Genomic DNA, 49,465 nt, shown 5'->3' with positions numbered 1-49,465 from the left:
CCGGGCACTGAGGCTCACGCTCCAAAATCGGCAACCAAGGCAAAAGCCAAACCTGCCCGCTAGACCCCCTCCTGAGCGGTCGGCTTCGCCTTGGGTTCGCAAGCACACCGGCCGCTCGAGCAGGGGGAATGCGCGGGCATTTGTTCAGTTGCTTCAGCATGCGTCTTGCCGGGAGCCAGATCAGCACGACACTGGCCAGCGCGAGACCCTCGGCGGCAGCCTCGACTCCATGTGACGACAGATTCGCCCACCCTGTGGCGACCAAGCCCATTAGAAGATGCCCCAGAGACGCACCGCGCCTTCATCGGCCGCCACGCCGCCCTTCGCTTCAGCTTCCCCGAACATGCGCACCAGGTCAGCCGGCAACGCCGATTCGCGGGGCTTGAGCATCAGCACCACCTCCATGTCGAGTGCATGCGCATAGTTCACCATGGTTTCCATCGACGGTCCTAGCGTGCCGCCGCCCGTCTCAATCCGGCTGATTTCCGACTGTAAGATTCCGCTTGCCTCCGCCTGCTCGGCCTGGGTCAGGCGCCGTTTCTGGCGGGCTGCGCGCAATATCCGCCCCACCTGCGGAGCAAGCAGCGACAGCCGCGCTTCCGGATCCTTCTCCAGCTTGTCCATCCTGGCCCGGTATACACGGGCAGTCTCGGGTTTGGCCAGAGCGCGCGCCTTGAATTTCTCAAAAACGCTCGACGATTCTTTTGACATAGAAACCTCCTTAACAACGTGCGACGGCGTTGCTCATTGCCCGCTTCGCCCTGCTGTCTATACTCTGAATGTGCATCGTGGGCACGGGTCCAGCCAATCCTGTAACGGTGAACACCAACGTCAGTGAGTAAAGGGGTAGCCACCTACGCGCCGGATATACAGCGGGGACCAGTCGCGGCAGAATGTCACGGGGAACTCCCCGGGTTCGAGCCCTGTTTTAAGCCCCCAGTCGATGCTGACCAGCAGTTCCGTTGCGAGCACTTCCCATCTGGGAGCATTCATCCGGGCGTCCAGTTCCGCCTCGGCTTTCGCGTGGAACGAGTCGACGAACCACGCCATGTGGCTTTCTCTTTCATTATTGGTTATTTCCGATATTTTTCAAGTTCCCAGAACTCGCCTGTATCGCCATGGCATGAAAGGACCGGTACCGGGTAAGCTTCTCGCGCCTTGTCCGGCACGGTCAGAACGTCCAGCAAGGGACCATAGGCCCGCTCACTATATTGCACCAACCGTTCCGACGATCCCGGCGACATGGAGAGCCGGACAGCTTACCCGCGACTGGTCAGCGGAAGGCAACCTCTCACCTGACTGCGCCTCGTCCGCATAACCAGTAGCCAATATCGGGCTGCTCTGCAGCGGCGTTTCGCACCGATCACCGGGCGCGGGCGACTGCCTGTAACAGCTAACCGCATGCGCACGTTTAAAGACATCCCGCTATGTCGGGCAGCGCTTGTTTGCCTGTGGAGGGACGGCGCAGTCGGGCCACCCGTCGAAGCAGGAACCCGACGAGGCGACTCAGGCCGCATTGGTCTGAGCGCAGTAGGAATCCCCATCCTTCAGGGCGGCGAGGACGTCAATGGGTATCAACCGCTGGCTATCGGCTATCGGTGCATCGTGCCTCGCTCGTTTAGAAAACGAGCTGTACGATGCCGCCATGAGGCGTGCCGGTCACTTCGAAAATTGCGAGGGCGTGTCGGTGACGCGGCGCTGGCTCAGGCCTGAATTCGAGCTGGGTGTATCGCTGGCGCTGGAGCGCTGTGACGGGAGCGACGCCGGTTCTCTGGGCGCCGCGCGGACTGGCTCGCGTGAGGCGCCGCTGTTGTCATCGAGCACGGCGGAGTGCGCGAGCATGTTGTACATATCGGTGACGCTAAGCGATGAACTCCCCGTGTTCGCGCGTGTGTCCTCGCGGCTGAGCGTGCGGCGGCCAGCCGATGCGAGCGGGGTTTCATGCCCGGCGCTGCGATAAACCGGTGCGCCCTGATACTGATGGCCATGCCGCCGATGAACCACCTCGTACCGATGCGCATCGCGCTTGCTTTTCGCTTTGGCTTTCGAGCCATTGCGTTCCACCGTTTGCGCAATCGTCCGTGGTTTGGTTGCACCGTCTGACACAGTATTGGGTGTTGCGGACTGGCCATGGCTGGCGATCGTGCTTGTGCTCTCCAGTGGCTTGCTGCTTCCACTGGCTCCACTGACAACGATGGGCTTTTGCACCGCAGGCAAAGCAGCAATCGTAGCCGTCGCCGAAGGAGCAGCAGACGTAGCAGAAGTAGCAGAAGCGGGGGAAGCCGAAGCAACCGCCACCGTTGCGCTCGAAGCGCCCGATGCATGAACTGTTTCAGAATCCGGCATCGGTTTGACCACTGGCGTAGCACTCAGCACAAGCTTGGGCTTTTGCGTTTGCGCATCCTGATGGCCGATTTTCGTACCGAATAACGCCCACGCGATAAACGCAGCGCACGCGAGCGCAATCGCACCGCCGGCAAGCTGCTTGCGATGATCGTGATTAGCAACCGGCGCTTTCACGTGATGGTCGTCGGGCGCGGTGAACGGCTCGAATGCGAAGGGCGCCGGCTCGACGGCTTGCGGTGTTGCATTGGCGGGAATCGGGGGAACGCGTGGCGAGGCGTGATCGATTTCATCGTTGCGTTTGAACTTGCCCCAGAGACTGGCCGGCGTATACGGGAAACGATCGTTGCGAAGAGAAAGCGGGCTGACATAGGCAGCGAGGAAACGAGCCGCGTAAAACGGTATTTCGTATTCGGTCAAAGCAGCACGCACGCTGGTCAGGGTCCACTCTTCACCATAAATGGCGTTGGGCATACCGGCCAGCGGGAACAGCGTTGGCAGAAGCAGATCGCCTTGTACAACGACCAGAGGAGCATCCATCTTTTCTCATTTCCGAAAGCAGGCGTCAGGACTGCTCAACGAACGAACAAGCGGGGCAGCCGTGTGGACGTCGCCCGCCAATGGTATGGGCGTACGTCGACGCGCCGGGCACTGAGGCTCACGCTCCAAAATCGGCAACCAAGGCAAAAGCCAAACCTGCCCGCTAGACCCCCTCCTGAGCGGTCGGCTTCGCCTTGGGTTCGCAAGCACACCGGCCGCTCGAGCAGGGGGAATGCGCGGGCATTTGTTCAGCGGACGCCGCCCGGCTGTGCGGATGCGCGCTGTTGCAGCCGGCGTACGGGCGCGTACGGGCGCGTACGGGCGTTGAGCGAGATTACTCCGACGAATCTCCGAGCGCAAAAATAAACGCCGGGGCGTCAGCCGATCGGCAGGACATAACGGAGCGCGATGATATCGATGCCGCCCATTGTGTCGTTTTCGCGACCGGCCAATCGCCATCCGCGAGACTCATAGAAGCCGATGGCCGCAACGTTCGGCTCGAGTACAAACAAATGCATGCTGGCCGCGCCGCGATCACGCGCCCATTGCGCGGCGATGGTGAGCATGGCGGTGCCGAGGCCCGTGCCTTTGGCGCCGGGAAGGGCGTGCAGGTTGTCCACGAGCACGCTGCCGTTGTCGTCGGGCGCGGCCAGACAAACAAAACCGATCGGCCGATCATCTTGTATAGCGATCAATACCTCGCCCGCGCCCGCAGCCAGTTCCTCGAATCGTTTATTCCAGTGCGCTTCACGTTCGGCTGACATCTCGCGATCAAGAAAATCGTCCGGCAAGATTCCGCGATACGCGGATGCCCAGCTTTGCGCATGCATTGCGGCGATGAGCGGCGCGTCGGCGGAAATCGCCTGCCGCAGCGTGAAGGGCCACGAAGTGGTAGAGGTTGTCGGCTGAAACATGGGCATATGTAAGGCAAAATTAGGGTGTTTTTAGGCGGATATACGCGACGTTGCAAGTAGGCGAATTTCATTTTCCCGCTGTAACATTGACGTCGTGCATGGTTCCGGCGTTCCTATGGTTAACCCTTCTTTTCGGTTTTCCAGCGTGCTTTCGCATCGTTTTGAGCAATTTTCGCCGGTTAAAGCACGGCGAAGCTTACACAGGCATCCGGAGTAGTGCTACCGGGTCGTCGTCAACATTCGGTCGATTCACAGTGCATCAGCAGTGAAATGCGGCCACCGTTTTTAGAGATAGTCATGTCCACCCCGTCACATTCAACGCCCGCGAACGAGTCGAAGGCGAAGTCGGTGTTTCGCGTTGTCAGCGGTAACTTCCTCGAAATGTACGACTTCATGGTCTACGGCTATTACGCCTCGGCCATCGCCAAGACGTATTTCCCGAGCGGTAACGAGTTCGCCTCGCTAATGCTCGCGCTGTCGGTGTTTGGCGCCGGCTTCCTGATGCGCCCGATCGGCGCCATCGTGCTTGGCGCGTACATCGATCATCACGGGCGGCGCAAGGGCCTGATCCTCACGCTCGGCCTGATGGCTGTCGGCACCTTGCTGGTCGCGGTGATTCCGGGGTACGCGACCATCGGCGTTCTCGCGCCGATCATCGTGCTGCTCGGGCGCTTGCTGCAAGGCTTCTCGGCGGGCGTGGAACTTGGCGGCGTCTCGGTGTATCTCTCCGAGATCGCGACCAAGGGCAACAAGGGCTTTTATTGCTCGTGGCAGTCCGGCAGCCAGCAAGTGGCTGTGGTGTTTGCCGCGCTGATCGGTGTGACCATGAGCCGGATCCTGCCGCCTGAGCAGATGACTTCGTGGGGCTGGCGTGTGCCGTTCATCATCGGCTGCCTGATCGTGCCGTTCCTGTTCATCATTCGCCGTTCGTTGCAGGAAACTGAAGAGTTTCTCGCACGCAAGCACCGTCCGAAGATGGGCGAGATCATGAAGTCGATGCTCTCGAACTGGGGCGTCGTGCTGGCCGGCATGGGCATGGTGATCATGACGACCGTGTCGTTCTACATGATCACGGCCTATACGCCGACCTTCGGCAAGGAAGTGCTCAAGCTTTCTTCCATCGATGCGCTGGTGGTGACGGTGTTCGTCGGCCTGTCGAACCTCGTGTGGCTGCCGCTTTCCGGTGCGATTTCCGACCGTGTCGGACGCCGCCCGGTGCTGCTGTTCTTCACGATCCTGACCGTTCTCACGTCGTATCCGGCGGTGCAGTGGCTGGTTGCCGATCCGTCGTTCCTGCGTCTGCTTGGCGTGGAATTGTGGCTCTCGTTCCTCTACGGCAGCTATAACGGCGCGATGGTCGTGGCGCTGACCGAAGTCATGCCGGTCGAAGTGCGTACGACGGGTTTCTCGCTGGCGTACAGCCTCGCGACGACGATCGGCGGTTTCACACCGGCCATCTCCACCTACCTGATTCACGCGACCGGCAACAAGGCGGCGCCGGGCGCATGGATGGGCCTCGCTGCGGTCTGCGGTTTGATCGCGACGCTGGTCCTGTATCGCTCCACGGAAGCGCGGAACCAGCACAAGACGGCCTGATAGTGCGGGCTCTGAAACTAAAAACCCCCTCGCCGCAGCGAGGGGGTTTTTGTTTGGGCGCTCAACGTTGTCTAGCCCGCTTTACGAAGCGCCGATATCGCCAGCCACCCGTTCGATCATCGTTTCCCACGCGCCGGGTTGCGGTTGCCGGAACAAGCGTGCTTTCGGATACCACGGGGTCGATGCGGTATCGATACCCCAGCGCCAGTCCGCGGCGAACGGCAGCATCAGCCACAACGGTTTGCCCAATGCGCCGGTCAGGTGCGCGACGGCCGTATCGATGGAGACCACGCCGTCCAGCCGATCCACGATCGCAGCGGTATCGGCGAAATTTTCAAGCTTGCCTTCGAGACGCTGGATGAAGCGGGCGCGCGGATGCTTGTCGAGGAACGTGCGTTCTTCGTCCGTCAGCGTGGGCTGCAGCACGATCCAGTCGATGCCTTCCAGCTTGAAGAAAGGTTCGAGCAGGCCAAGTGGCGCCGAGCGTGTCTCGCTTGGCTGAATGCGTCCCGACCACGCGATTCCCAACTTGCGTTTGGACTGGCCGCCGAGCGAGCCGCGCCACTTCTTCCGATACGCCGCGGGCACCACGAGATAGGGCGCGCGCGAGGGCACCATGTCGGCATTCGATATACCCAGTGCAAGCGGCAGGCTCAGCAGTGGCGAAAAAGCATCTGCATCGATGGGCGCTGCCTCATTGACGTTGGCCGTGCTCTTGAGCGTCACGCCCGCCGCGTGCGCTGCCGGCTCCAGCAGCGCGACGAGTTCCGGCTGTACTTCAAGCACGATCTGCCCGACGAGCTTCGCCGCGAACGGCACGAAGCGGACGAACTGCAAGGTATCGCCGAAACCTTGTTCCGCGAGAATGCGCAGCGTCTGGCGCGGCAGCGGTTCACCTTTCCAGGCTGGGAGAGAGGGCAGCGTAATGCTGCCCGGTGTGCGCAGGCGCCATTCGTAGGCGGGCAGGCCGCGCGCGTAATCGCCGAGGGCAAGCAGCGTTAGCGCCCGGTTCAGATTCGCGGCGATCAGGCCAGGATCGAGCCGCAAGGCTTGATCGAAGGCGCGCAGCGCGGGCTTGTGCGCACCGAGCGCGAAATGCGCATTGCCGAGCCCGAGCCAAGCGACGCCGTACTTCGGATCGAGGCCGACGGCGCGCTCGAATTGTGGCAACGCCTCCTCGTGTGAGCCGATGGCGGCGAGCGCGTGCCCCAGGCCGAAGTGCGCAGGCGCGAATTGAGGTTGCATGCTCAGCACTTTCTCCAGCACTGGCACGGCTTCGAGCGGACGGCCGGCGGCATCGAGGAGATTGCCCAAGTTGAAATGCGCGGCGACATAGTTCGGTTCTGCGGCAATGGCGGCGCGGAACTGGTCGATCGCGCCGTGAGTGTCGCCGAGCGCATTGAGCGCCATGCCAAGATTGTTGTGCGCGCCCGCGTGGCCCGGCCGGATCTGCAGCGCGCGGTGGAACGCCTTTGCGCCTTCTTCGTAGCGGCGCATGCCGAGCAGCGCATTGCCGAAATTGTTCCAGGTTGCCGCGTCCAAAGGTTGCAGGCGCAGCGCTTTTTCGAAGGCATCGGCGGCGTCTTCGTGGCGGCCCGCCGCCGCGTACGCATTGCCGAGGTTGTACTGCGCAAGCGAAAAACCGGGTTGCAGATGCAGCGCGTTGCGGAACCGCTCGATGGCGTCGTCGATCCGGCCCAGCGCTTTTAGCGCGTTGCCAAGATTGAGCTGCAAGCCGGCGTCGGCGGGGCGCAGGTCCACCGCGCGACGCACCAGTTCGGCCGCTTCCGCGTGCTGGCCCTGTTGATGGCGCAGCACGCCGAGCAGATGAAGTGCGTCGACATGGGAAGGCTCTGCGGCAAGCGCGGCCTGATAGTCGCGTTCCGCTTCGGTTAGACGGCCATCGCGATGCGCCGCGAAGCCACGCGCAAAAACTGTATCCATTGAGGAAGATCGAATGCAAACGCCTCATTTTTACACACGTTCGCCGCCGATCCCGATTTTTGCATTGACGCACCCGGTTTCACTTCTGTAACATGTGAACACCTGTTCATATGTTTGCTGATCTATCTTGTCTTCTCCTTTTGTCGCAACCGATGAGCGCGTCGTTCCGCTTGCCGACCTGTTCCGCCTGCTGGGCGATCCCACGCGGCTGCGCATTGTGCTCACGTGTGTCGACCGGCGCCGCGCGGTGGGGGCGATCGCGGAATCGCTCGGGCTGTCGGCGTCGCTCGTCAGCCATCACCTGCGTTTGCTGCGGGCGGCGCGAATCGTGCGCGCCGAGCGCGAGGGCAAGCAGGTTTTTTATCTCGCCGCCGATAACCACATCAGCGCCATGTTGGCCGAATTGCTCGAGCACGTTGCCGAGCCGCAAGCCGACTTCCGACCGGATAACGAATAAATGGAACCTCAATCGAAGCATCAGCACGAGCACGCGGATGAGCATGACCCCAAGCACGACGACCATGACCACCAGCACGAGACGGGTCACGCTCACAACCACGAGAAGGGTCATGCTCACAACCACGGCGCCGGCGGCCATCATCACCATCAGGCGCCACAAGCCGGCCAGGGCCGCACGTTCGCGATCGCGGTCGGGCTGAACCTGCTGATCGTGGTCGTGCAGGCGGTGTACGGTTTCATCGCCCATTCCACTGCGCTGCTCGCCGACGCCGGCCACAATTTGTCCGATGTCCTTGGTCTGCTCCTCGCCTGGGGTGCCGTCTGGCTCGGCACGCGCAAACCGTCGGAACGCTATACCTTCGGACTAGGCAGTTCATCGATACTCGCTTCACTCGCCAACGCCGCGCTGCTGCTCTTCGCGTGCGGCGCGATCATGCTCGAAGCCGTGCAGCGCCTGCTCAATCCGGCGCCGGTTGCGGGCCTCGACGTGTTCATCGTGGCGACGCTCGGCATGGTCGTCAACGGCTTCTCGGCGTGGCTCTTCATGCGCGGCAGCAAGGAGGACCTGAACGTGCGCGGCGCTTTCCTGCACATGGCCGCCGACGCCGCCATTTCCGCGGCAGTCGCCGTCAGCGGTCTCGTGATCCTGTTCACGGGCGCGAGCTGGCTTGATCCGGTGATGAGCATTCTCGTGGTCGGTGTGATCGTGGTGGGCACGTGGGGTCTCGGCCGCGACGCGATGCGGCTCGCGATGGGCGCGGTCCCGCCTGGCGTGGACAAGCCGGGTATCGAACGGTATCTGGCGGGTTTGCCGGGCGTGACCGACGTTCACGATCTCCATGTCTGGGCACTGTCCACCACGGAGAACGCGATGACCGCGCATCTGGTGATGCCGCAAGGCCATCCCGGCGATGTATTCGTGGACGCCATCGTGGTGGCCCTGCGCCGCGATTACGCGATGAACCACGCCACGCTGCAGGTGGAACGGGGCACGACCGAGCATCGCTGTGCGCTGCACGAACGCTCGCCGGCAACGCCTCAGGCGCACACGCATTGACTTAAGCGGTCGTTGGCGCGAATCGACCGGCGTACACTTGGCACTGTGAAGTTTGAGGGAGACGCGCATGCTTGCGCAGAAGCCGAATCGACACAAAGTCCTCGATGTGCCGCCGGTTCTGATCGCCGGCGCTGGTCCGACGGGCCTCGCCGCCGCCATGAGTTTGTCGCGTGCCGGCATACCCGTGCGTCTTATCGATAAAGCCCGCGAACCCTTGCCGTGGTCGCGCGCCATCGGCATCCAGGCACGTACGCTCGAGCTTTTCGAGCAGCATCGGCTGGTTGAACCATTTCTCGAACTTGGTCACCGGGGTCGCGTCGCCAACCTCTATTCGAACGGCCAGCGCCTCGCGCGGCTCGATTTCGATCCTCTGCAAACGCGTTATCCGTATCTGCTGTTCCTCGATCAAACCGTCACCGAACGCCTGATGACGCAGCATCTTGCGTCGTTCGGCGTGCACATTGAACGCGGCGTGGAATTGACGCGCTTTCGGGAAGGCTCAGCGGGGCTGGAGGCGGCGCTGCGGCACTCGAACGGAGCAGAAGAATCGGTGCGTCCGTCGTATCTGATTGGGGCGGACGGCGCGCACAGCACGGTGCGCCATGGTCTTGACGTCGAGTTCACGGGCAAGACTTTCGAACAAACCTTCCTGCTCGCCGATCTCCTCGCCGACACTGAATGGCCCGACGACGAATTCCATATCTTCGCGTCCGGCGAGGGTCTCGCCACCTTGTTTCCGATGGGCGGCGGCCGGGTGCGCCTGATCGCGGACAAGCGCGTGACATCGACATCGACGTCGAGCGCGCCGTCAAACGATGCCGCGGAAAGCCTGAAAAAAAACGCAGTGCCCACGTTTGACGAATGCCGCGAGATTATCGAGCGGCGCATTCATCATCGCGTAAGCGCGAAAAGCCTCGGATGGTCATCGTATTTTCATCTGAATAACCGCATGGCCGACCAGTTGCGTTCAGGCCGCGTTTTTCTCGCCGGCGATGCCGCGCATGTCCACAGTCCGGCCGGCGCACAGGGCATGAACACGGGCATTCAGGAGGCGTTTAATCTCGGCTGGAAGATTGCGCGGATGCTGGCGGGCGTTGCGCCCGATCGCTTGCTCGATACGTATCACGCCGAGCGTCATCCGATCGAGCGTGAAGTGCTGCGGCAATCCAGTTTCATGACGCAGATGGCCGCCGCCGAGCACGGGCCGATGAAGCTGCTTCGCGATCACGTGATGCCGGCGTTATCGGCGATTGGCCCATTGCGCGATGCCGCGCGGCGCACGCTCAGCGAGCTGTCGGTTCAATACCGGCGCAGTCCGCTCACGCTGGATCGTTCGCTCGACGGCGGTCCGCGTGCGGGTGAACGCGCGCCGGACGCGTGGGTGCATGTCGTCGATGGGCCGCTCGGACGCGCGCCGGGTGTGGGCTGTCTTTTCGATCTCCACGATCCCGCGTGTTTCTCGTTGTTCTTGCTGGTGAAGCCATCGCCGGAAGACGATATCGCGCTGGCACCGGCGACGCTCACCGTCGCGCATGCTATGCGCGATAAGGATCTGGATGAGTTGGCCGTAGCGGTGGAAGAGGTGTTGCCAAATACGGTGCGCGTGTGGCGCATCACCGATAAAGAAGGTGACGGCACGCGTTCGCTCACCGATGCGTATGGGCGCACGCGGCCGTGTTTTTATCTCGTGCGCCCAGATGGATATATTGCGGCGCGAGGGCGCGCGCCGGCGGATACGCAAGCGCTGTTGCGGCATTGTGAAACGTGGTTCGGTTCGACGCAGCCGCGGGGGGAGGGGTGAACGATCACGCGACCGGCGCGGCCGCCGGCGTCAACGTCACCCGATGTTTCGTCAGCGCTTCCAGCACGATTGGTTCGAGCGCGGCAACAACGCCCGGATCATCCAACCCGTTAAGCAACGCGATCCTCATCCGTGGCGCCCAGAACCGGTGAATGTGATCGGCGACACTATCGAGCGCTTCCGGGCGATCGGGCATCGAATCGAAAAATTCACCGATCTGGTTCGCCATTTCGATCAGGCTGTTCACATCCATGATTATTTCCCCGACGACGTGACAGCCGCATCACGCAACTGGAGAAACTCCAACTGCTGCGTGTTGAAACGCGAATAATCCTTCTGCCATTGCGACGGTTGTTCCACTGGCATGACCTGCACCGCCGTCACCTTGTACTCGGGGCAATTCGTGGCCCAATCGGAGGAATCCGTGGTGATCACGTTCGCGCCGGATTCAGGGAAGTGGAACGTCGTGTACACCACGCCCGGCTGCATCCGTTCGGTGATCTTCGCGCGCAGCACGGTCTGCCCGGCACGCGATTCAATCCCCACCCAATCGTCCGTCTTGATCCCGCGCTCCTCGGCATCGTGCGGATGAATCTCCAGCCGGTCCTCGTCATGCCAGCGCGAATTTTCCGTGCGCCGCGTCTGCGCGCCCACGTTGTACTGCGACAGGATGCGGCCCGTCGTCAGCAGCAGCGGGAATTTGCGCGTGACCTTCTCGGGCGTCGCGATGAACTTCGTGATCACGAAGCGGCCTTTGCCACGCACGAATTGATCGATGTGCATCGTCGGCGTGCCATCCGGCGCTTGCGCGTTGCACGGCCACTGGATGCTGCCGAGTTCATCGAGGCGTTTGTACGACACGCCGGTGAACGTGGGCGTCAGGCTCGCGATCTCGTCCATGATCTGCGACGGATGCGTGTAGTTCATTTCATAACCGAGCGCGCGGGCAAGCTTGATCGTCACCTCCCAGTCGGCCAGACCGGGCAGCGGCGGCATGACCTTGCGCACGCGCGAGATGCGGCGTTCTGCGTTGGTGAACGTGCCGTCCTTTTCGAGGAACGATGAACCCGGCAGGAACACGTGTGCGTACTTGGCGGTCTCGTTGAGGAAGATGTCCTGTACGACGATGCATTCCATCGACGACAACGCCTTCGCCACGTGCTGTGTATTCGGATCGGATTGAACGATATCCTCGCCCTGGCAATAAAGGCCCAGGAAGCTGCCGTGCACAGCGGCGTCGAACATGTTCGGAATGCGCAGGCCCGGTTCCGATTGCAGTTTGACGCTCCACGCTTCTTCGAACAACGCGCGCACAGCCGCGTCGCTGATATGACGGTAACCGGGCAACTCGTGCGGGAACGAACCCATGTCGCAGGAACCCTGCACGTTGTTCTGACCACGCAGCGGATTCACGCCCACGCCTTCGCGGCCGACGTTACCCGTTGCCATCGCGAGGTTCGCGATACCCATGACCATCGTCGAACCTTGCGCATGTTCGGTCACGCCAAGGCCATAGTAGATCGCACCGTTGCCGGCGTTCGCGTAGATGCGCGCGGCTTCGCGTACCGCTTGCGCCGGCACGCCGGTGATGGCTTCCATTGCTTCGGGCGAGTTTTCTTCAAGGGCGATGAAGTCGCGCCATTGCTGGAACGCGCGCGGATCGCAGCGTTCGGCCACGAAATCTTCCTTCACCAGGCCTTCGGTCACGATCACGTGGGCGAGCGCGTTGACCATCGCGACGTTCGTGCCGGGCCGCAACGCCAGATGATGTGACGCCTTCACGTGCGGCGTATCGACGATATCAATCCGGCGCGGGTCCACCACGATCAGTTGCGCACCTTCGCGCACCCGGCGTTTCAGCCGCGATGCGAACACGGGGTGGCCATCGGTCGGATTCGCACCGATCACGACGATCACGTCGGCTTTCTCGACCGACGCAAAGGTCTGCGTTCCCGCCGATTCGCCCAGCGTCGTCTTCAGGCCGTACCCGGTCGGCGAGTGGCAAACGCGGGCACAGGTATCGACGTTGTTGTTGCCAAACGCCGCGCGCACGAGTTTCTGCACGAGGTAGGTTTCCTCGTTCGTGCATCTCGACGATGTAATCCCGCCGATCGAATCCACGCCGTGCTTGTCCTGGATGCGCCGGAATTCGCTGGCCGCGTAGGAGAGCGCTTCGTCCCAGCTCACTTCGCGCCACGGATCGGTGATCTTGGCGCGGATCATCGGCTTGGTGATGCGGTCCTTGTGCGTGGCGTAGCCCCATGCAAAGCGGCCCTTTACGCACGCGTGGCCGTCGTTGGCGTCGCCGTTCTTGTTCGGCACCATGCGCACGACCTGGCTGCCTTTCATCTCGGCTTTCAATGAACAGCCGACGCCGCAATACGCGCACGTCGTCGTGATCGAATGCTCGGGCTGGCCGAGCATGATGACGGTTTTTTCCTGCAGCGTCGCGGTCGGGCAAGCTGCCACGCACGCGCCGCACGAGACGCATTCCGATTCCATGAACGGCTGGCTTTCGCTCGCGGCAACGCGCGATTCAAACCCACGCCCCGCGATGGTCAGCGCGAACGTTCCCTGCGTTTCCTCGCACGCGCGCACGCAGCGATTGCAGACGATGCACTTCGACGCGTCGTACGTGAAATACGGATTCGACTCGTCCTTCTTGTCCTTCAGGTGATTGGCGCCTTCGTAGCCGTATCGAACCTCACGCAAGCCGACCACGCCCGCCATGTCCTGCAATTCGCAATCGCCGTTGGCGGGGCAGGTGAGGCAATCGAGCGGGTGATCGGAGATGTACAACTCCATCACGTTCTTGCGCAGCGACTGCAGCTTGTCCGTCTGCGTACGCACTTTCATGCCGGCTTCAACGGGCGTCGTGCACGACGCCGGATAACCGCGCTTGCCTTCGATTTCAACCAGGCACAGGCGGCACGAACCGAACGGCTCAAGCGAATCCGTCGCGCAGAGTTTCGGCACGTTGACACCGGCCTCGATCGCCGCGCGCATCACCGACGTGCCGGCCGGCACCGTGACGGATGTACCGTCGATGTCGAGCGTCACGTCGATGTCGGCATGGCGAAATGGCGTGCCGTAGTCGGTCTCGTCGAAGGGATCGCGCAGTTTCGTCTTGCACGCGCAATTGCCGGAACCGCAGGATGAGTTGGACATTTTTTGCTCCTTCTTAAGCCGCTTTCTGCGACGGCTTTTGCGAAAGACCGAAGTCTTCGGGGAAATGATCGAGTGCGGACAGCACCGGATACGGCGTCATGCCGCCCATGGCGCAGAGCGATCCGGAAACCATGGTGTCGCAGAGATCGCGCAGCAGCGTGACCTGTTTGGGCGAGGTATCGCCGGCACGGATCTTCGCGATGACTTCAACACCGCGCGTGGAACCGATACGGCACGGGGTGCACTTGCCGCACGATTCGACGGCGCAAAAGTGCATCGCGTACTGGGCGAGATCGGCGAGATTCGAGGTGTCGTCATGAATCACGATACCGCCATGTCCGACCACCGCGCCGACCGCCGCGTAGACTTCATAGTCCATGGGAATATCCCACTGGCTTTCCGGCAGATACGTGCCGAGCGGGCCACCGACTTGCGCCGCGCGCGCCGGCCGGCCGCTTGCCGTGCCGCCGCCATATTCATAGATCAGTTCACGCAAGGTCACGCCGAACGCCAGTTCCACAAGGCCGCCTTGCTTCACGTTGCCTGCTATCTGGAACGGCAGCGTGCCGCGCGAGCGGCCCATGCCGAAGTCGCGATAAAACGCCGCGCCCTTGGCGAAGATGATCGGTACGGTCGCCAAAGTAATGACGTTATTGATCACGGTCGGCTGACCGAACAAGCCGACGAGCGCAGGCACGGGCGGCTTCGCCCGGACCACGCCGCGTTTGCCTTCCAGCGATTCGAGCAGCGCCGTTTCCTCGCCGCAGACATACGAACCAGCGCCTTTGGCGACTTCGAGTTCGAACGCCTTGTCGCTGCCAAGCACGCTTGTGCCAAGCCAGCCGGCATTGCGTGCTTTATCGATCGCGCGAGTGAGCGTGGCGATCGAGTGCGGATATTCGCTGCGCACATAGATGTAGCCCTTCGTCGCCTTGGTCACGATCCCCGCAATGATCATCCCTTCGATCAACATATACGGGTCGCTTTCCATGACCAGCCGGTCAGAGAACGTGCCGGAATCGCCTTCGTCGGCGTTGCAGACGATGTACTTCTGCGGCGCCTTTGCCGCGCGTACCGTGCGCCATTTGATACCGGCCGGGAACGCCGCGCCGCCGCGTCCGCGCAAGCCCGATTCGAGCAACGCTTCGCAAGCAGCATCGCCGTCGGTTTCGAGTGCTTTGCGCAAACCTTCGAGGCCGCCATGCTTCACGTAGTCATCGGTGGAAAGCGGGTCCGTGATGCCAATGCGCGCGAACGTCAGGCGTTGCTGTTTGGCAAGCCAGGGCAGCGCATCGACCACACCGAGACGTTTCTCGTGCGCGCCGCCGTTTGCGAGATCGGCATCGAAGAGAGCGGCTACATCGTCTTCATCGACATTCGAATAACCGATGCGGCCTTGCGCCGTTTCCACTTCGACCAGCGGTTCGAGCCACAACATGCCGCGTGAACCGTTGCGCACGATCTCGACTTCAATACCGCGTTTCTGAGCTTCAGCCGCAACGGCAAGCGCGACGCGATCGGCGCCGAGCGCCAATGCCGACGAATCGCAGGGGACGTAGATGCGTGTCATACCAAGTCCTCCGCGCTCGCGCGTGCCGCTTCATAGAGCCGATCGAACTTCTGCGGCGTGACGCGCGCGTACAACTCGCCGTTGATGGTCATGGCCGGCGACAACGCGCATTGCCCGAGGCAATACACAGTTTCCAATTCAGTATCAGGCTGGTGACCGGAATCGAACTTGCATCCCGTATGCCCTTCGATATGCGCCGCCAGCGCCTCCGTTCCCATGCTCCGGCAGGCCTCGGCGCGACATAACTGCACGGTCACGCGTGCGGGCGGCTCGGAGCGGAAATGGTGGTAATAGGTGATCACGCCGTGCACTTCCGCGCGCGAAAGCGACATGGCCTGAGCGAGCGGGCCGATGACGTCGGCGGGAATGTAGCCGGCCTCGTCCTGAATGGCGTGCAGCACCGCGAGCAGCGACGCATCCTTTTTCAGATGACGCGCGACGCGCTCTTCGGGTGTGCCGGCCGGCTGATTCGGGGTGTTGTGGGACATCTGGATCATGGGGGAAGTCTCCATTGCTCGGCATATGTTTTATGAATGCATATATCGGTCTTATAATTGCAGCACCGAGCCCGTGATATGCAAGATACGAGGCTATCCGGCCGATGGCAATAGGAACTGAAGGTACATATGATCGATGTCGAATGCCGTACCGAACTCGTCCTGCGCGACGCGGCCGGCCGCGAAGCCAGTCTCAGCGCGGCCGTGCCGCTTTTGCTGCTGGTTTCGCAGACAGGCAGCATTGCGCAAGCTGCGTCGGCTAAGGGTTTGTCCTATCGGCACGCGTGGGGCCTATTGCGTGAAATTGAAACACGGCTGGGTGGCGCGCTGATTACGAAGTCGCGCGGACGCGGGTCGGTGCTCTCGGAACTCGGCGAGGCGGTGTTGCGGGCGCAGCGTTTATCGAACGAGCGGCTCGACGGGCCGCTTCAGGCTCTGGCGAGCGAAGTGGCCGGCGAGCTGAACCGGCGGCTGTCGCGCACGGTCGGCGAGATACGGATTCACGCATCGCACGGGTACGCGGTTGCGGCACTGGTGGGTGCGCTAGCCGCCAAGCGAATTCCCGCCGACATCAAATACCGCGAGAGCGCCGAAGCGGTGAGTGCGCTCGCGCGTGGCGAGTGCGAGCTGGCCGGTTTTCACTTGCCTATCGGTGAATTCCGCGCGAGTTGCGCCGAGATCTACCGGCCCTGGCTCGACGCGGGGCGGCATCGGCTGATTCATCTGACGCGGCGCACGCAGGGCCTGTTTCTGCCGAAAGGCAATCCGAAAGGCATACGCGGCTTGCACGATCTCGCCCGCGACGACATCCGCTTCGTCAATCGTCAGCCCGGATCGGGCACGCGTATGCTGTTGGACTTGGCGCTGCGCCAGATCGGCGTCGATCCCGCGACAATCAACGGCTACGCCACCGCAGAGCTCACCCATTCGGCTATCGCCGCGTTCGTCGCGAGCGGTATGGCCGATCTGGGTTTCGGCGTGCAGCCCGCGGCGCAACAGTTCGCGCTCGACTTCATCCCCGTTATAGACGAGGACTATTTGTTCGCGTGCGATCGCGACAAACTCGACGATGCCCGGCTCGGTGGCGTGCTTGAGATTTTGCGCAGCGACGCATTCCGTGACAGCGTCACGCATCTGGAAGGTTATGACCCGACTTTTTGTGGGCAACTGCTCGAACTCGAGTCGGCCCTCAGCGGGGCGACCGGAAACGAGCGGTAACTAAATCGAGGCTGTGCGTCCTGCTGATCCAAAGCCTTACGTTTAGAATTACGCTAACCTCATGGATAGCGGAGAAGGCCGGTGGATTTGCATGCGATGTGTTGATGTCGCTCATAAGCAGGATCCGGAATACGCCGCTGACCAAACGTTTAACCGATCACCGTTTTACTCACCGTTATTGCCGCCATGAAATTGCTTTTGAGCGTTGCCGCGTTGATCGCGTTCGTTGTTAGCGCCGTCGCCTTTGTGCCCGTCGCTTTTGCCCAGAATTCTCCCGGTGTTCCTGGCGGCATCCTGCAGGACCAGTTTCGCCTGAAAGAACATCCGCAGATGCAGTTTGCCGCTTCCGCGCCGTCCGATAAGTATCAGGACGGTGTATCGGCGAAGCGCAAGCGCGGGGATCTGGGCGATCCAAACGGCTGTAACTTGCAGTGTCCGAAGGATCAATAAGCGGCTCGACTCCCGATAGCGCAGCAGTCCAGACTCACGCTCGGCGGTTTTCATCGAAGCCGCCGATTTGCTTTCCATCATCTCAATCGTCACATCGCAGCAGCCAAAAGGCCGTCGAACCATCCGGCTTGTTTCGAGCAAACAGCGTTAACCCTGCCTTTTGGCCCCAACTTTCCGCCACGCCAGCGTCTGCCCGACGCGTTTTTCGGCTTAGCGTCTGTTACCACTCATTACCGACCGAATAATGCTACTTGATGGCGGCGTCCACGAGATGCGCTCGGGTATCTTATCGGTGCGTGCATTGAGCTGGTGCTCGATTTTGGACGCATCTATTTCTCATAAAAAACAATGAAGCGAGCTGCCGGCGCCCACGCCAGAGAAGCGTGTGACGCGGGGATGCGGATAAGCACTATCCGTATGACGGCACGGTCGCAAGGGACATTCGGAACGCCGAGGGGACGACAATCAAATGAGAATTCTTCAGGTCATTCTTGCACCCCGATTGTCCGGTGCCGAGGTGCTTGCAAAAGGTGTGGCCATTGGGCATCAGCAAGGCGGTCATGACGTTTGCATTACCTCGCTGATGCCGGAACACAACGATTTCGAGCATATCAGCGCCGAATTGCGCGCGAACAATGTTCTCTGTTTTTTCCCGCAGCGCGCGCTTGGCAAGATAGGCCGGCTGCTGTTCCTGCACCGCGCCATTCGTCGTTTCAAGCCCGACATTATCTTCGCGCACGCCACCATTCCGGCCTTGTATGTGCGTGCGTTGCCAACGCGCGTGCCGATCGTCTGGGTCATGCACTCCGGCGCCAATGACTTCGCTAACAACGCGCTGCTGTTCGCCGAGCGTTTGCTCTCGGGGCGGGCGAAGGCGGTGATCGGCGTGTCGCAGAAGAATATCGACGATTACGTGAAGGAAGTCGGCTCGCATCCCTCGATGATCGTGGTGCCGAACGGCGTCGATATCTCGCGTTTCGAGCAGGTGAGCGAGCCGCTGCCATCGACGGGATTCAGGCAGATTGTCCAGATCGGCCGGTATATCCCGGAGAAGAACCAGTTGCAGACTGTGCAGGCGTTTGCACGCGTTGCCGCAGCCGAGCCGGATGTGCGTCTGCTGCTGTGCGGCGTGATCGAAAACCTGGCCTATCACGCGGCCATCTTGAAACTCGTGGACGACCTGGGACTGACGGATCGTGTGAGGGTGATCGGGCCGCAGTCGAATGTCGCGGAGATTTTGCGCAGCTCGCACGCGTTCGCGATGCCGTCGAGTTTCGAGGCGCATAGCATCGGGTTCCTGGAAGCGCTGGCGTCGGGGATTCCTGTGGTGGGCAATGCGATTCCTTCGTTCGCGTTTGCCGACAATTTTCCGGGCGTCGAACTGCTCGATACCAGCGACGCCGATGCCTACGGCCGCGCGTTGCTCGAAGCGTTGTCGCAGCCGCGAGCCACGCGCCCGCTCAACGGTTTGACGTTGCAGAGCACGGCAGACCGTTATCTGGCGATTGCCTGCGATGTGCTCAACCCACGGGTGAGATTGAGTTAAGCAGGTTCAATTTGAGTCGATGTATTTGAGTCGATGTAAAGCGCGTCGCCGGGTTTCCGGCGGCGCGTTTTTGTTTGGTGCCGGGTTTTGAGCCTTAGACGCACATATCACTGCAGCGGCGAAGTTTCGATGGTCCGTAGTGCTTGGGTTTATCGTTCCACGCGCTCCAGGACAAAAACCCCCGCTGAGCCTTAAGGCACGCGGGGTTTTAGATGATCCGGCACAGGTCCGGATCGGCTATTGGTGGAGGCGGCGGGAATCGAACCCGCGTCCAGTAGCGCTCTACGACCAGTTCTACATACTTAGTTCTATCATTTGATTTAACCTGGCGACGCGGACGAACACGCTTCGCTTCGGCGATTCACTAAATTTTCGACCTTGGCGTCGTGACGCCGACAAGGCTTATCTGACGTATATGACCTCTCGCGGTATTGCTACCGGTCTTGCGACTCTAGTCCGTCAGTAAACTAGGGAGAGGCAGGCGGCCCTTAGGCTGCCAGTGCGAACGTTTCGTCGTTTGCAGTTACGTTTTTCCCATTGATTTACGAGGTGACGGGTCCTCGGTATGCCCTAGCCGCTTCGCAACCCCTGTCGAAACCAGGTCGCCCCCGAAGCATTAAGTATTATCTCACAGTTTCGTGCGGGATTTCGCCGGAGAGCGGGCCCCGGACGGTCGTGGCACTCACTGTACGTCCCGCAGCAGATGCTGCAATTCAATCGTCGTTTCCACCACGTGATCCGCGTGCCACCGGGTGGGCGGCAAGTCCTTCCCGCAGTAACCGTAGGCCGCGGCCACCGTGACCATGCCGGCCGCGAAACCGGCCTGGACGTCGCGCAGGTCGTCGCCGACGTACACCACGCGTTCCGGCTTCTCTTCCATCAGTTCCGCCGCATGCAGCAACGGCGCCGGATGCGGCTTCGAATGTGGGGTGGTATCGCCGCAGACGAGACACGCCGCGCGCTCGCCGAGTCCAAGCAGCGTCACCAGCGGTTCAGCCAGCCGCGTCACCTTGTTGGTCACGATGCCCCAGCGCACGCCGCGGGCATCCAACTGATCGAGCAATTCGTCGATACCTGGAAACAGCGTCGTCTCGATGCACAAATCTGCTTCATAGTTGGCGAGAAACTCCTCGCGCATGGACGCGTAATCGGGATGCTCCGGGCCGATCTCGAACGCGCCGCCCAACAGACCGCGCGCACCCGCCGACGCCAATGGCCGTAGGGTCTCGAGCGGCCGCATTTCGAGCCCGCGATCATGCCGCATCTTGTTGACGGCGGCGACGAGGTCGGGCGCAGTGTCGGCGATAGTGCCGTCGAGGTCGAACAAAATCGCGTGGCAGAGATTGAGCCGGGACTTGTCGATCTGGTGCTGGGGCAGGGGCGTCGGATCGTCGCTCATGAAAGTCCGTACAGGTTCGATGACGCTCGGAGGCGTGGGGTCGGCGTCACTGGGGCGATCGTTCATGTTTGTTCCCGTCAGGCTACGCGACGGCAAGCCATCAGGTAGTTGATGCTGGAGTCGTCGGAGAGACTGAAGCGCTTGCTGAGCGGCCGGTACGTGATCCCCTTGATTTCCACGATATCAAGTTGCGCAGAACGCACGAATTGCGCAAGTTCTGACGGCTTGATGAAGCGTGCGTAATCATGCGTGCCGCGTGGCAGCATCCGGGCGATATATTCTGCGCCAATGACCGCGAACAGATACGCCTTGGCATTGCGGTTGAGCGTGGAGAAAAACACCCAGCCGCCGGGTTTGACGAGCGTTGCGCACGCCTGGACGATCCCCGCCGGATCCGGCACGTGTTCAAGCATCTCCATGCACGTCACCACGTCATAGCTGCCGGGTTCTCGCGCCGCCAGTGCCTCAGCCGCGATCTCTTCGTATTCAACCTCGACGCCGCTTTCCAGGCTATGCAGATCGGCCACACCCAGCGCTCTCGATGACAAATCCACACCTTTCACCTTGGCGCCGCGAACGGCCATCGACTCAGACAGGATGCCGCCGCCACAGCCGATATCCAGTGCGCGCTTGCCCGACAAATGGGCATGTTTGTCGATCCAGTCGAGTCGCACAGGGTTGAGTTCGTGCAGCGGTTTGAATTCCGCATTCGGGTCCCACCAGCGATGAGCCAGCTCGCTGAATTTCTGAAGCTCGTGGGGATCGGCATTGATCATGTGCGGATAGCCTTGAAACATAAGGTCGAAAACATTCAAGCACCAAGTATATAGGCGGTCGCGAGAGCCGGTAAAACGAGGCACAGGCGAAGCCCGGTCGAGCAGGGGCCGCCGTGGCCTTGGGGCAAAGGCGCGCAGTGCATAAAAAAAGCCCCGCCGAAGCGGGGCTTTGATCCTGCGGCAATCAGTCGCTTATTACTGCGGCTGACGCGAGGTTCCAACAACTTCGACTTCCACGCGACGATCCGGTGCGAGGCAAGCGACAAGTTGCTTGTGGTTCTTCTGGTTGCAACCCGTGGTAACCGGGTTGCGCTTGCCCTTGCCTTCCGTATAGATACGGTTGGCTTCGATGCCCTTGCTGACCAAGTATGCCTTGACAGCTTGTGCACGACGCAGGGACAGGCGATCGTTGTATTTGTCCGAACCAATACGGTCCGTGTAACCCGTTGCGACCACGACTTCCAGGTTCAGGTCGCCAATCTTCGATGCGAGATCGTCAAGCTTAGCCTTACCAGCCGGCTTCAGGATGGCCTTGTCGAAGTCGAACAGAGCGTCAGCTTGGTACGTAACCTTCTGGCTTTGGATAACCGGAGCCGGTGCCGGTGCGACCGGCGGCTGCGGTGCCTGGGCGACCAGCGCGCCATCGCACTTTGCGTTGGCCGTTGCCGGGGTCCAGAACGCGTCACGCCAGCAAAGCTCGTTCGTGCCGTTCATCCACACGTATTCGCCCGTGCCGTTCACCCAGTTGTCATTGACTGCCTGACGCGAAGCCGGGACCGATTGCGCCATAGCCGATGCAGCCATAACTGCGGTAGCTGCAATGAACGCGAGCTTTGAAAGTTTATTCATATTTCTCCTCTCGAAATTGAGATTACCGCAGGTTTACTGCGAGCCTTGTTGACAAAGACAAGTCATACATTGCTCGAAGTATAACATTACCGCGGAACAAAACGCTGTGTGTAGACTTCGAGCAGTGTCTAACTTTGTGCGTTCGCATTTTGCCATATCGTTCCCTTGCAACGATAAAAATATCCCGGGCCCCCTGACGCCCGCAACCTTATGTGGTGCATGCGCAACAAGACGGGGCATGGGAATCGCAGGGTTTGATACGTGCCGAACATGCGCACAATGCGTGCCACCCCGGAACTTTTTCCAAAAACATCAATACATCTTTTTCGACGGTTTTGCGCGCGTAAATTGGCGGCGTCAAAACCCGTGAGGGCGAATGATAGCGGGTTAGTCTGACGTTTTCACTTTGTTCCGTGAGGGAATTTGTAAGCTTTCGCAACCATTTGCGTTCGCGCCCCCTGTAAAGGTTCCCGGCCACTCGCTCTAGTCACTCTATGTATACGCAGCGGTCCCGGGCGCGGATGCCGCGCATGTTAGAATCGCGTGATGCGTTGCGTTCGCAGCGCCGATGCCAAACGACGGTGAATCCGGGCAAAACGCCGCAAAAAAGGGCTTTTGTTCCGCGCCGGCGCCGCACAGTTCAAGACACGGATAAATGGATCAATTCGCCAAAGAGACCCTGCCAATCTCCCTCGAGGAGGAAATGCGCCGCTCATATCTCGATTACGCGATGAGCGTGATCGTGGGGCGAGCGCTCCCCGATGTCCGCGACGGCCTCAAGCCAGTCCACCGTCGCGCGCTTTATTCCATGCACGAACTGAACAACGACTGGAATCGCGCTTACAAGAAGTCGGCGCGTATCGTGGGCGACGTGATCGGTAAATATCACCCGCACGGTGACCAGTCGGTCTACGACACCATCGTCCGGATGGCGCAGCCTTTCTCGCTTCGCTACATGCTGGTCGACGGGCAGGGGAATTTCGGTTCGGTCGACGGCGACAACGCCGCGGCCATGCGTTACACCGAAATCCGCATGGCGAAGATTGGTCATGAGCTGCTGGCGGACATCGACAAGGAAACGGTCGACTTCGGTCCGAACTACGACGGCAGCGAAAGCGAGCCGCTGGTTCTGCCCGCGCGCATCCCCAATCTTCTGATTAATGGCTCGGCCGGTATCGCAGTGGGCATGGCGACGAACATTCCGCCGCACAACCTGCGCGAAATTGTCGATGCTTGCATGCATCTGCTGAACAATCCCGATACGACTATCGACGAACTGATCGAGATCGTTCCGGCCCCGGATTTCCCGACAGCCGGCGTGATCTACGGTGTCTCGGGCGTAAAGGACGGGTATCGAACGGGTCGCGGACGCGTTGTGATGCGCGCGACCACGCACTTCGAAGAGATCGACCGCGGCCAGCGGATGGCGATCATCGTCGACGAAATCCCGTATCAGGTGAACAAGCGCACGCTGCTCGAGCGCATTGCCGAGCTGGTGAACGAGAAGAAGATCGAAGGCATCTCGGACATCCGCGACGAATCCGACAAGAGCGGCATGCGCGTGGTGGTCGAGCTCAAGCGCGGCGAAGTGCCCGAAGTGGTGCTGAATAATCTGTACAAGATGACGCAGCTTCAGGACACGTTCGGCATCAACATGGTCGCGCTGGTCGACGGCCAGCCGCGCCTGCTGAACCTGAAGCAGATGCTGGAGTGTTTCCTGTCGCATCGGCGGGAAGTGCTCACGCGGCGCACTGTATACGAACTGCGCAAAGCGCGGGATCGCGGCCACGTGCTGGAAGGCCTGGCGGTGGCGCTGGCGAATATCGACGAATTCATCCGCATCATCAAGGCAGCGCCGACTCCGCCGATCGCGAAGCAGGACTTGATGAACAACGCCTGGGACTCGGAAATCGTGCGCGAAATGCTCTCGCGCGCGGAAACCGAGGAATCGGGCGGGCGTCAGGCGTATCGGCCAGAAGGGCTGAATCCGGCCTATGGCATGCAGGCCGATGGCTTGTACAAGCTGTCGGATGTCCAGGCGCAAGAAATTCTGCAGATGCGCCTGCAACGCTTGACCGGGCTCGAGCAGGACAAGATTGTCGGCGAGTACAAGGAAGTGATGGCGCAAATCGCCGACCTGCTCGACATCCTGGCGCGGCCGGCGCGGATTCGCGCGATTATCGTCGACGAACTGGCGTCAATTCGTGCCGAATTTGGTGACGACCGCCGTTCGCGCATCGAACTGAACGCAACCGAGCTGAACACCGAAGACCTGATCACGCCGCAGGAAATGGTCGTGACCATGTCGCACACGGGCTATGTAAAGTCGCAGCCGCTGTCGGAATACCGGGCGCAAAAGCGTGGTGGCCGCGGCAAGCAGGCCACGCAGATGAAGGAAGACGACTGGATCGACACGCTTTTCATCGCGAACACGCACGACCACATGCTGTGTTTCTCGAACCGCGGGCGTGTTTACTGGATCAAGGTCTACGAAGTGCCGCAGGGTTCGCGGAACTCGCGTGGCCGCCCGATCGTCAACATGTTCCCGCTGCAAGACGGCGAGAAGATCAACGTCGTGCTGCCGATCAAGGAATTTTCTGCAGACAAATACGTTTTCATGGCGACCTCGCTGGGTACCGTGAAGAAGACGCCGCTGGAAGCATTCAGCCGACCGTTGCGCAAGGGCATTATCGCGGTCGGTCTGGATGAGGGCGATTTCCTGATCGGTGCCGCGATTACTGACGGCCAGCATGACGTGATGCTGTTCTCGGATTCGGGCAAAGCCGTGCGTTTCGACGAAAACGACGTGCGCGCAATGGGTCGCGAAGCCCGTGGCGTGCGTGGCATGCAACTGGAAGAAGGGCAGCAGGTCATCGCGTTGCTGGTGGCGGGCGGCGAAAACCAGTCGGTGCTGACCGCGACCGAGAACGGCTTCGGCAAGCGCACGCCGATCGACGAATACACGCGTCACGGCCGTGGCACGAAGGGCATGATTGCTATCCAGACGTCGGAACGTAACGGCAAGGTGGTCGCCGCAACGCTCGTCGAGCCGGAGAGCGAGATCATGCTGATCACCAATACCGGCGTGCTGATCCGCACGCGGGTGTCGGAGATCCGTGAAATGGGCCGTGCAACTCAAGGTGTTACACTCATTAGCCTTGACGACGGCACCAAGCTGTCCGGCTTGCAGCATATTGCCGAGGCGGAAGTAGCAGTCGAGCTCGACGCCGATCTGGAAGGTGATGCGGGTGACGTCGACGAACCTCTGAACGGGTCATCGGCCGGTGACGCCGCTGATACGGGCGACAATCCGGGCGACACGTCGGAAGGCGATGAGGACAGCACGTCCTGACCGATTGTTCGCGACCAGCGCCTGTTCTGTTTCTGAAAGCTTGAATGGATAAGCTGCGCGGCTTGAGCACGTGCCGAGTCGCGCGGCGATGGGAACAAAAATTTTTTAAGGGAGTAATGATGCAAAAACAGTTTAAACAATGGATGTTGCTGGCTGCTTTGGTACCGGCTTTCGCATCGGCTCAATCGCTCCAGAGCCAAGCGACGACGCCGGCTGCAGATGCAGCCACAGCGGCACCGGATCCGGCGAAGCAAGCTGCGATCAAGGACCTGCTGGATGCAATCGACGCGCAAAAGCTCGTCGGCGCCATTGGTAACAGTGCACAAATGCAGTCGAAGCAACTGGTTCCGGCCATCCTGTCCGACGCTTTGAGCGAAAACAAGACCCTGAACGACAAGCAGAAGCAAGCGGCCGTTCCTCAGCTCCAGAAGGACACGGTACCGAAGCTGGTGGATTCCGCTGGTCAAGTCTTCGCGACCGACTCGTTCCGTCAAGACGCCATGCAGGCACAGTACGACGCGTATGCGAAGTACTACACCACGGCTGAAATCAAAGACCTGACGACGTTCTACAAGAGCCCGACGGGTCGCAAGTTCATCCAGGTTCAGGACCAAGTTGGTCGTGACGTGGTGAACGGTCTGATGCAGAAATACATGCCACAATCGATCAAGGCCACCCGCGCGCAAGCGGACAAGGAAGTGGCTGCTGTCAAGCCGGGCAAGTAAGCCAGGCTGCCGAAACCCGCCGCCGCTCATGTGGCTGAAGTACGCGGCTGTAGTTTGGCGGGTTTATGGGACAGTGCGATAATGGCTGTTTGCGTTCAGACGCAAACAGCCATTTGTTTTTTGTGGCGCGGTTCAGGTGTTATTCAGCTTTTCTCGTCGGCGTTCTCCGTGTGCGTCCGGCTTTTCGGGGTGTTTATCAGATGCGCGTGTTCAATTTCTCCGCTGGTCCTGCAGCAATGCCCGAAGAAGTGCTCCGTCAAGCCGCCGACGAAATGCTCGACTGGCACGGCAGCGGCATGAGCGTGATGGAAATGAGCCATCGCGGGGCTGAATTCATGTCGATACATGAAGCCGCGCTCACCGACCTTCGCGACCTGCTGAAAGTGCCCGCGTCGCACAGGATCTTGTTCCTGCAGGGTGGGGGCATAGGCGAGAACGCGATCGTGCCGCTGAACATGCTCGGGGCGCGTAAAACTGCGGACTTTGTGGTGACCGGTTCGTGGTCGCAAAAATCGTTCAAGGAAGCGCAGAAGTACGGCACGCCGCACATTGCTGCAAACGGCAAGACGGCGCAGGGTTTCACGCACGTGCCGAAGATCGACGAATGGCATCTTTCCGACGATCCCGCCTACGTCCATATCTGCACGAACGAAACCATCGACGGTGTTGAGACCTTCGAGATTCCCGATCTCGGTTCGATCCCGCTGGTCGCCGACGCGTCATCGCACATTCTTTCCCGCCCGATGGACATCGCGAAATACGGCGTGCTGTTTGGCGGCGCGCAGAAGAACATCGGCATGGCGGGCGTGACGGTCGTGATCGTGCGCGAAGATCTGCTTGATCGCGCGCTTGCCATCTGCCCGTCGGCGTTCGAATGGAAGACCGTCGCCGAGAACAATTCCATGTACAACACGCCGCCCACGTACGCGATCTACATCGCCGGCCTGGTGTTCAAGTGGCTGAAAAAACAGGGCGGCCTGGAAGCGATGGAAGCCCGCAGCATCGAGAAGTCGACGCTGTTGTACGACACCATCGACGCCAGCAGTTTCTATCTGAACAAAGTCGAGCGCCAGTCGCGCTCGAGGATGAACGTACCGTTTTTTCTCGCCGACGAAACCCGCAACGAAGCATTCCTGGCCGGCGCGAAAGCGCGCGGCCTGCTGCAGCTGAAAGGCCACAAGTCGGTCGGCGGCATGCGCGCGTCCATCTATAACGCAGTGCCGCTCGAAGCGGTGAAGACGCTCGTCGAGTATATGAAGGAATTCGAGCAGGCCAGTGCCTGAGCCCAGGCCTCGCCTCCCATCCGATGCTTGGCGCGCCAAGCCGGATCGACTCATCTCATACAACGCATGGACGACGACCTTAATTCTCGACTCATACCGCTGCGCGAACGCATCGATGCGCTCGACGCGCAGCTCATCGCGCTCCTGAACCAGCGTGCCGCCGTGGCGCTCGAAGTGGGCGAGGTGAAGAAGCATTTCAACGCGCCGGTGTTTCGTCCCGAGCGCGAAATGCAGGTCATCGCGCGGCTTCAGGAGATGAGCGAAGGGCCGCTTGGCGGAGATCACATCAGCTCGATCTGGCGCGAGATCATGGCTGCGAGCCGCGCGCTGGAACAAACGCTGCGCGCCGCGTATCTCGGTCCGGTCGGGACCTACAGCGAGCAGGCGATGTTCGAGTATTTCGGACATTCCATCGAAGGCGTGCCGTGTCCTTCCATCGACGAAGTGTTTCGCTCGGTTGAAGCCGGCGCCGCTGAATTCGGCGTGGTGCCGGTCGAGAATTCAGCGGAGGGCGCGGTATCGCGGACGCTGGATTTGTTGTTGCAAACGTCGCTGGTGATCAGCGGCGAACTGGCTTTGCCGATCCACCACAATTTGCTCACCGCATCCGGCACGCTCAAGGGCGTCACGCGCGTGTTCGCGCATCCGCAAGCCCTCGCACAATGCCAGCACTGGCTCACCGCGAACGCGCCTACTTTGGAGCGTCAGGCGGTATCGAGTAATGCGGAAGCGGCGCGGCTTGCGGTTGGCGATCCGACTATTGCGGCTATCGCGGGCGATCGTGCGGCCACGCACTACGGCCTTGGCGTGGTGAGCGCGCTGATCCAGGACGACCCGCACAACCGCACGCGCTTCGTGATGATCGGTAAAGAGCGCACGGGTGTGAGCGGATACGACCAGACGTCGCTGATTGTGTCGGTGGCGAACGAGCCGGGCGCGTTGCTGAAATTGCTGGAACCGCTGGCGCGTCACGGGGTATCGATGACCCGTTTTGAATCGCGTCCGGCGCGTGTCGGCACGTGGGAATACTACTTTTATATCGACGTGGAAGGTCATCGCGACGACGCGCCGGTTGCCGCCGCGCTCGAAGAACTGGGCAAAAAAGCGGAGTTCCTCAAGATCCTCGGCTCGTATGCGCGCGCTCGTTGAGTTGAGCCCTTTAAAAACGCTGGAGAAAACATGACATCGCAATTCGGCCCTTCCTACGTGCGCGCGATCGCGCCTTATATTGCCGGCAAGCCCATCTCGGAAGTGGCGCGTGAATTCGGACTCAACGAAGCGGACATCGTGAAGCTCGCGTCGAATGAAAATCCGCTCGGCATGCCTGAGTCGGCCAAACTCGCGATGGCGCAAGCCGTGGCGGAACTCGGCCGCTATCCGGACTCGAACGGTTTCGACTTGAAGGCAGCGCTGAGCGAGCGTTATGGCGTGCCGCCCGAATGGGTCACGCTCGGCAACGGTAGCAACGACATTCTCGAAATCGCCGCGCATGCGTTCGTGGAGAAGGGCCAGTCGGTTGTCTATTCGCAGTATTCGTTCGCCGTGTATGCACTCGCCACGCAGGGTCTGGGCGCGCGTGCGATCGTCGTGCCGGCCGTGAAATACGGTCACGATCTCGATGCGATGCTTAGCAGCATTGCCGACGACACGCGTCTCGTGTTCGTCGCGAATCCGAATAATCCGACGGGCACGTTTATCGAAGGCCCGACGCTCGAGGCGTTCATCGCGCGCGTGCCGCGTCACGTGGCGATCGTGCTAGACGAGGCGTACACGGAATATCTGGCGAAGGACAAGCGCTACGATTCCATCGACTGGGTGCGCCGCTATCCGAATCTGCTCGTGTCGCGGACGTTTTCGAAGGCGTTCGGGCTGGCCGGATTGCGCGTGGGTTTTGCCATCGCGCAGCCGGAACTGACCGACTTGCTGAATCGCCTGCGTCAGCCCTTCAACGTGAATTCGATGGCGCAAGCCGCTGCGATTGCTGCCTTGAAGGACACCGCGTTTCTGGCGAAGAGCGCAGAGATCAACGCGGCGGGTTATCGCCGGCTGACTGAAGCCTTCGACAAACTCGGTCTGGAATATGTGCCATCCGACGGCAACTTCGTGATGGTGCGCGTGGGTAGTGACGACGCCGCCGGACAACGCGTGAACATCGCATTGCTCAAGCAAGGCGTGATCGTGCGGCCGGTTGCCAACTATGGTTTGTTTCCATGGCTGCGTGTCACGATCGGCTTGCCGGACGAGAACGAAGCGTTTATTGCTGCGCTTGAAAAGGCGCTGTCGGCGACTGCTTGATTAGTTTCGCCCGGGCTTTTTTAGATAAAACCCGGGCTCGTTCGATTGTTCACCCATCGCGCCGAAAGGCGCGTTTTTATCGATGTCTCGTGGCCGCGTTCTCATTCAATAAACTCGTGATTTTCGGCGTCGGCCTGATCGGCGGATCGCTTGCGCGCGCTTTGCGTGAACGCTCAGGTGCGACCGGCGAGGTCGTAGGCGTTGGGCGTTCGATGAAGTCTGTCGAACGCGCGCTGGAGCTCGGCGTGATCGACTCGGCCGTGCTGCTCGACGACGATCGCGCGCTCGAGCATGCGCTGCGTGGTGCCGATTTCGTGCTGATCGCCGCTCCCGTCGCGCAAACGGCGCCGTTGCTGCGGCGGATCGCGCCGTTTCTCGACGCACGCACCATCGTCACCGATGCCGGCAGCACAAAAAATGACGCCGTCTCGGCGGCGCGCGCCGCGCTGGGCGATCGCGCTGCGCAGTTTGTGCCGGGCCACCCGATTGCCGGGCGCGAATCGAGCGGTGTCGATGCCGCGTTGCCCGATCTCTACGTCGATCGAAACGTGGTGTTGTGTCCGCTGCCGGAGAACACGCCGGAGTCGGTGGAGCGCGTCGCCGCGATGTGGCTCGCGACTGGCGCGAGCGTGCATCGAATGTCGGCTGAGCAGCATGACGGCGTGTTCGCGTCGGTGAGCCATTTGCCGCACGTGTTGTCGTTTGCGCTCGTCGAGCAGATTCTGGAAGCGCCAGATGCCGCACTCAAGTTCTCGTTCGCAGCCGGTGGTTTCCGCGATTTCACGCGCATCGCGGCGTCGAGTCCGGAAATGTGGCGCGACGTGTGTATCGCGAACCGGGCGGCGCTGCTGACTGAAATCGATGCTTATACCAAGGTGCTGGCGCGTTTTCGTGAGGCTATAGATGCCTCCGACGGCGCCGCGCTCGAAGCCGCATTCGAACGCTCGCGCACGGCGCGTAGCGTTTGGCAACAAGGCGGCGCGATCAAAGCCGCCGATGATTCCACACAATAGCTAGCTGGACCTGACTAACTGGACTTGACCCATGGAACACCTCGATCTCGGACCTTTTTCACGTGCGTCCGGCACGGTCCGGCTACCCGGATCGAAGAGCATTTCTAACCGTGTTTTGCTGCTCGCCGCGCTGGCAGAGGGCGAAACGGTGATTACAAATCTGCTCGATTCCGACGACACCCGCGTGATGCTCGCCGCGCTCGACAAGCTGGGCGTCGAAGTGAAGAACGACGGCGAGCGATGTGTCGTAAAAGGCACGGGTGGTGGCTTTCCGGTGAAATCGGCGGAGCTTTTTCTTGGCAATGCGGGCACAGCGGTGCGTCCGCTCACGGCCGCGTTGGCGCTGAACGGCGGTGAATATCGCGTGCATGGTGTGCCGCGCATGCATGAACGGCCGATCGGCGATCTCGTCGATGGCTTGCGGCAGATCGGCGCGCAGATCGATTACGAAGCGAACGACGGTTTCCCGCCGCTGCGCATTCATCCGGCCGAGATTGCCGTCGATCAGCCGATCCGTGTCCGCGGTGATGTCTCCAGCCAGTTCCTGACCGCTTTGCTGATGAGCTTGCCGTTGGCCCGGAGCACGCGCGGTCCGATCGTCGTGGAAGTGGATGGCGAGTTGATCTCGAAGCCGTACATCGACATCACGATCAAGCTGATGGAGCGTTTCGGCATGACCGTCGAGCGCGATGGCTGGAAGAGCTTCACGTTGCCGGCTGGCGCCCGTTACGCGTCGCCGGGAACGATCGCGGTGGAAGGTGATGCGTCGTCGGCGTCCTACTTCCTCGCAGCCGGTGCGCTGGGTGGCGGACCGCTGCGAGTGGAAGGCGTGGGCCGCGCGAGCATCCAGGGCGACGTGAATTTCGCCGATGCCCTCATCCGCATGGGCGCCAACGTGATGCTGGGCGACGACTGGATCGAAGTGCGCGGCGTGGAATCTGACGACGGCAAACTCATGGCCATCGACATGGATTTCAACCTGATTCCCGACGCCGCGATGACGATTGCCGTCGCCGCGCTGTTCGCCACCGGCACGACCACGCTGCGCAATATCGCGAGCTGGCGGGTGAAGGAGACGGACCGGATTGCTGCGATGGCCACGGAGCTGCGCAAGGTCGGCGCGACGGTGGAAGAGGGCGCGGATTACCTCGTGGTGACGCCGCCGGCTCAACTGACGCCCAACGCAGCCATCGATACCTACGACGACCATCGCATGGCGATGTGTTTCTCGCTCGTGAGCCTGGGTGGCGTGCCGGTGCGCATCAACGACCCGAAATGCGTCGGCAAGACCTTCCCGGATTACTTTGAGCAATTTGCGAAGCTCGCGAAGGCCTGAGGACCATGACGAATATGAACGCAACGATGAAAGCCCCGACCCCGCGCGCAGCCGCTCGCCGATCCGGACGTCTCCGATGAAACACATTCGTCCCTTTCACCAGACTCCGGTTATCACCATTGACGGCCCGACGGCTTCGGGCAAAGGCACGGTCGCTGCGGTTGTCGCGGCCACGCTAGGTTTCCACTTACTCGATAGCGGCGCGTTGTACAGGCTGACGGCGCTCGCGAGCGCGCGCTACAACATCGAACCCGACGACGGCGACGCGCTCGCCGAGCTTGTCGCGGATCTTCACATCACGTTCCGGGAAGGCTTGGCGCAGCTCGACGGCGTGGATGTATCGACGGAAATTCGCGCCGAAGAAATCGGCAATCGCGCCTCGGCAATCGCCGTCCACGCCCAGGTTAGGACGGCGCTGATTGCCCGCCAGCGGGCGTTTCGCAAGCCTCCGGGCCTCGTTGCCGACGGCCGCGACATGGGCACCGTTATTTTCCCCGATGCAACGCTCAAGGTGTTTCTCACGGCCAGCGTTGAAGCACGGGCTGCCCGGCGGCATAAGCAATTGATACAAAAAGGCTTTTCTGCTAATATGGAAGACTTGCTGAGAGATTTGCGCGAGCGCGACGCACGGGACAGTAACCGGGTAGCCGCACCGCTCAAGCCCGCAGCGGACGCGAAGACGCTGGATACCTCCGGGTTATCTGTCGACCAGGCTGTCGATCAGATCATCGGTTGGTTTCATTTGGTTTAGCGCAATTCACGTGTAGTTTGTTGCAAAAAGCCGACGTTTGGCGGCTTTGCTTTGGAGCTCCATGAGAAACATGGAGCGTGTTTTAACCCCTCAACCCCGTGTGGCGCTCGCCTTTTTTGCCATCGGTCCGAACTGATTCGGGCAGGCATCGCGAAGCAGCTGCGCAACTATCGATTTTTATGTCCGACCTGCAAACCTCTACCCCGAATACCGAATCTTTTGCGGCTCTGTTTGAAGAGTCGCTGACCAAGCAGGACATGCGTGCGGGTGAAGTCATTTCCGCCGAAGTCGTGCGCGTCGACCACAATTTCGTGGTCGTCAACGCTGGTCTCAAGTCCGAAGCCTACATCCCGCTCGAAGAGTTCCTGAACGACGCGGGCGAGGTAGAAGTGCAGGCGGGCGACTTTGTTTCCGTGGCTATCGACGCCCTGGAAAACGGTTATGGCGACACCATCCTGTCGCGCGACAAGGCGAAGCGTCTGGCTTCGTGGCTGTCGCTGGAAAAAGCGCTCGACAACAACGAACTCGTGACCGGCACGATCACGGGCAAGGTCAAGGGCGGCATGACCGTGATGGTCAACGGCATCCGCGCGTTCCTGCCGGGTTCGCTGGTTGACACGCGTCCGGTCAAGGACACCACGCCGTACGAAGGCAAGACCCTCGAATTCCGCGTGATCAAGCTTGACCGCAAGCGTAACAACGTCGTGTTGTCGCGCCGCGCCGTGATCGAAGCCACCCAAGGCGAAGAGCGCGCAAAGCTGCTCGAAACGCTGAAGGAAGGCGCGATCGTGGAAGGCGTGGTCAAGAACATCACGGACTACGGCGCATTCGTGGACCTCGGCGGTATCGACGGCCTGCTGCACATCACGGACATCGCATGGCGTCGCGTGCGTCACCCGAGCGAAGTGCTCTCGGTTGGCCAGGAAGTCACCGCGAAGATCCTCAAGTTCGACCAAGAGAAGAACCGCGTTTCGCTGGGTATCAAGCAACTGGGCGACGATCCGTGGGAAGGCATTTCCCGCCGTTACCCGTCGGGCACGCGCCTGTTCGGTAAGGTCACCAACATCACCGACTACGGCGCATTCGTCGAAGTGGAATCGGGTATCGAAGGCTTGGTCCACGTGTCGGAAATGGACTGGACGAACAAGAACGTTGCACCGTCGAAGGTTGTGCAGTTGGGCGACGAAGTCGAAGTCATGGTTCTCGAAATCGACGAAGACCGCCGCCGTATCAGCCTTGGCATGAAGCAGTGCAAGCCGAACCCGTGGGACGACTTCAGCCGCAACTTCAAGAAGGGCGACAAGCTGGAAGGCGCCATCAAGTCGATCACCGACTTCGGCGTGTTCATCGGTTTGCCGGGCGGCATCGACGGTCTGGTTCACCTCTCGGACCTGTCGTGGAGCGAAACGGGCGAAGAAGCGGTTCGCAAGTACAAGAAGGGCGACGAAGTCCAGGCTATCGTTCTGGGTATCGACGTCGAGAAGGAACGCATTTCGCTGGGCATCAAGCAACTCGAAGGCGATCCGTTCAGCAACTTCGTGGCAATGAACGACAAGGGCGCGACGGTCGACGGTGTGGTCAAGTCGGTGGACGCGAAGGGCGCAGTCGTGACGTTGACGGCGGACGTGGAAGGTTATCTCCGCGCCTCGGAAATCGCTCAGGACCGCGTGGAAGATGCTCGCAACGTGCTGAAGGAAGGCGACAAGGTCAACGCGATGATCATCAACATCGATCGCAAGTCGCGTGGCATCAACCTGTCGATCAAGGCCAAGGATTCGGCTGAACAGCAGGAAGCAATCCGTGGTCTGGCTTCGGCCGACTCGAGCACGGCTGCCACCGGCACGACGAACCTTGGCGCGCTGTTGAAGGCCAAGCTCGACGGCCAGAACGGCTAAGCCGCAAGGTACTGCTGCAGTATGACCAAATCGGAATTGGTCGCCCAACTGGCGCTGCGATTTCCGCAACTTGTTCTTAAAGATGCGGATTTCGCGGTGAAGACGATGCTCGATGCGATGTCGGACGCTTTGGCCAACGGCCATCGCATCGAAATCCGCGGCTTCGGCAGTTTCGGCCTCAATCGTCGTCCATCGCGCGTTGGACGCAATCCCAAGTCGGGGGAGAAGGTGCTGGTACCGGAGAAATTCGTACCGCATTTCAAGCCTGGCAAGGAGTTGCGTGAACGGGTAGACGGACGCGCGGGAGAGCCGCTGAAGCAGTCGAATGAATCGGACAGTGACGAAGACGACGACGTTTAAGCGGCGTCCGCGTTGCTTCGGTTGAAATCAGCGCGCGGATCGAAACAGCCAGCGGCAAATGACCGGAAAAAGCACCCGCAAGGGTGCTTTTTTTATGCCTCGGCGGCGCGTACGTCGCTCTCGCTGCCGTTTCGCACGCTCGTTCGCCATCGTTATTTTGCCCGGCACCGCGGAACGGTAAACTCGCGCAAACGTCCTGCCTATCGGCCTATCGTCCCAAGCCGTTGCGCATTGCCCCATACGCTTCAATTACAATACCGGACGCCAACAACCAAGGGCAGCGTGGCCCGCGCTTTGCGTCACTCGTGGATCCCGGTGTGTATCGGTGCTGTATCCGGTGCCCGTGTGGCCCTCTGCGTCGTTCCGCTATTGCCGTCAAAGAGACCCTTATGAAATTTTTTGTCTGGCTGATCCGTGTACTGGTTTTCGTACTCCTGCTCGTGCTGGCATTGCTCAACAAGCAAAGTGCGACACTCAATTTCCTCGCCGGCTACTTCTGGCAAGCGCCGCTGATTCTGATCGCGTTGGCGTTTTTTGTCGTCGGCTTGCTGGCGGGATTGCTCTCGTTGCTGCCCTCGCTGTTTCGCTTGCGGATGGAAAATGCCCGGCTCAAACGTGAATTGCGGGTGGCGCACGATGTCCCGGTCGTGCCGATGGAACCGCCTATGCCGCCTCTGATCTGACCGGCTCGCGCCAGTGCGGCCGGGTGCCCGCTTCCGGCACCCCGCGCTGGCCCTTAACTCTTTTCAAGAATCCGCATGGATCTAGACTTCTGGTGGCTGCTTGTCATTCCGATCGCATTCGCTCTCGGCTGGATGGCATCCCGCTATGACCTGAAAACGCTGCTGTCCGAAAACGCGAATCTGCCGCGCTCGTATTTTCGCGGCCTCAATTTCCTGCTCAACGAGCAACACGACAAGGCAATCGACGCTTTTATCGAAGTTGCGAAGCTTGACCCTGAAACCATCGAACTGCACTTTGCGCTCGGTAACCTGTTTCGCCGGCGCGGCGAGACGGACCGGGCGATTCGGGTGCATCAGAACCTGCTGAGCCGCGCCGATCTGCCGGTTGCCGAACGCGATCACGCCCTGTTCGAACTGGGCCAGGATTTCCTGAAGGCGGGCATGCTGGACCGCGCCGAGGAGACGTTCCGTTCGCTCGAAGCCGGCGAATATGCGCTCGGCGCGCAGCGTGCGTTGCTGACTATCTACGAGATCGAGAAGGACTGGAAAAAGTCGATTGCAACCGCCGGGCGGATTGAAGAGATGGGCGCGGTGTCGCTCGAGAAGGAAGTCGCACAGTTCCATTGCGAACTCGCGCAGGAAGCACTGCAGCGCAAGAATCCAGCGGAAGCCCGGGCGGAACTGAAGCTCGCGCTCGCGGCCAATCCCGACAACGTGCGGGCGACGATCCTGGTTGGCGACGTCGATGCCGCCGGTGGCGATCTGGAGTCCGCCATCGCGTGCTGGCGTCGCGTGGAAGCGCAGAATGCTGCGTATCTGCCGCTCGTCGCGGAAAAACTGGTGCAGGCGTATGCGCAACTTGGCCGAACGGGTGAGGGCGTTGATCTGCTCGTTGACTACGTGAATCGCTATCCGTCGAACGACCTGCTCGATGTGGCGTTCAAGCACGTCGCGGAACTGCGCGGACTGGAAGCGGCACACACGCTCGCTCGCCATCAGATGCAAACGTCGCCGAATGTTGCCGGCATGACGCGGCTGCTGGAAGCGCAGGTTGCCACGGCCGAGGAACCGCGTCGCAGCGAACTCGAACTGATGCGCACGCTAGTCAAGCAGCGGACCAAGAACCTGCCACGCTACACGTGCCAGAATTGCGGTTTCCGCGCGCGTCTCTTTTACTGGCAGTGTCCTGGCTGCAGCGGCTGGGAAACCTATGCGCCGCGCCGCGTCGAGCCGATCACCGCATCCACCTGAACGCGGATTCGTGACCACGGACTTGAGCGCGGCCAGGCTCGCACGGGACGTGCAATGTTTGAACCGATCGGACTTAGCGGCCGTTTTGGCCTGATCCTTCGACAATCACCGGTTTCTCCGGAACGCTTATGAAAATATCCATCATCGGGACGGGCTACGTCGGACTAGTGACCGGCGCGTGCCTCGCTGAAATTGGCAACGACGTGCTGTGTCTGGACGTCGATGCACGCAAGATCGAGATCCTCAACAACGGCGGCGTGCCGATTCACGAGCCGGGCTTGCACGAGATACTAAAACGTACTCGGGCCGCCGGCCGCATTCGCTTTTCCACCGATATCAAGGAAAGCGTCGAGCACGGCGAGATCCAGTTCATCGCGGTCGGAACGCCGCCGGACGAGGACGGTTCCGCCGACCTGCAGTACGTGCTCGAGGCGGCGCGCAACATCGGGCGTTATGCGAACGGCTTCAGGGTGATCGTCGATAAATCGACGGTCCCGGTCGGCACAGCCCAGCACGTGCGCAACGTGGTCGAAGAGGAATTGAAGGCTCGTGGGATTGAACCGACAGGGAAGAACGCCTTTTCGGTTTTATCGAATCCGGAGTTCCTGAAGGAAGGCGCTGCCGTCGACGACTTCATGCGCCCCGACCGCATCGTGCTCGGCGTGGACGACGACGAAGCCGGTCAGCGGGCGCGCGAAATGATCAAGCGCCTCTATGCGCCGTTCAACCGCAATCACGATCGAACGCTCTACATGGACGTGCGTTCGGCGGAATTCACGAAGTACGCCGCGAACGCCATGCTCGCCACGCGCATCTCGTTCATGAACGATCTATCGAATCTCGCCGATGCCGTGGGTGCGGATATTGAAGCGGTGCGTCGTGGCATTGGTTCGGATCCGCGCATCGGGTATCACTTCCTGTATGCCGGCTGTGGTTACGGCGGCTCGTGTTTCCCGAAGGACGTTCAGGCGTTGGCGCAGACGGCGCGCGAGAACGGGCATCGGCTGCGGATTCTGGAAGCCGTGGAAGAAGTGAACGATCTGCAAAAGGAAGTCCTTGTCGGCAAGATCACGAAGCGCATGGGCGAAGACTTGCGCGGCCGCACGTTCGCCGTGTGGGGCCTTGCGTTCAAGCCGAATACCGACGACATGCGCGAGGCGTCGAGCCGCCGGCTGATTGGTGCGCTGCTTGAGCGTGGTGCGACGGTTCGTGCTTACGATCCGGTGGCGCTGCCGGAAAGCCGCCGTGTATTCGCGCTCGATCTCGCCGATAAACCGCAGCAACTCGAGCGCCTGCATTTCGTCGATTCGCAGAAGGACGCGTTGTCCGGCGCGGATGCCCTGGTGATCGTGACCGAGTGGAAGGAATTCAAGAGCCCCGACTTCGCGCATTTGAAGAGCGAACTCAAGATGCCGGTCATCTTCGATGGCCGCAACCTGTATGAACCTGAAGCGATGGCGGAACTCGGCATCGACTATTTTGCAATAGGACGTCCCCATGTCGAATTCCCCGTCGCCTGACGCAATGGTGCCCGCCGTCGGGTCGAACGCTCCCGTTCCACCGGTCCCGCGCGCGCGCATTGCGGCGGCGCGTGTGCTGGTGGTCGGCGACGTGATGCTCGACCGCTACTGGTTCGGCGATGTGAACCGTATCTCCCCGGAAGCGCCGGTGCCGGTCGTGCACGTGCAGCGCAAGGAAGACCGGCTTGGCGGCGCGGCGAACGTGGCGCGCAACGCGGCCGCACTGGGTGCGCAGGCGGGCTTGCTGTGCGTGGTCGGACACGATGAGCCGGGTGAGCGCATCGTGGAATTGCTGGGGGAGAGCCGGGTCACTGCGTTCCTCGAACGCGATCCCGAATTGCTCACGACCATCAAGTTGCGCGTGTTGTCGCGCCAGCAACAACTGCTGCGCGTCGATTTCGAAAATTCGCCGACGCACGAAGTCCTGAGCGCGTGTCTCGCCCGATTCGAGACGCTCTTGCCGCAACACGATGTGATCCTGATGTCGGACTACGCGAAGGGCGGCCTGACGCATGTGACGCAAATGATCGCCAATGCGAAGCGAGCGGGCAAACCGGTGCTGGTCGACCCGAAAGGCGACGACTGGGACCGCTATCGCGGCGCCACGCTGATCACGCCGAATCGCGCGGAATTGCGCGAAGTGGTCGGGCGCTGGAACTCGGAAGAAGATTTGCTTGCGCGCGTGACGGCGTTGCGTGAATCGCTCGATCTCGGCGCGTTGCTGCTCACGCGGTCCGAAGAAGGCATGACGCTCTTCACCGCCGGCAAAGTCGTCCACACGCAGGCTGATGCGCGCGAAGTGTATGATGTTTCGGGTGCCGGCGACACGGTCATTGCAACTGTTGCAACCATGCTGGGCGCGGGTGTGCCGCTGATTGACTCGATCGCTTACGCCAACCGGGCAGCGGGAATCGTCGTCGGGAAGCTCGGTACGGCGACCGTCGACTACAACGAACTTTTCGCCTGACATCACCATGACAATCATCGTTACCGGCGCGGCCGGGTTTATCGGCAGCAACATCGTCAAGGCGCTCAACGAGCGTGGCGAACAGCGCGTGATCGCAGTGGACAATCTGACGCGCGCCGACAAGTTCAAGAACCTGGTCGATTGCGAGATCGACGATTACCTCGATAAAACCGAGTTTGTCGCGCGCTTCAAGCGCGGCGATTTCGGTAAGGTCAAAGCGATTTTCCACGAAGGCGCGTGTTCGGACACGATGGAAACCGACGGCCGCTACATGATGGAAAACAACTTCCGCTACAGCCGCGACGTGCTTGATACGTGCCTGGAGCAGGGCGTGCAGTTCCTGTACGCATCGTCGGCGGCGGTGTATGGCGGATCGAGCGAGTTCGTGGAAAGCCGTGAAGTGGAAAAGCCGCTGAATGTGTACGGCTACTCGAAATTTCTCTTCGATCAGGTTATCCGCCAGATCTTGCCCACCGCGCGCAGCCAGATTGCCGGCTTTCGCTACTTCAATGTATATGGGCAGCGCGAAAGCCATAAAGGGCGCATGGCGTCCGTGGCGTTCCACAACTTCAACCAGTTCCGCGCCGAGGGCAAGGTCAAGCTCTTTGGCGAATACAACGGGTATGGCGCGGGTGAGCAGACGCGCGATTTCGTGTCGGTGGAAGATGTGACGAAGGTCAATCTGCACTTCTTCGATCATCCGGAGAAGTCGGGTATTTTCAACCTCGGCACGGGGCGCGCGCAGCCGTTCAACGACATTGCGTCGACGGTGGTGAACTCGTTGCGGGCGATTGATGGCGAAGCGCCGTTGTCGCTGGCGGAGCTCGTGCAACGCGGGTTGATCGAATACATTCCATTCCCTGACGCGCTGCGTGGCAAGTACCAGTGTTTTACGCAGGCGAACCAGTCGAAGCTGCGCGAGGCGGGGTACGACGCACCGTTCCTGACGGTTCAGGAAGGCGTCGATCGCTATGTGCGTTGGCTGTTCGCTCAGCTATAAAAGCACTCGCCGTTTTCCTACACGGGGTCTCCCGGTCAGCGATCGTCGCCGACCGGTTTTCAAGGGAGACTCACATCATCAAGAAACTTCTCGCGGCCTTCACGCTGGCCGTATCCATGGGTTCGGCGTTCGCTGCCGTGGATATCAACAACGCCAATTCCGACGCGTTACGCGGCATCAAGGGCATTGGGCCGGCCAAGGCGAAAGCCATTCTCGATGAACGCGAAGCACACGGTCCATTTAAAGACGCGGCCGAGTTGAGCAAACGCGTCAAGGGCATGGGCGGCAAGACCGTTGAGCGGCCTGCAGGCTGAAGGGCTGACCATCGGACCGGGTGGGGCGCAGGTGGCGGCTGCGGCCGCCGGGACCAAACCGGCTGCCGCTGCGGTTACTGTGAAGAAGTAGCGCGGGCTGGCGCATCGCTCGGCGCGCCGGTCGATCGATACGCCTTCTGCTCGCCGGCAGCCCGCAAAGCGCCCGCAAACCAACCCCTGCGTCCAATAGGGCCGCCCGGCACCCAGAAACCCCCTAGGCTACAATCGATAGCTTATCGACCGCAGCAACCCACGACCCGCTATGGCTTACAAGACTATCGAAGACACCATCGGCAATACGCCACTGGTGCAACTGGTCCGCATCCCGGACGACGAAATTCGCAGCCGCAACAACGTGATTCTCGGCAAGCTCGAGGGCAACAACCCGGCGGGGTCGGTGAAGGACCGCCCGGCACTCTCGATGATCAAGAAAGCGGAAGAGCGCGGCCGCATCAAACCCGGCGACACGCTGATCGAATCGACCAGCGGCAACACCGGTATCGCGCTCGCCATGGCCGCCGCTATTCGCGGCTACAAAATGGTGCTGCTGATGCCGGAAGACCTGTCGATCGAACGTCGCCAAAGCATGGCTGCCTACGGCGCGCAAATCGTGCTCACGCCGGTAACCGGCGGCATGGAGTACGCACGCGATCTGGCTGAACAAATGCAGCGCGACGGCAAGGGCATCATCCTCGATCAATTTGCGAATCCGGATAATCCACTCGCCCACTACGAGACGACCGGCCCGGAACTTTGGCGCGACACCGAAGGCCGCATCACGCACTTCGTGTCCGCCATGGGCACGACCGGCACGATCATGGGCGTGTCGCAATATCTGAAGGAACAGAACGAGAACATCGAGATCATCGGGGCGCAGCCGGAAGAAGGCTCACGTATCCCGGGCATTCGTAAATGGCCCGAAGCGTATCTGCCGAAAATCTTCGATCGCAGCCGCGTAGATCGCACGGAAAGTGTCAGTCAGGCCGCATCTGAAGCGATGGCGCGGCGGCTGGCATCGGTGGAAGGCATCTTTAGCGGGATCTCTTCCGGCGGCGCGTGTGAAGTGGCGCTGCGCGTGGCGCGTCAGGTCGAGAATGCGACCATCGTGTTTGTAGTCTGCGATCGCGGTGACCGTTACTTGTCGACGGGCGTGTTCCCGGCCTGACATCGGCTTGGGTCATACGCGAAAGCTAAAACGAAAGCGCAAAAAAAGCCCGGCACTACCGGGCTTTTTGTATCCTGCCTTTTTGTATCCTGCGTCAGCTACGACGCCTCACCGCTACGTCATTGCGAAGCTGAAACACCAGCATTACCTGCCGACATCTGTGCCTTCACCGCTTCACCAAGCTGATACACCGCGAGCGCATAAAAGAAGCTGCGGTTGTAGCGCGTGAGCACATAGAAGTTCTTCAGGCCAAGCGTGTATTCAGTCGCACGGCCCGGCGTAGGCAAGTCGACTACCGTCACCGGCGTACCCGCTTCGGCCATTGTGTTGAGCCCCGGCTCGCTCATCAGCATCCCGGCTTTCGTGAGTTGCGCGAGCGACCAGTGCGGTTCGGGCTGACCATCGGCGGCGGCTTGCGCAACGCCTTGGCTGCCGGTGTCGCCGGCGATCCTCCAGACCACTGGCCGTCCCGATTCCCAGCCGTGTTGCTTCAGATAATTCGCGACGCTGCCGATGGCGTCGGCGGGACTGGTCCGCAAATCGATATGGCCGTTGCCATCGAAATCCACTGCGTACTGAACGATGCTGCTAGGCAGGAATTGCGGTATGCCGATCGCGCCCGTGTACGAACCGAGCACGGTGGTCGGATCGATTTGCTGGTCGTGCGTCCAGACCAGCAAATCCTCGAGATTCTTGCGGAACGTCGCCTGGCGCTCGGTGCGATTCGGCGTGTCGGGATAATCGAAGGTCAGCGTGGTCAAAGCATCGAGCGCGCGGAAATTGCCCATATAGCGGCCATAGATGGTTTCCACGCCGATAATCCCGACAATCGCTTCCGGCGGCACACCGTATTGATCCGACGCACGCTGCAGCGCAGCCTGATTCGCGCGCCAGAATTTCACACCGGCCGCAATGCGCACCGGCTCCACAAAACGTGCCTGGTATGCGTGCCAGTTCTTGCTGGCGGGTGTGGGCGAAGGCAGCACCAGTTTCACGGCCGTCGCCGAATAACTCACGCGATTGAAGAGGTCGTGCAAGGCGGCGGAATCGAAGTCGTAACGCGCGACGAGATCGTTGATGAACGCATCCACATTGGGATTGTTCGCGTAACGCTGCGGCACGATTTCCTCTTCGAACATCTGCCCTTGCGGTGTCGGAGGTTGCGGTTGCGATTGCGCAACTGCCTGACCGATACCCAGTGTGCCGAGTGCGCCAACGAGGCAAGCAACTGAGGCGAGGCGCGCGGTTCGCGCCGAAAGAGGCAAGACGGTCGATGCAAACTTAAAGGTCATAGTGTGCGTAATTGTGGCGGTGTAACGCGAGGCGCGCTGGAAAAACGCGCAGGGCATACGAGAGTCGGATCAGTATAACCGACGCGTTTTCAGCGCTATCCCGAAAGCCCCGCTGGCGAGCGCGCAGGCCGCAAAAACGGTGGTGAAGGACTGTGTCATTTTCAATGTGGTAACTTAACAAGAACCCGCGCGGTGCGCGCGTTCGGCCGCTAACAGGCAGGTGGCCGAAAACGTTGGCATCGCGTACGACAAAAACATCCGAACGATTCGAGACACGCGGCACGGCACGCCCTGCTGCACATACCATCATGGCTACCGGTTTTTATTCGCATCCAGATTGCCTTCTTCACGACATGGGGCCGTGGCATCCCGAGTGCCCCGCGCGTCTTCAGGCGATCGAGGATCAGTTGATTGCGAGTCGTATCGACACGTTGATCGAGCGCGAAGAAGCACCGCTCGCGAGTGAAGAGGACCTGGCGCGGGTTCATACGCAGGCGCATATCGATTTCGTCAAAGAGACGGCGCCCTCAGTGGGCCGTGCGGAGATTGACCCCGATACGTTGATGTCGCCGGGCTCTTATCACGCCGCGTTGCGCGCGGCAGGCGCCGCAGTCGCCGCCACCGACGCCGTGATCGCCGGCACTTACGACAACGCGTTCTGCAGTGTGCGGCCACCGGGACATCACGCGGAACCGGCGCGCGCGATGGGCTTCTGCCTTTTCAACAACATTGCGATCGCGGCGCGTCACGCGCTCGAAGTGCATGGTCTGGAGCGCGTGGCCATCATCGACTTCGACGTGCATCACGGCAACGGCACGGAAGCCGCATTCTCGGGCGATCCGCGCGTGCTGATGTGCAGTTTTTTCCAGCATCCGTTTTACCCGTATAGCGGCGCCGACAATCACGCGTCGAACATGGTCAATCTACCGATGCCCGCGCGTACGAAAGGTATGGCCGTGCGCGAAGCCGTCGACCTGATGTGGCTGCCGAGACTCGATGAATTCAAGCCGCAGATGATCTTCGTCTCCGCAGGTTTCGATGCGCATCGAGAGGACGATCTCGGCAATATGGGCCTGGTCGAGGATGACTACACGTGGCTGACCGAGCAGATCCGCGCGGTGGCGAAGCGGCATGCCAAGGGCCGTATTGTCAGTAGTCTCGAGGGCGGGTACAACTTGTCGGCGCTCGGGCGCAGCGTGGTCGCGCATGTGCGCGCGCTGGCCGAGATCTGATCGTCTACCCTCGAAGAACAAACGATCAAAAGCCTACATGCGTGTCCGCTGAAGCTCGGCGCGCACGAGCGCCCAATCGATCAGCGCCTTGATCACGCGATCCCGGTCAAGGTCGTTGAGCGTCTCGTGATAGCTGCCTTCCAGGATCATCAGCGTGCTATCCGTTGAACCGGTATTGGCCTCGAATTCGCGGCTGCCGTCCGGGTTGGTGAGCGCGTCTTGCGTGCCGTGAAACACGAATAGCGGCAGGTTGATCGAGGCACGTCCAGCAGCGATGCGCCGCATGGCGGCCACGATCTGCGCTGCCGTTCGCGCGGGTATCGGCCGATGATGAACGAGCGGATCGCGCCGGTTCGCCTCGACCACGCCGTGCGCGCGCGACAACGTGGCTGGATCGACGGTCATCGCGGGGAAGCGCGGCATCAAGCGGCTGATCAAACCACCCAGCTTGAGCTTCCAGCGCGGCGCGCTCGCCGGCGGTTTAAGCGCAGCGCTCGACAAGATCAGCCCGGCAAGTTTCCGGCCGTTTTCCGGCAGGCGCTCGATTGCGTAAAGCGCTGCTATCGCGCCACCCATGCTATGTCCCATCAGGAACAACGGAATCTTGAGCGGCGCGGTCGTTTCCGCCGCGTTGAGGAGGGCGTCAGTGTCAAGCAGATAGTCGTCGAAGGATTCAATCCACACGCGCTCGCCCGGCGATTTGCCGTGGCCGCGCAGATCCGCCGAAATCAATTCGATTCCCGCCGCGTTCAGGCGCAGCGCGAAGGCGTCGTATCGACGCGCGTGCTCCGCCAACCCGTGCACCAGTGCGATTCTCGCCAGCGGTTTGGGGAACGTGGCAGCGGCTTGCCACCGGTGAAGATGAAGGCCGATGCCATCGCGTGTGGCGATGCTGCTGGTCGAATACGTGCTGTGCGCGGTTTTTTGCATGGTCTGACGGCCAAATCGGGATGCCGCAGATGATAGTCCGGATGCGCATTGCGAGCCCGCTGCTTGTCTGGAGCAAAAGGGTCACAAGAACCACTGGCCAAAAAGCCGCAAATGTGCCGGTTCTAGAGCACAACCCCGATTGCTATCCGTGGGGTTCCATGCGTAAAATAGAACGATCGTGCTGTAAAAATAAGCATCCACTGATTGTGCAAAGCCTGACGGACTTCGCCGGATCCGCCGTAAGCATTCGGCGGCGGGAGTCACTCGTTATAATGGGTTTGGGATGACGTATTCGTAACTTAGGAGCGTGTGCATGAAAATCTTGGTGCCAGTCAAACGCGTGGTCGACTACAACGTGAAAGTCCGGGTAAAGCCGGATGGCAGTGCAGTCGATATCGCGAACGTGAAGATGTCGATGAACCCGTTCGATGAAATCGCCGTGGAAGAAGCCGTGCGCCTGCGCGAAGCGGGCGTGGCGACCGAAGTAATCGCAGTGTCGTGTGGGGTCACGCAATGTCAGGAAACGCTGCGTACTGCGATGGCGATTGGTGCGGATCGCGCGATCCTGGTCGAATCGACTGAGGAATTGCAGCCGCTGGCAGTGGCGAAGATCTTGAAGGCGCTGGTCGATAAAGAGCAGCCGCAATTGATCATCCTCGGCAAGCAGGCGATTGACGACGACTCGAACCAGACGGGTCAGATGCTTGCTGCGCTGGCCGGTTTGCCGCAAGCAACGTTTGCCTCGAAGGTGACGGTGGCCGATGGCAAAGTCACGGTATCGCGTGAAGTCGATGGCGGTTCGGAAACGCTGTCGCTGACGTTGCCCGCGGTGATTACCACGGACTTGCGCCTGAACGAACCGCGTTATGTGACGCTGCCCAACATCATGAAGGCCAAGAAAAAGCCGATGGAAACGCTCAAGCCCGCGGACCTGGGTGTTGACGTTACGCCGCGCCTGAAGACGCTCAAAGTTGCCGAACCGCCGCAGCGCTCCGCAGGCGTGAAGGTGCCGGACGTGAAGACGCTGGTCGAGAAGTTGAAGACCGAAGCCAAGGTTCTGTGAGGGAGTTAGGAAAGTGACCATTCTTGTAATTGCAGAACACGACAACGCATCGATCAAAGCGGCGACGTTGAACACTATCGCGGCTGCTTCGAAGATCGGTGGCGATATCCACGTGCTGGTCGCGGGTTCGAACGCGCAAGCGGCAGCGGATGCAGCGGCAAAGATCGCTGGCGTGAGCAAAGTACTGCTCGCCGATGCCCCGCAACTCGCCGATGGCCTCGCGGAGAACATCGACGGTACGGTGCTTCAGATTGCGAAGAACTATTCGCATATTCTGGCTCCGGCGACTGCCTACGGTAAGAACATCGCGCCGCGCATTGCGGCCCATCTGGACGTGGCGCAGATCAGCGACATCACCGCAGTGGACAGCGCGGACACCTTCGAGCGTCCGATCTACGCGGGCAATGCCATCGCCACCGTTCAATCAAGCGATGCGATCAAGGTCATCACGGTTCGCTCCACCGGTTTCGATCCGGTAGCGGCCGAGGGCGGCAGTGCATTGGTAGAGAAAATCGAAGCGTCGGCCGACGCGGGCATCTCCAGGTTCGTGAGCCGCGAATTGACGAAGCTGGACCGGCCGGAACTGACGTCGGCGCAGATTATCGTGTCGGGCGGACGGGGTTTGGGCAGCGGCGAAAACTACATGAAAGTACTCGAGCCGCTCGCCGATAAACTCGGCGCGGCGCTCGGCGCATCGCGTGCTGCTGTGGACGCGGGGTTCGTGCCGAACGACTATCAAGTCGGCCAAACCGGCAAGATCGTCGCGCCTAGCCTGTACGTCGCCGTCGGCATCTCGGGCGCGATTCAGCACTTGGCCGGGATGAAGGATTCGAAGGTCATCGTCGCGATCAACAAGGACGCGGAAGCGCCGATCTTTGGCGTCGCGGACTATGGACTCGTGGGTGACTTGTTCACGGTCGTGCCGGATCTCGTGAAAGAACTTGGCTGATCGTTCTTAAAGCCACTGGCTGGAAAGAAAACAAGACCGAAAAAAGGGGCGACATACGTGCGCCCCTTTTCACATCTGTTGGAGGAGACAAGACATGAGCTATAGAGCGCCCGTCAAGGACATGCTGTTCGTGATGAAGGAACTAGCCGATATCGAAAGCATTGCAGCGCTACCGGGTTTCGAGGACGCCAGTCTCGACACGGCGCAAGCCGTACTTGAAGAAGCCGCGCGCTTTAACGGCGAGGTGGTCGCGCCGTTGAATTTCGAAGGCGACAAGAATCCGAGCTTTTGGAAGAACGGCGAGGTCACGACTACGCCCGGTTTCAAGGAGGCATTCCGCCAGTTCGGTGAGGGCGGCTGGCAAGGTGTGCTGCATCCCCTCGAGTACGACGGTCAGGGCTTGCCGAAGCTGATCGCTACGCCGTGCATCGAAATGTTGAACGCGGCGAACCTGTCGTTCGCGTTGTGCCCGCTGCTCACTGATGGCGCTATCGAAGCGTTGCTCACGGCCGGGACCGAGGAACAGAAGCAGCTCTACGTGCCCAAGCTGATTTCAGGCGAATGGACCGGCACGATGAATCTCACCGAACCTCAAGCAGGCTCCGATCTCGCGCTGGTTCGCACGCGCGCCGAGCCGCAGGGCGACGGCTCGTTCAAGGTGTTCGGCACGAAGATTTTCATCACCTACGGCGAGCACGATATGGCGAAGAACATCGTCCATCTTGTGCTGGCGCGTACGCCCGGTGCGCCCGACGGCGTGAAGGGCATTTCGCTCTTCCTGGTACCCAAATTCCTCACCGATAAAGACGGCACGCTCGGCGCTCGTAACGACGTGCATTGCGTATCGATTGAACACAAGCTCGGTATCAAGGCGAGCCCGACAGCCGTGCTGCAATTTGGCGATCGCGGCGGCGCGATCGGTCATTTGATCGGCGAGGAAAATCGCGGGCTGGAGTACATGTTCATCATGATGAACGCGGCGCGTTTTGCGGTCGGGCTGCAGGGCGTGGCCGTGTCGGAGCGGGCGTATCAGAAGGCCGCCGCGTTCGCGAAGGATCGTGTGCAAAGCCGGCCGGTGGATGGCTCGGCCAAACAGCCGGTGTCGATCATTCACCACCCTGACGTGCGCCGCATGCTCTTGAGCATGCGCGCACTGACGGAAGCGTCGCGCGCGCTGGCTTACGTCGCGGCGGCGCATTGCGACTTCGCGCATCATCATCCTGATGAAGCCGCGCGAGCCAGTCATCAGGCCATCTACGAATTTCTCGTGCCGATCGTGAAGGGCTGGAGCACGGAGCTTTCCATCGATGTCGCGAGCCTCGGCGTGCAGGTCCACGGCGGTATGGGATTCATCGAGGAAACGGGCGCGGCGCAGTATTACCGCGATGCCAGAATTCTCACGATCTACGAAGGCACGACCGCGATCCAGGCCAACGATCTGATCGGCCGCAAAACCGTACGCGACGGCGGCGCGACCGCGCAGGCGATTTTTGCGCAGATCGATCAGACCATCGCGCAGATGGCCGAGCGCGACGGGCAGGCCTTCAAGTCGATGCATCGGCATTTGAGCGCGGGAACGCTCGCGCTGGCGCGGGTGGTCGAGTTCATGGTGGCGAAGGTGAAAAGCGATCCGAACGCGGTGTTCGCCGGCAGCGTGCCGTACCTGAAGCTGGCAGGCATTGTGTTGGGCGGATGGCAAATGGCGCGCGCGCTGCTGGTGGCAACCAAGAAGCGCAGCGAGGACGAAGCGTTTTATGGCGCCAAGATCGCGACGGCCCAGTTCTTCGCCGAGCATATTCTGTCGCAGGCGCCGGGCATCGAAGCATCGATTGTCAGCGGCAATGGGCAGGAAGGGTATCTCGCGTTGAGCGAGGATCAGTTCTGATTCGATGAGCGGCTTTCCGTGCTGACAAAAAATGCCGTCACGACTTTCGTCGGGACGGCATTTTTGTTGAAGCGTGC

General features: G+C 60.8%; 41 protein-coding genes, 1 other RNA gene and 1 pseudogene. 28 read left to right on the top strand and 15 right to left on the bottom strand.

What is annotated here, in order from left to right; translation table 11 throughout:
• Positions 1–270: 270 nt before the first annotated feature.
• From EOS_RS43390 to EOS_RS01705, 4 genes are all read right to left on the bottom strand, one after another.
• Positions 271–711 (bottom strand): helix-turn-helix domain-containing protein, encoded by a 441-nt coding sequence (locus tag EOS_RS43390; protein ID WP_053063718.1) that lies wholly within the window; start codon positions 709–711, stop codon positions 271–273.
• Positions 712–831: 120 nt separating this feature from the next.
• Positions 832–1,050: a hypothetical protein gene (locus tag EOS_RS01715; protein WP_047844872.1), complete on the bottom strand. Its 219-nt coding sequence runs from the start codon at positions 1,048–1,050 to the stop codon at positions 832–834.
• 609 nt (positions 1,051–1,659) lie between these two features.
• The gene (locus EOS_RS01710) at positions 1,660–2,883 is read right to left on the bottom strand and encodes a hypothetical protein (protein WP_047844871.1); all 1,224 of its coding nucleotides are present in this window, start codon (positions 2,881–2,883) and stop codon (positions 1,660–1,662) included.
• A gap of 377 nt (positions 2,884–3,260) precedes the next feature.
• The gene (locus tag EOS_RS01705; protein WP_326972889.1) at positions 3,261–3,797 is read right to left on the bottom strand and encodes a GNAT family N-acetyltransferase; all 537 of its coding nucleotides are present in this window, start codon (positions 3,795–3,797) and stop codon (positions 3,261–3,263) included.
• Between the two features lie 297 nt (positions 3,798–4,094).
• Between EOS_RS01705 and tcuC the strand changes: the two genes are divergently transcribed.
• Positions 4,095–5,393 carry an MFS transporter gene (gene tcuC / locus EOS_RS01700; RefSeq protein ID WP_047844869.1) on the top strand — a complete coding sequence of 433 codons (1,299 nt, stop codon included), beginning with the start codon at positions 4,095–4,097 and terminating at the stop codon, positions 5,391–5,393.
• 81 nt (positions 5,394–5,474) lie between these two features.
• On the opposite strand, the gene EOS_RS01695 is transcribed toward tcuC, so the two are convergent.
• On the bottom strand, positions 5,475–7,337 hold the full coding sequence (locus EOS_RS01695; protein WP_047844868.1) for a tetratricopeptide repeat protein: 1,863 nt from the start codon (positions 7,335–7,337) through the stop codon (positions 5,475–5,477).
• Positions 7,338–7,464: 127 nt separating this feature from the next.
• Here EOS_RS01695 and EOS_RS01690 point away from each other — a divergent pair, with 127 nt between their 5' ends.
• From EOS_RS01690 to EOS_RS01680, 3 genes are all read left to right on the top strand, one after another.
• Positions 7,465–7,794 carry an ArsR/SmtB family transcription factor gene (locus EOS_RS01690; protein ID WP_047844867.1) on the top strand — a complete coding sequence of 110 codons (330 nt, stop codon included), beginning with the start codon at positions 7,465–7,467 and terminating at the stop codon, positions 7,792–7,794.
• Complete coding sequence (locus EOS_RS01685) at positions 7,795–8,853, top strand: cation diffusion facilitator family transporter (RefSeq protein ID WP_047844866.1); 1,059 nt, start codon at positions 7,795–7,797, stop codon at positions 8,851–8,853.
• A gap of 67 nt (positions 8,854–8,920) precedes the next feature.
• On the top strand, positions 8,921–10,654 hold the full coding sequence (locus EOS_RS01680) for an FAD-dependent monooxygenase (RefSeq protein ID WP_047844865.1): 1,734 nt from the start codon (positions 8,921–8,923) through the stop codon (positions 10,652–10,654).
• A 4-nt stretch (positions 10,655–10,658) separates the two neighbouring features.
• On the opposite strand, the gene EOS_RS01675 is transcribed toward EOS_RS01680, so the two are convergent.
• Genes EOS_RS01675 through EOS_RS01660 form a run of 4 tightly spaced genes read right to left on the bottom strand, consistent with a single transcriptional unit; the run spans position 10,659 to position 15,880 of the window.
• Positions 10,659–10,907, bottom strand: a complete 249-nt coding sequence (locus EOS_RS01675; protein WP_047844864.1) for a formate dehydrogenase subunit delta — start codon at positions 10,905–10,907, stop codon at positions 10,659–10,661.
• Positions 10,908–10,909: 2 nt separating this feature from the next.
• Positions 10,910–13,822, bottom strand: coding sequence for a formate dehydrogenase subunit alpha (fdhF, locus tag EOS_RS01670; RefSeq protein WP_047844863.1), 2,913 nt, complete (start codon positions 13,820–13,822; stop codon positions 10,910–10,912).
• Between the two features lie 13 nt (positions 13,823–13,835).
• A complete protein-coding gene (locus EOS_RS01665) occupies positions 13,836–15,392 on the bottom strand; it encodes a formate dehydrogenase beta subunit (protein ID WP_047844862.1) in 1,557 nt (518 codons plus the stop codon).
• The gene (locus tag EOS_RS01660) at positions 15,389–15,880 is read right to left on the bottom strand and encodes an NAD(P)H-dependent oxidoreductase subunit E (RefSeq protein WP_047844882.1); all 492 of its coding nucleotides are present in this window, start codon (positions 15,878–15,880) and stop codon (positions 15,389–15,391) included. The genes EOS_RS01665 and EOS_RS01660 overlap by 4 nt, the downstream gene beginning before the upstream one ends.
• Positions 15,881–16,018: 138 nt before the next feature.
• Between EOS_RS01660 and EOS_RS01655 the strand changes: the two genes are divergently transcribed.
• From EOS_RS01655 to EOS_RS01645, 3 genes are all read left to right on the top strand, one after another.
• Entirely contained in the window at positions 16,019–17,107 is a 1,089-nt protein-coding gene (locus EOS_RS01655; RefSeq protein ID WP_047844861.1) for a substrate-binding domain-containing protein, read from the top strand.
• 186 nt (positions 17,108–17,293) lie between these two features.
• A complete protein-coding gene (locus tag EOS_RS47855; protein ID WP_075645270.1) occupies positions 17,294–17,557 on the top strand; it encodes a hypothetical protein in 264 nt (87 codons plus the stop codon).
• A 469-nt stretch (positions 17,558–18,026) separates the two neighbouring features.
• Positions 18,027–19,103 carry a glycosyltransferase family 4 protein gene (locus EOS_RS01645; RefSeq protein ID WP_047844860.1) on the top strand — a complete coding sequence of 359 codons (1,077 nt, stop codon included), beginning with the start codon at positions 18,027–18,029 and terminating at the stop codon, positions 19,101–19,103.
• A 241-nt stretch (positions 19,104–19,344) separates the two neighbouring features.
• On the opposite strand, the gene ssrA is transcribed toward EOS_RS01645, so the two are convergent.
• From ssrA to ompA, 4 genes are all read right to left on the bottom strand, one after another.
• Positions 19,345–19,713: a transfer-messenger RNA gene (ssrA, locus tag EOS_RS43915) on the bottom strand.
• 72 nt (positions 19,714–19,785) lie between these two features.
• Positions 19,786–20,502 (bottom strand): phosphoglycolate phosphatase, encoded by a 717-nt coding sequence (gph, locus tag EOS_RS01640; protein ID WP_047844880.1) that lies wholly within the window; start codon positions 20,500–20,502, stop codon positions 19,786–19,788.
• A gap of 77 nt (positions 20,503–20,579) precedes the next feature.
• Positions 20,580–21,278 (bottom strand): bifunctional 2-polyprenyl-6-hydroxyphenol methylase/3-demethylubiquinol 3-O-methyltransferase UbiG, encoded by a 699-nt coding sequence (gene ubiG, locus EOS_RS01635; protein ID WP_047844879.1) that lies wholly within the window; start codon positions 21,276–21,278, stop codon positions 20,580–20,582.
• Positions 21,279–21,473: 195 nt separating this feature from the next.
• On the bottom strand, positions 21,474–22,127 hold the full coding sequence (gene ompA / locus EOS_RS01630) for an outer membrane protein OmpA (protein WP_047844859.1): 654 nt from the start codon (positions 22,125–22,127) through the stop codon (positions 21,474–21,476).
• 655 nt (positions 22,128–22,782) lie between these two features.
• Between ompA and gyrA the strand changes: the two genes are divergently transcribed.
• The 17 genes and pseudogenes from gyrA (at position 22,783) to cysM (ending at position 42,037) form a co-directional block, all read left to right on the top strand.
• The gene (gene gyrA / locus EOS_RS01625; protein ID WP_047844858.1) at positions 22,783–25,479 is read left to right on the top strand and encodes a DNA gyrase subunit A; all 2,697 of its coding nucleotides are present in this window, start codon (positions 22,783–22,785) and stop codon (positions 25,477–25,479) included.
• 119 nt (positions 25,480–25,598) lie between these two features.
• Positions 25,599–26,204: a DUF2059 domain-containing protein gene (locus EOS_RS01620; RefSeq protein ID WP_047844878.1), complete on the top strand. Its 606-nt coding sequence runs from the start codon at positions 25,599–25,601 to the stop codon at positions 26,202–26,204.
• Positions 26,205–26,404: 200 nt separating this feature from the next.
• Positions 26,405–27,487 carry a 3-phosphoserine/phosphohydroxythreonine transaminase gene (serC, locus tag EOS_RS01615; protein WP_047844877.1) on the top strand — a complete coding sequence of 361 codons (1,083 nt, stop codon included), beginning with the start codon at positions 26,405–26,407 and terminating at the stop codon, positions 27,485–27,487.
• Between the two features lie 66 nt (positions 27,488–27,553).
• Positions 27,554–28,636: a prephenate dehydratase gene (pheA, locus tag EOS_RS01610; protein ID WP_047844857.1), complete on the top strand. Its 1,083-nt coding sequence runs from the start codon at positions 27,554–27,556 to the stop codon at positions 28,634–28,636.
• 30 nt (positions 28,637–28,666) lie between these two features.
• Positions 28,667–29,782: a histidinol-phosphate transaminase gene (gene hisC, locus EOS_RS01605; protein WP_047844856.1), complete on the top strand. Its 1,116-nt coding sequence runs from the start codon at positions 28,667–28,669 to the stop codon at positions 29,780–29,782.
• 89 nt (positions 29,783–29,871) lie between these two features.
• Positions 29,872–30,795, top strand: coding sequence for a prephenate dehydrogenase (locus EOS_RS01600; RefSeq protein ID WP_082163185.1), 924 nt, complete (start codon positions 29,872–29,874; stop codon positions 30,793–30,795).
• Between the two features lie 31 nt (positions 30,796–30,826).
• Positions 30,827–32,131 (top strand): 3-phosphoshikimate 1-carboxyvinyltransferase, encoded by a 1,305-nt coding sequence (gene aroA / locus EOS_RS01595; RefSeq protein WP_047844855.1) that lies wholly within the window; start codon positions 30,827–30,829, stop codon positions 32,129–32,131.
• 76 nt (positions 32,132–32,207) lie between these two features.
• Complete coding sequence (gene cmk, locus EOS_RS01590; protein WP_047844854.1) at positions 32,208–32,882, top strand: (d)CMP kinase; 675 nt, start codon at positions 32,208–32,210, stop codon at positions 32,880–32,882.
• A gap of 179 nt (positions 32,883–33,061) precedes the next feature.
• Positions 33,062–34,777 (top strand): 30S ribosomal protein S1, encoded by a 1,716-nt coding sequence (gene rpsA, locus EOS_RS01585; protein ID WP_047844853.1) that lies wholly within the window; start codon positions 33,062–33,064, stop codon positions 34,775–34,777.
• A 21-nt stretch (positions 34,778–34,798) separates the two neighbouring features.
• A complete protein-coding gene (locus EOS_RS01580; protein WP_047844852.1) occupies positions 34,799–35,137 on the top strand; it encodes an integration host factor subunit beta in 339 nt (112 codons plus the stop codon).
• Between the two features lie 389 nt (positions 35,138–35,526).
• The gene (locus tag EOS_RS01575; RefSeq protein WP_047844851.1) at positions 35,527–35,820 is read left to right on the top strand and encodes a lipopolysaccharide assembly protein LapA domain-containing protein; all 294 of its coding nucleotides are present in this window, start codon (positions 35,527–35,529) and stop codon (positions 35,818–35,820) included.
• A gap of 75 nt (positions 35,821–35,895) precedes the next feature.
• Complete coding sequence (gene lapB / locus EOS_RS01570) at positions 35,896–37,071, top strand: lipopolysaccharide assembly protein LapB (protein WP_047844850.1); 1,176 nt, start codon at positions 35,896–35,898, stop codon at positions 37,069–37,071.
• 128 nt (positions 37,072–37,199) lie between these two features.
• Positions 37,200–38,591 carry a UDP-glucose dehydrogenase family protein gene (locus EOS_RS01565; protein ID WP_047844849.1) on the top strand — a complete coding sequence of 464 codons (1,392 nt, stop codon included), beginning with the start codon at positions 37,200–37,202 and terminating at the stop codon, positions 38,589–38,591.
• A gap of 4 nt (positions 38,592–38,595) precedes the next feature.
• Positions 38,596–39,558, top strand: a complete 963-nt coding sequence (rfaE1, locus tag EOS_RS01560; protein WP_053063716.1) for a D-glycero-beta-D-manno-heptose-7-phosphate kinase — start codon at positions 38,596–38,598, stop codon at positions 39,556–39,558.
• Positions 39,559–39,565: 7 nt separating this feature from the next.
• Complete coding sequence (rfaD, locus tag EOS_RS01555; protein ID WP_047844848.1) at positions 39,566–40,558, top strand: ADP-glyceromanno-heptose 6-epimerase; 993 nt, start codon at positions 39,566–39,568, stop codon at positions 40,556–40,558.
• A gap of 74 nt (positions 40,559–40,632) precedes the next feature.
• Positions 40,633–40,963 (top strand): annotated as a pseudogene (locus tag EOS_RS01550) (ComEA family DNA-binding protein).
• Between the two features lie 171 nt (positions 40,964–41,134).
• Positions 41,135–42,037: a cysteine synthase CysM gene (gene cysM / locus EOS_RS01545; RefSeq protein WP_047844847.1), complete on the top strand. Its 903-nt coding sequence runs from the start codon at positions 41,135–41,137 to the stop codon at positions 42,035–42,037.
• Between the two features lie 119 nt (positions 42,038–42,156).
• Here cysM and mltB read toward each other — a convergent pair whose 3' ends face one another.
• Entirely contained in the window at positions 42,157–43,329 is a 1,173-nt protein-coding gene (gene mltB, locus EOS_RS01540; RefSeq protein WP_047844874.1) for a lytic murein transglycosylase B, read from the bottom strand.
• A gap of 308 nt (positions 43,330–43,637) precedes the next feature.
• Here mltB and EOS_RS01535 point away from each other — a divergent pair, with 308 nt between their 5' ends.
• A complete protein-coding gene (locus EOS_RS01535) occupies positions 43,638–44,561 on the top strand; it encodes a histone deacetylase family protein (RefSeq protein ID WP_047844873.1) in 924 nt (307 codons plus the stop codon).
• 33 nt (positions 44,562–44,594) lie between these two features.
• Here the strand turns inward: EOS_RS01535 and EOS_RS01530 are convergent, their stop codons facing one another.
• On the bottom strand, positions 44,595–45,491 hold the full coding sequence (locus tag EOS_RS01530; RefSeq protein ID WP_047844846.1) for an alpha/beta hydrolase: 897 nt from the start codon (positions 45,489–45,491) through the stop codon (positions 44,595–44,597).
• Positions 45,492–45,804: 313 nt separating this feature from the next.
• On the opposite strand from EOS_RS01530, the gene EOS_RS01525 reads away from it, so the two are divergent.
• From EOS_RS01525 to EOS_RS01515, 3 genes are all read left to right on the top strand, one after another.
• Positions 45,805–46,554 carry an electron transfer flavoprotein subunit beta/FixA family protein gene (locus EOS_RS01525; RefSeq protein WP_047844845.1) on the top strand — a complete coding sequence of 250 codons (750 nt, stop codon included), beginning with the start codon at positions 45,805–45,807 and terminating at the stop codon, positions 46,552–46,554.
• A 13-nt stretch (positions 46,555–46,567) separates the two neighbouring features.
• Positions 46,568–47,503, top strand: coding sequence for an electron transfer flavoprotein subunit alpha/FixB family protein (locus EOS_RS01520; protein WP_047844844.1), 936 nt, complete (start codon positions 46,568–46,570; stop codon positions 47,501–47,503).
• 94 nt (positions 47,504–47,597) lie between these two features.
• Complete coding sequence (locus tag EOS_RS01515) at positions 47,598–49,388, top strand: acyl-CoA dehydrogenase (RefSeq protein WP_047844843.1); 1,791 nt, start codon at positions 47,598–47,600, stop codon at positions 49,386–49,388.
• The last annotated feature ends 77 nt before the right edge of the window (positions 49,389–49,465 follow it).

The organism is Caballeronia mineralivorans PML1(12) (assembly GCF_001028175.1).
Classification (GTDB): domain Bacteria; phylum Pseudomonadota; class Gammaproteobacteria; order Burkholderiales; family Burkholderiaceae; genus Caballeronia; species Caballeronia mineralivorans.
The sequence above is the reverse complement of the archived record's forward strand: the minus strand, read 5'-3'. Positions and strand labels throughout refer to the sequence as shown.

Bases quoted from the DNA above. Each gene is read 5' to 3' on its own strand.
- EOS_RS43390 (WP_053063718.1), bottom strand. From the start codon at position 711: ATGTCAAAAGAATCGTCGAGCGTTTTTGAGAAATTCAAGGCGCGCGCT.
- EOS_RS01715 (WP_047844872.1), bottom strand. From the start codon at position 1,050: ATGGCGTGGTTCGTCGACTCGTTCCACGCGAAAGCCGAGGCGGAACTG.
- EOS_RS01710 (WP_047844871.1), bottom strand. From the start codon at position 2,883: ATGGATGCTCCTCTGGTCGTTGTACAAGGCGATCTGCTTCTGCCAACG.
- EOS_RS01705 (WP_326972889.1), bottom strand. From the start codon at position 3,797: ATGTTTCAGCCGACAACCTCTACCACTTCGTGGCCCTTCACGCTGCGG.
- tcuC (WP_047844869.1), top strand. From the start codon at position 4,095: ATGTCCACCCCGTCACATTCAACGCCCGCGAACGAGTCGAAGGCGAAG.
- EOS_RS01695 (WP_047844868.1), bottom strand. From the start codon at position 7,337: ATGGATACAGTTTTTGCGCGTGGCTTCGCGGCGCATCGCGATGGCCGT.
- EOS_RS01685 (WP_047844866.1), top strand. From the start codon at position 7,795: ATGGAACCTCAATCGAAGCATCAGCACGAGCACGCGGATGAGCATGAC.
- EOS_RS01680 (WP_047844865.1), top strand. From the start codon at position 8,921: ATGCTTGCGCAGAAGCCGAATCGACACAAAGTCCTCGATGTGCCGCCG.
- EOS_RS01675 (WP_047844864.1), bottom strand. From the start codon at position 10,907: ATGGATGTGAACAGCCTGATCGAAATGGCGAACCAGATCGGTGAATTT.
- fdhF (WP_047844863.1), bottom strand. From the start codon at position 13,822: ATGTCCAACTCATCCTGCGGTTCCGGCAATTGCGCGTGCAAGACGAAA.
- EOS_RS01665 (WP_047844862.1), bottom strand. From the start codon at position 15,392: ATGACACGCATCTACGTCCCCTGCGATTCGTCGGCATTGGCGCTCGGC.
- EOS_RS01660 (WP_047844882.1), bottom strand. From the start codon at position 15,880: ATGTCCCACAACACCCCGAATCAGCCGGCCGGCACACCCGAAGAGCGC.
- EOS_RS01655 (WP_047844861.1), top strand. From the start codon at position 16,019: ATGATCGATGTCGAATGCCGTACCGAACTCGTCCTGCGCGACGCGGCC.
- EOS_RS47855 (WP_075645270.1), top strand. From the start codon at position 17,294: ATGAAATTGCTTTTGAGCGTTGCCGCGTTGATCGCGTTCGTTGTTAGC.
- EOS_RS01645 (WP_047844860.1), top strand. From the start codon at position 18,027: ATGAGAATTCTTCAGGTCATTCTTGCACCCCGATTGTCCGGTGCCGAG.
- gph (WP_047844880.1), bottom strand. From the start codon at position 20,502: ATGAGCGACGATCCGACGCCCCTGCCCCAGCACCAGATCGACAAGTCC.
- ubiG (WP_047844879.1), bottom strand. From the start codon at position 21,278: ATGATCAATGCCGATCCCCACGAGCTTCAGAAATTCAGCGAGCTGGCT.
- ompA (WP_047844859.1), bottom strand. From the start codon at position 22,127: ATGAATAAACTTTCAAAGCTCGCGTTCATTGCAGCTACCGCAGTTATG.
- gyrA (WP_047844858.1), top strand. From the start codon at position 22,783: ATGGATCAATTCGCCAAAGAGACCCTGCCAATCTCCCTCGAGGAGGAA.
- EOS_RS01620 (WP_047844878.1), top strand. From the start codon at position 25,599: ATGCAAAAACAGTTTAAACAATGGATGTTGCTGGCTGCTTTGGTACCG.
- serC (WP_047844877.1), top strand. From the start codon at position 26,405: ATGCGCGTGTTCAATTTCTCCGCTGGTCCTGCAGCAATGCCCGAAGAA.
- pheA (WP_047844857.1), top strand. From the start codon at position 27,554: ATGGACGACGACCTTAATTCTCGACTCATACCGCTGCGCGAACGCATC.
- hisC (WP_047844856.1), top strand. From the start codon at position 28,667: ATGACATCGCAATTCGGCCCTTCCTACGTGCGCGCGATCGCGCCTTAT.
- aroA (WP_047844855.1), top strand. From the start codon at position 30,827: ATGGAACACCTCGATCTCGGACCTTTTTCACGTGCGTCCGGCACGGTC.
- cmk (WP_047844854.1), top strand. From the start codon at position 32,208: ATGAAACACATTCGTCCCTTTCACCAGACTCCGGTTATCACCATTGAC.
- rpsA (WP_047844853.1), top strand. From the start codon at position 33,062: ATGTCCGACCTGCAAACCTCTACCCCGAATACCGAATCTTTTGCGGCT.
- EOS_RS01580 (WP_047844852.1), top strand. From the start codon at position 34,799: ATGACCAAATCGGAATTGGTCGCCCAACTGGCGCTGCGATTTCCGCAA.
- EOS_RS01575 (WP_047844851.1), top strand. From the start codon at position 35,527: ATGAAATTTTTTGTCTGGCTGATCCGTGTACTGGTTTTCGTACTCCTG.
- lapB (WP_047844850.1), top strand. From the start codon at position 35,896: ATGGATCTAGACTTCTGGTGGCTGCTTGTCATTCCGATCGCATTCGCT.
- EOS_RS01565 (WP_047844849.1), top strand. From the start codon at position 37,200: ATGAAAATATCCATCATCGGGACGGGCTACGTCGGACTAGTGACCGGC.
- rfaE1 (WP_053063716.1), top strand. From the start codon at position 38,596: ATGGTGCCCGCCGTCGGGTCGAACGCTCCCGTTCCACCGGTCCCGCGC.
- rfaD (WP_047844848.1), top strand. From the start codon at position 39,566: ATGACAATCATCGTTACCGGCGCGGCCGGGTTTATCGGCAGCAACATC.
- cysM (WP_047844847.1), top strand. From the start codon at position 41,135: ATGGCTTACAAGACTATCGAAGACACCATCGGCAATACGCCACTGGTG.
- mltB (WP_047844874.1), bottom strand. From the start codon at position 43,329: ATGACCTTTAAGTTTGCATCGACCGTCTTGCCTCTTTCGGCGCGAACC.
- EOS_RS01535 (WP_047844873.1), top strand. From the start codon at position 43,638: ATGGCTACCGGTTTTTATTCGCATCCAGATTGCCTTCTTCACGACATG.
- EOS_RS01530 (WP_047844846.1), bottom strand. From the start codon at position 45,491: ATGCAAAAAACCGCGCACAGCACGTATTCGACCAGCAGCATCGCCACA.
- EOS_RS01525 (WP_047844845.1), top strand. From the start codon at position 45,805: ATGAAAATCTTGGTGCCAGTCAAACGCGTGGTCGACTACAACGTGAAA.
- EOS_RS01515 (WP_047844843.1), top strand. From the start codon at position 47,598: ATGAGCTATAGAGCGCCCGTCAAGGACATGCTGTTCGTGATGAAGGAA.